General features: G+C 59.4%; 59 protein-coding genes (1 of these 59 running past the window's edge). 42 read left to right on the top strand and 17 right to left on the bottom strand.

The window, feature by feature from the left end; translation table 11 throughout:
* The 19 genes from BGIM_RS57440 to BGIM_RS0114045 form a co-directional block, all read left to right on the top strand.
* On the top strand, window positions 1–1,134 hold the 3' portion of the coding sequence (locus tag BGIM_RS57440) for an RNA polymerase sigma factor (RefSeq protein ID WP_162136250.1). It extends 639 nt beyond the left edge of the window; the window shows 1,134 of its 1,773 coding nt (coding positions 640–1,773); its start codon lies beyond the left edge, outside the window; its stop codon occupies window positions 1,132–1,134.
* Between the two features lie 278 nt (window positions 1,135–1,412).
* Window positions 1,413–1,793, top strand: coding sequence for a hypothetical protein (locus tag BGIM_RS0114145; protein WP_020470422.1), 381 nt, complete (start codon window positions 1,413–1,415; stop codon window positions 1,791–1,793).
* 43 nt (window positions 1,794–1,836) lie between these two features.
* Window positions 1,837–2,139, top strand: coding sequence for a hypothetical protein (locus BGIM_RS0114140; RefSeq protein WP_020470421.1), 303 nt, complete (start codon window positions 1,837–1,839; stop codon window positions 2,137–2,139).
* 250 nt (window positions 2,140–2,389) lie between these two features.
* Window positions 2,390–3,250 (top strand): hypothetical protein, encoded by an 861-nt coding sequence (locus tag BGIM_RS0114135; protein ID WP_020470420.1) that lies wholly within the window; start codon window positions 2,390–2,392, stop codon window positions 3,248–3,250.
* Window positions 3,251–3,298: 48 nt separating this feature from the next.
* Window positions 3,299–3,805, top strand: coding sequence for a dual specificity protein phosphatase family protein (locus BGIM_RS57435; RefSeq protein ID WP_157368982.1), 507 nt, complete (start codon window positions 3,299–3,301; stop codon window positions 3,803–3,805).
* Window positions 3,806–3,823: 18 nt separating this feature from the next.
* Window positions 3,824–4,021 carry a hypothetical protein gene (locus BGIM_RS0114125; protein ID WP_063607890.1) on the top strand — a complete coding sequence of 66 codons (198 nt, stop codon included), beginning with the start codon at window positions 3,824–3,826 and terminating at the stop codon, window positions 4,019–4,021.
* A gap of 35 nt (window positions 4,022–4,056) precedes the next feature.
* Window positions 4,057–4,308, top strand: a complete 252-nt coding sequence (locus BGIM_RS62870) for a hypothetical protein (RefSeq protein ID WP_020470417.1) — start codon at window positions 4,057–4,059, stop codon at window positions 4,306–4,308.
* A 330-nt stretch (window positions 4,309–4,638) separates the two neighbouring features.
* Window positions 4,639–4,896: a hypothetical protein gene (locus tag BGIM_RS0114110; RefSeq protein ID WP_020470415.1), complete on the top strand. Its 258-nt coding sequence runs from the start codon at window positions 4,639–4,641 to the stop codon at window positions 4,894–4,896.
* Between the two features lie 36 nt (window positions 4,897–4,932).
* Entirely contained in the window at window positions 4,933–5,958 is a 1,026-nt protein-coding gene (locus tag BGIM_RS0114105; RefSeq protein WP_020470414.1) for a Nal1-like putative serine protease, read from the top strand.
* A gap of 274 nt (window positions 5,959–6,232) precedes the next feature.
* Window positions 6,233–6,589: a hypothetical protein gene (locus BGIM_RS0114100; RefSeq protein ID WP_020470413.1), complete on the top strand. Its 357-nt coding sequence runs from the start codon at window positions 6,233–6,235 to the stop codon at window positions 6,587–6,589.
* A gap of 274 nt (window positions 6,590–6,863) precedes the next feature.
* A complete protein-coding gene (locus BGIM_RS0114095) occupies window positions 6,864–7,796 on the top strand; it encodes a catalase family peroxidase (protein WP_020470412.1) in 933 nt (310 codons plus the stop codon).
* 51 nt (window positions 7,797–7,847) lie between these two features.
* Complete coding sequence (locus tag BGIM_RS0114090; RefSeq protein ID WP_020470411.1) at window positions 7,848–8,867, top strand: NHL repeat-containing protein; 1,020 nt, start codon at window positions 7,848–7,850, stop codon at window positions 8,865–8,867.
* A gap of 84 nt (window positions 8,868–8,951) precedes the next feature.
* On the top strand, window positions 8,952–9,476 hold the full coding sequence (locus BGIM_RS0114085) for a hypothetical protein (protein ID WP_020470410.1): 525 nt from the start codon (window positions 8,952–8,954) through the stop codon (window positions 9,474–9,476).
* Window positions 9,477–9,692: 216 nt separating this feature from the next.
* Window positions 9,693–10,088, top strand: coding sequence for a DMP19 family protein (locus BGIM_RS0114080; protein ID WP_020470409.1), 396 nt, complete (start codon window positions 9,693–9,695; stop codon window positions 10,086–10,088).
* A gap of 143 nt (window positions 10,089–10,231) precedes the next feature.
* The gene (locus BGIM_RS0114075; protein WP_020470408.1) at window positions 10,232–10,576 is read left to right on the top strand and encodes a helix-turn-helix transcriptional regulator; all 345 of its coding nucleotides are present in this window, start codon (window positions 10,232–10,234) and stop codon (window positions 10,574–10,576) included.
* Window positions 10,573–11,400, top strand: a complete 828-nt coding sequence (locus BGIM_RS0114070; protein ID WP_020470407.1) for a hypothetical protein — start codon at window positions 10,573–10,575, stop codon at window positions 11,398–11,400. The genes BGIM_RS0114075 and BGIM_RS0114070 overlap by 4 nt, the downstream gene beginning before the upstream one ends.
* A 251-nt stretch (window positions 11,401–11,651) precedes the next feature.
* On the top strand, window positions 11,652–12,776 hold the full coding sequence (locus BGIM_RS0114060) for a leucine-rich repeat domain-containing protein (RefSeq protein ID WP_020470405.1): 1,125 nt from the start codon (window positions 11,652–11,654) through the stop codon (window positions 12,774–12,776).
* A 628-nt stretch (window positions 12,777–13,404) separates the two neighbouring features.
* Window positions 13,405–13,884, top strand: coding sequence for a hypothetical protein (locus BGIM_RS0114050; protein WP_020470403.1), 480 nt, complete (start codon window positions 13,405–13,407; stop codon window positions 13,882–13,884).
* Window positions 13,885–14,036: 152 nt separating this feature from the next.
* Window positions 14,037–14,849 (top strand): HEAT repeat domain-containing protein, encoded by an 813-nt coding sequence (locus BGIM_RS0114045; RefSeq protein ID WP_020470402.1) that lies wholly within the window; start codon window positions 14,037–14,039, stop codon window positions 14,847–14,849.
* 66 nt (window positions 14,850–14,915) lie between these two features.
* Here the strand turns inward: BGIM_RS0114045 and BGIM_RS0114040 are convergent, their stop codons facing one another.
* From BGIM_RS0114040 to BGIM_RS0114020, 5 genes are all read right to left on the bottom strand, one after another.
* Complete coding sequence (locus BGIM_RS0114040; protein ID WP_020470401.1) at window positions 14,916–15,521, bottom strand: hypothetical protein; 606 nt, start codon at window positions 15,519–15,521, stop codon at window positions 14,916–14,918.
* Between the two features lie 36 nt (window positions 15,522–15,557).
* On the bottom strand, window positions 15,558–15,938 hold the full coding sequence (locus tag BGIM_RS0114035) for a hypothetical protein (protein ID WP_157368979.1): 381 nt from the start codon (window positions 15,936–15,938) through the stop codon (window positions 15,558–15,560).
* 63 nt (window positions 15,939–16,001) lie between these two features.
* Window positions 16,002–16,439, bottom strand: coding sequence for a nucleoside deaminase (locus BGIM_RS0114030; RefSeq protein ID WP_020470399.1), 438 nt, complete (start codon window positions 16,437–16,439; stop codon window positions 16,002–16,004).
* A 36-nt stretch (window positions 16,440–16,475) separates the two neighbouring features.
* Window positions 16,476–16,889, bottom strand: a complete 414-nt coding sequence (locus tag BGIM_RS0114025) for a hypothetical protein (RefSeq protein ID WP_020470398.1) — start codon at window positions 16,887–16,889, stop codon at window positions 16,476–16,478.
* A 109-nt stretch (window positions 16,890–16,998) separates the two neighbouring features.
* Complete coding sequence (locus BGIM_RS0114020) at window positions 16,999–17,838, bottom strand: hypothetical protein (RefSeq protein WP_040888865.1); 840 nt, start codon at window positions 17,836–17,838, stop codon at window positions 16,999–17,001.
* Between the two features lie 598 nt (window positions 17,839–18,436).
* On the opposite strand from BGIM_RS0114020, the gene BGIM_RS62865 reads away from it, so the two are divergent.
* The 12 genes from BGIM_RS62865 (at window position 18,437) to BGIM_RS0113945 (ending at window position 30,978) form a co-directional block, all read left to right on the top strand.
* Entirely contained in the window at window positions 18,437–18,583 is a 147-nt protein-coding gene (locus BGIM_RS62865; RefSeq protein WP_020470395.1) for a hypothetical protein, read from the top strand.
* A 630-nt stretch (window positions 18,584–19,213) separates the two neighbouring features.
* Entirely contained in the window at window positions 19,214–20,038 is an 825-nt protein-coding gene (locus BGIM_RS0114000) for a hypothetical protein (protein ID WP_020470393.1), read from the top strand.
* Window positions 20,039–20,136: 98 nt separating this feature from the next.
* Window positions 20,137–20,631: a YybH family protein gene (locus BGIM_RS0113995; RefSeq protein WP_020470392.1), complete on the top strand. Its 495-nt coding sequence runs from the start codon at window positions 20,137–20,139 to the stop codon at window positions 20,629–20,631.
* 41 nt (window positions 20,632–20,672) lie between these two features.
* Window positions 20,673–20,846, top strand: a complete 174-nt coding sequence (locus tag BGIM_RS62860) for a hypothetical protein (protein WP_020470391.1) — start codon at window positions 20,673–20,675, stop codon at window positions 20,844–20,846.
* A 1,013-nt stretch (window positions 20,847–21,859) separates the two neighbouring features.
* Window positions 21,860–22,333 carry a hypothetical protein gene (locus BGIM_RS0113980; protein WP_020470389.1) on the top strand — a complete coding sequence of 158 codons (474 nt, stop codon included), beginning with the start codon at window positions 21,860–21,862 and terminating at the stop codon, window positions 22,331–22,333.
* Window positions 22,334–22,523: 190 nt separating this feature from the next.
* Window positions 22,524–23,210 (top strand): hypothetical protein, encoded by a 687-nt coding sequence (locus BGIM_RS0113975; protein ID WP_020470388.1) that lies wholly within the window; start codon window positions 22,524–22,526, stop codon window positions 23,208–23,210.
* Window positions 23,211–23,314: 104 nt separating this feature from the next.
* Complete coding sequence (locus tag BGIM_RS0113970) at window positions 23,315–23,800, top strand: macro domain-containing protein (RefSeq protein WP_020470387.1); 486 nt, start codon at window positions 23,315–23,317, stop codon at window positions 23,798–23,800.
* 263 nt (window positions 23,801–24,063) lie between these two features.
* Window positions 24,064–25,896, top strand: a complete 1,833-nt coding sequence (locus BGIM_RS0113965) for a hypothetical protein (protein WP_157368977.1) — start codon at window positions 24,064–24,066, stop codon at window positions 25,894–25,896.
* Between the two features lie 72 nt (window positions 25,897–25,968).
* Window positions 25,969–27,162, top strand: a complete 1,194-nt coding sequence (gene truD / locus BGIM_RS0113960; protein WP_020470384.1) for a tRNA pseudouridine(13) synthase TruD — start codon at window positions 25,969–25,971, stop codon at window positions 27,160–27,162.
* Window positions 27,163–27,454: 292 nt separating this feature from the next.
* The gene (locus BGIM_RS0113955) at window positions 27,455–28,549 is read left to right on the top strand and encodes an acyl-ACP desaturase (RefSeq protein ID WP_020470383.1); all 1,095 of its coding nucleotides are present in this window, start codon (window positions 27,455–27,457) and stop codon (window positions 28,547–28,549) included.
* 19 nt (window positions 28,550–28,568) lie between these two features.
* A complete protein-coding gene (locus tag BGIM_RS0113950; RefSeq protein ID WP_020470382.1) occupies window positions 28,569–29,045 on the top strand; it encodes a nucleoside 2-deoxyribosyltransferase domain-containing protein in 477 nt (158 codons plus the stop codon).
* A 145-nt stretch (window positions 29,046–29,190) separates the two neighbouring features.
* On the top strand, window positions 29,191–30,978 hold the full coding sequence (locus BGIM_RS0113945; protein ID WP_020470381.1) for an ABC-F family ATP-binding cassette domain-containing protein: 1,788 nt from the start codon (window positions 29,191–29,193) through the stop codon (window positions 30,976–30,978).
* 29 nt (window positions 30,979–31,007) lie between these two features.
* Here BGIM_RS0113945 and BGIM_RS0113940 read toward each other — a convergent pair whose 3' ends face one another.
* From BGIM_RS0113940 to BGIM_RS0113920, 5 genes are all read right to left on the bottom strand, one after another.
* On the bottom strand, window positions 31,008–31,328 hold the full coding sequence (locus tag BGIM_RS0113940) for a hypothetical protein (RefSeq protein ID WP_020470380.1): 321 nt from the start codon (window positions 31,326–31,328) through the stop codon (window positions 31,008–31,010).
* Window positions 31,329–31,452: 124 nt separating this feature from the next.
* The gene (locus BGIM_RS0113935; RefSeq protein ID WP_020470379.1) at window positions 31,453–31,755 is read right to left on the bottom strand and encodes a hypothetical protein; all 303 of its coding nucleotides are present in this window, start codon (window positions 31,753–31,755) and stop codon (window positions 31,453–31,455) included.
* Between the two features lie 22 nt (window positions 31,756–31,777).
* Window positions 31,778–32,167, bottom strand: a complete 390-nt coding sequence (locus BGIM_RS0113930) for a hypothetical protein (RefSeq protein WP_020470378.1) — start codon at window positions 32,165–32,167, stop codon at window positions 31,778–31,780.
* 3 nt (window positions 32,168–32,170) lie between these two features.
* Entirely contained in the window at window positions 32,171–33,166 is a 996-nt protein-coding gene (locus BGIM_RS0113925) for a hypothetical protein (RefSeq protein WP_020470377.1), read from the bottom strand.
* An 84-nt stretch (window positions 33,167–33,250) separates the two neighbouring features.
* Entirely contained in the window at window positions 33,251–33,922 is a 672-nt protein-coding gene (locus BGIM_RS0113920; RefSeq protein ID WP_020470376.1) for a hypothetical protein, read from the bottom strand.
* 121 nt (window positions 33,923–34,043) lie between these two features.
* Between BGIM_RS0113920 and BGIM_RS0113915 the strand changes: the two genes are divergently transcribed.
* The 9 genes from BGIM_RS0113915 to BGIM_RS0113860 all read left to right on the top strand — a co-directional run bounded on the left by BGIM_RS0113915 (window position 34,044) and on the right by BGIM_RS0113860 (window position 47,891).
* The gene (locus BGIM_RS0113915) at window positions 34,044–34,904 is read left to right on the top strand and encodes an RpnC/YadD family protein (RefSeq protein ID WP_020470375.1); all 861 of its coding nucleotides are present in this window, start codon (window positions 34,044–34,046) and stop codon (window positions 34,902–34,904) included.
* Between the two features lie 102 nt (window positions 34,905–35,006).
* Window positions 35,007–35,450: a hypothetical protein gene (locus BGIM_RS0113910; RefSeq protein WP_020470374.1), complete on the top strand. Its 444-nt coding sequence runs from the start codon at window positions 35,007–35,009 to the stop codon at window positions 35,448–35,450.
* Window positions 35,451–35,481: 31 nt separating this feature from the next.
* Window positions 35,482–41,304: a tetratricopeptide repeat protein gene (locus BGIM_RS62145; RefSeq protein ID WP_020470373.1), complete on the top strand. Its 5,823-nt coding sequence runs from the start codon at window positions 35,482–35,484 to the stop codon at window positions 41,302–41,304.
* Window positions 41,305–41,651: 347 nt separating this feature from the next.
* Window positions 41,652–42,335, top strand: a complete 684-nt coding sequence (locus BGIM_RS0113895; protein ID WP_157368975.1) for a hypothetical protein — start codon at window positions 41,652–41,654, stop codon at window positions 42,333–42,335.
* A 145-nt stretch (window positions 42,336–42,480) separates the two neighbouring features.
* The gene (locus BGIM_RS0113890; RefSeq protein ID WP_020470370.1) at window positions 42,481–43,323 is read left to right on the top strand and encodes a C1 family peptidase; all 843 of its coding nucleotides are present in this window, start codon (window positions 42,481–42,483) and stop codon (window positions 43,321–43,323) included.
* Between the two features lie 171 nt (window positions 43,324–43,494).
* Entirely contained in the window at window positions 43,495–44,028 is a 534-nt protein-coding gene (locus tag BGIM_RS62855) for a hypothetical protein (RefSeq protein ID WP_157368973.1), read from the top strand.
* A gap of 818 nt (window positions 44,029–44,846) precedes the next feature.
* Entirely contained in the window at window positions 44,847–45,254 is a 408-nt protein-coding gene (locus BGIM_RS62850) for a hypothetical protein (protein WP_157368971.1), read from the top strand.
* Between the two features lie 237 nt (window positions 45,255–45,491).
* Window positions 45,492–46,373: a hypothetical protein gene (locus BGIM_RS0113870; RefSeq protein ID WP_020470366.1), complete on the top strand. Its 882-nt coding sequence runs from the start codon at window positions 45,492–45,494 to the stop codon at window positions 46,371–46,373.
* Between the two features lie 279 nt (window positions 46,374–46,652).
* Window positions 46,653–47,891, top strand: a complete 1,239-nt coding sequence (locus BGIM_RS0113860; protein ID WP_020470364.1) for a hypothetical protein — start codon at window positions 46,653–46,655, stop codon at window positions 47,889–47,891.
* A gap of 38 nt (window positions 47,892–47,929) precedes the next feature.
* Here the strand turns inward: BGIM_RS0113860 and BGIM_RS0113855 are convergent, their stop codons facing one another.
* Both BGIM_RS0113855 and BGIM_RS0113850 read right to left on the bottom strand, forming a co-directional pair.
* Window positions 47,930–48,373: a hypothetical protein gene (locus BGIM_RS0113855; RefSeq protein ID WP_020470363.1), complete on the bottom strand. Its 444-nt coding sequence runs from the start codon at window positions 48,371–48,373 to the stop codon at window positions 47,930–47,932.
* A 242-nt stretch (window positions 48,374–48,615) separates the two neighbouring features.
* Window positions 48,616–49,539: a DUF1559 family PulG-like putative transporter gene (locus tag BGIM_RS0113850; protein ID WP_020470362.1), complete on the bottom strand. Its 924-nt coding sequence runs from the start codon at window positions 49,537–49,539 to the stop codon at window positions 48,616–48,618.
* A 499-nt stretch (window positions 49,540–50,038) separates the two neighbouring features.
* On the opposite strand from BGIM_RS0113850, the gene BGIM_RS0113835 reads away from it, so the two are divergent.
* A complete protein-coding gene (locus BGIM_RS0113835; RefSeq protein ID WP_020470360.1) occupies window positions 50,039–51,007 on the top strand; it encodes a DUF1559 domain-containing protein in 969 nt (322 codons plus the stop codon).
* Between the two features lie 125 nt (window positions 51,008–51,132).
* Here the strand turns inward: BGIM_RS0113835 and pepF are convergent, their stop codons facing one another.
* The 3 genes from pepF to BGIM_RS0113820 form a co-directional block, all read right to left on the bottom strand.
* Window positions 51,133–52,950 (bottom strand): oligoendopeptidase F, encoded by a 1,818-nt coding sequence (gene pepF / locus BGIM_RS0113830; RefSeq protein WP_020470359.1) that lies wholly within the window; start codon window positions 52,948–52,950, stop codon window positions 51,133–51,135.
* Window positions 52,951–53,237: 287 nt separating this feature from the next.
* A complete protein-coding gene (locus BGIM_RS0113825) occupies window positions 53,238–53,423 on the bottom strand; it encodes a hypothetical protein (protein ID WP_020470358.1) in 186 nt (61 codons plus the stop codon).
* 47 nt (window positions 53,424–53,470) lie between these two features.
* On the bottom strand, window positions 53,471–53,704 hold the full coding sequence (locus BGIM_RS0113820) for a hypothetical protein (RefSeq protein ID WP_020470357.1): 234 nt from the start codon (window positions 53,702–53,704) through the stop codon (window positions 53,471–53,473).
* A gap of 123 nt (window positions 53,705–53,827) precedes the next feature.
* Between BGIM_RS0113820 and BGIM_RS0113815 the strand changes: the two genes are divergently transcribed.
* The gene (locus tag BGIM_RS0113815) at window positions 53,828–55,009 is read left to right on the top strand and encodes a M20/M25/M40 family metallo-hydrolase (protein WP_020470356.1); all 1,182 of its coding nucleotides are present in this window, start codon (window positions 53,828–53,830) and stop codon (window positions 55,007–55,009) included.
* 4 nt (window positions 55,010–55,013) lie between these two features.
* Here the strand turns inward: BGIM_RS0113815 and BGIM_RS0113810 are convergent, their stop codons facing one another.
* Window positions 55,014–56,492, bottom strand: a complete 1,479-nt coding sequence (locus BGIM_RS0113810) for a tetratricopeptide repeat protein (RefSeq protein WP_157368969.1) — start codon at window positions 56,490–56,492, stop codon at window positions 55,014–55,016.
* A 201-nt stretch (window positions 56,493–56,693) separates the two neighbouring features.
* Window positions 56,694–57,010, bottom strand: a 317-nt coding sequence (locus tag BGIM_RS67110; protein WP_040888861.1) for a hypothetical protein, incomplete at its 5' end; no start/stop codon positions are given.

Here is a 57,010-nt window from a genome sequence, read left to right as displayed (position 1 = left end):
GGGTTGCCGAACTCGGTGATGATTTCCACGATCAGCGCCGCAACCCACGTTGCGGCCGGGCCGATGACGGCGGGAGTAATCTCGTCCAAGGTCGCCGCCCTCACGGAAGGAGCGTTGAAGGCCATGTTTTTGAGCAAACTGAAGAGTATGTCGGCCGTGCTGCTGGCTTGCCTGATGATCGGCGGCGCCGCCCTGATGACGTTTCGAGCCGCCACGGGTCAGGAGGGGGATCGGCCGCCGGTCGCGCGACAACCGAAATCGCCAGCCGACAAGGGCAAGCCGGTCGCGCCGCCCCCGGAACAGCCGAAGGATGAAACGTCGCCGTGGATGAAGGAATTCGTGAAGGCTTATAGTCTGGCGGATGGCGAAGTCTTGAAGCGAGTTTCCAAATTCCCCGAATGCCGAGCGGAGTACATCAAGAACTCGCCGAGACTGGTGTCGGTCAACTCAGAGATTCCCATCAGCATGGCTCTCCGCGTCCATCAAAAGGAAACAAACGGGGAGCTTCATATGTGGGGCTTCAACCAAGGCGACGGGTCGCTTTTTGGCGTGATGTGGCAGATTGGCATCCCGATGGGAGAAGTGGAGGCGAACAAACAACTGCTTGACACACGAATCACCGGGGACTTTGTGTTTCGCCAGGACGCCCCGATGGAGAAACTGATGTCCGCCTTGGAAGGCATCCTCCGCGAAGAATGCACACTCCCCGTGCGGCTGGCGTTCAAAGAGGTCGAGCGCGAAGTGGTGGTGGCGAAAGGAACACTCAAGATCAAGCCGCTGGAAGGGCGGGCCGCAAATCACATCGAGGTCTACGCCAAGGAAGCAATCAAGGGGAGCTACAGCGGAGGCGGCGGCAGCGGCGACATGGGAAGGTTTTTCAGCGACCTCGGCGGCTTCGTTCGCCGCCGCATTGTGTCCGAGGCCACTCATGCCCCGAACGAGACCGTGAGCTATGCCATGCACGTCCGCACCACGCCGCCGCTCGTGCCGACTTTGGGCGAAGACCAAGCCAGAGATGCCGAGGACCACGAGTACAAAACCGTGCTGGACAACGTCGCCAAGCAAACCGGCCTGACGTTCACCATCGAGAAACGAAAAATCCGGGTGCTTGTTGTTGAAAAAGACGGGAAGTGAGGATTGGGGCAGAGCTTCTTTTGACCGACATCTGGATGAACAAAGTCCGTGAAGCCGCGACGCGGAGTCCTCGGAGCGGAGCGCGGATTGGAACCCATTGGAAATCGCTCCTTGTCAACTTGGCGTTCCAGTCCGCGCTCCGCTCCGAAGACTCCGCGTCGCGGCTTCACAGCCGTTCAAGCTTCATCTCCAATAAATGCTTTTGACAGACAGGTTTGAGACGGTGAAGATGAAAGGAAATTGTTCCGGCCGCCTGACCGGCGACGGGAGGCAGGTCGATGGCGAAGGTCGATTCTCCGTATGTTGGCTTGGTCCGTTTTGGCCGCGAATGGGCGCCAAGCATTTTCTTCACCCGCGATCGTGATCGGGCCGAGTTTCTTCGGCTGGCCGGGTGGCTGTGTCAGAGGTTTCGGGCCGAAGTGATTGACCGTTATGGCGGAGAAGAAGCGGAAAGCAAGGAATATTGGACGCTTCGGGTCGGTGAATCGGACTGGTTGTTGATGCGATGTTTTTGCCCGGGGGGAATCTCGCTCGATGGCAAACATCAGACGGACTTGCCCGCTTTCGAGGCCATCGCCCGCGAAGTCGGGGCTTCGCCGGTCGGCTGGCGATATCGTTGGGTGAGGCTGCGTCGATGGCTGGGCGGTAACCAAGCCTGATAAAATTGCCGGTGATCTTGATCGTCAGGCAAGGAGATGATTTGTGGCAAAGCAAGACTCCCGATGGCAAAAGATTCCCGTGCTTGTGTGGGTCGGAATGGCGGCGGGGGGAACGCTGGGGGCATGGCTCGGCGATGTTTTCTGCATCGGATATGATTTCGTGAACGGTCCGTTTGGCCCGCAGGCTGGCGTGGACCCCCAACCGGCGGGCTGGGTCGGCTGGTGGATTGCCGGAGGCGCGGCCATCGGGGTGACGGCCGGCCTATTGCTGTCTGTCCCGTTGATGTTGATCGTGCGGCTCGCCGGCGGATCACGGCCGGTCGCCAGAACAAATCAAAGTCATTGACCGGCGTTCGCCGTCGTCGTGAAATGGCCGAAGTCATTTCGACCAGATTCAGCCTCGCCATCTGTTTTCATACGCTCCCACACGCCAGTATCAGGGCCGTGTGAAGTTTTCATGCGTAAAGTTGTCCGCCCCCTTGGCCCCCCTAGATTAGGCGGGTTGTTCCGGCCTCGGGTACTCGCCCGTTGTTTGATCGGCGCGACTGCAAACACAAACATTCTGGTTTTTGCCCCCTTTCATGCAAGGTATGACGATGCGCATCCCCTTGACGACCATCGGCCGTTGTGTGTGCTTGTTCGGCCTTCTTGCCGCCGGGTGCGGGGAGAAGTCGGCATCGACTCCCGCCGCCGACACCAAAACTTGGAAAAAGGTCGAGTCGTGGCAAGTCGGCCAGCCGCTGCCTCCCGGAGCCAAAGCGTCCCGGCCCGAACCGCCCCCCGGAACCCCGCCGGAACTCACGGTGATTGCCGAGGTCATTGCCCAAGAAGCCGTCGCCGGGACCGGCGAGAGGTATTTCCACAAGGTGGTCCAGGTTGAGGGGGTGACCGTGCCCGTGCCCAAGGACAAGTTCCCGACCACGCCGGTGAAGTTCGCATTGTCGGGCGTGCCACGGCCTTACTCGACGGATCCATGTGCGGTGGCCTGCGTCCCCGCGCCGGGCGGGGAGGAGCAGGCCAAGGCGCTGCCCCTTGGCCGCAAGGTTCGCGTGATCGGATATGTGACCAACATGACGAACGATGTGGTCGGGATTACGAACTGCACCGTGACCGACTTGGGGGCCGGTTCGGAGCCGACTCCCGTGCGGTCGGCGGCGGACGTGACGGCCGAGTTCGTCAAAGACGAGACGGCCGCCCTCGCCAAGCACGGCCTGTCGGGTAAAAAACCGGCGGTTTTGCTTCTCAAAGGCAAGGTGACCGAAAGCGCCAAGAACGGGGACACCGGCACGTTCCGGCTGGCCGGCTCGGAAGGGGCCTCTGTCTTGGTGACCATGCGAGTCACCGAATACACCAAGCCCCCCGAAGTCGGGAAGACAATCACCGCCGGCGGCCTGTTCGAGGGATACGACGCGAAGTCCAAGTCCCTGAAACTAAGTTCCGGCTCGGCGATCCCGTGATATGATGGCCCGATAACCGAACTCGGCCGTCAGGTCCCGGAGATGATCGTGCCAAAGAATTGGCGGCGGTTTTGGCCCGTGGCCGCGATCACCGTGGCGGCCATTGTCGTCGTCGTTGTTCATGTGGCCGCAGACCGCATCACCCGTGAGGCGCCAAATTATTCGTTGATTGAGGACGGGCTGTGGCTTGGCGGGTTTGTGCCGGAGCCGCCGCCCGGTTGCGGGGCGGTTCTCAACTTGTGCGAATCAGAAGACCCATACCACGTCGGATCGTACAAATGGGCGCCGATCCGGGATGCCGAACCGGCGCCGGATTTGGACTGGCTGCGGGAACAGGTCGCGTTCATCGAGTCGGAACGGTCGGCCGGGCGTGTGGTGTTTGTTCATTGCCGCAACGGGGTGAGCCGCAGCGGCATGGTCATGGCCGCGTATCTGATGAAGCGGGAGCATTGGCCCCGCGACAAAACGCTGGAATTCCTCCGGTCACGCCGGCCGGGCGTCCGTCCGCACCCGGCGTTCTTACAACTTCTCCTGGAGTGGGAACACTCGCACTGATTCCAAGGCATGGAGACGATGAGCGAACCGGCTATTGAATCCGAAAGCCACACCGAATCGCCGAAATGGGCGGTATGGCGTATTGACGACACCGGCAACACGTTCATCGTCCAGGAACACCTGACCTTGGTCGAGGCGGAGAAACTCGTCCAAAAGTTTACAGCTCGCGGCCACAAACAGATGTACTGGGCGGAGCAAGAACAACGACGGTCCTGACCAAACATCATCACCGGCCGAAGGGAGACAGTCATATGGGTGGCAAATCTCGAAGCAGCCAAACTCCCCCGGCCAAACGGCGATACCGGCTGACGGGAATGGTTCTGTGCCATGACCTCCGAATGAACAGCGAAGTGGAAGTCATCGAAGAGTTTGACAAAGAACCGACTCTGGAAGAAGCAACAAAGCTGCTGTGGCAGGCCGGCGGGAAGATGGTGGCCGCGGGCTACTGCGAAGGCTGCCCGTTCGAGTTGTCGGCCGTGAGGATCACCGAGGAGGCTGATTAATCGCGAGATCGTTCGTCTTCCCCCGGTCATGTCCTCATGCGGGTTGTTCCGGCCAAAAGTCATGATTGTTTGGCCCTTGAAATCCGAAAATTTAGTTCTTGCGTTGGCGGTTGACGGCCGGTAATCTTCGATGGAAACAGGCAGCCGCCGCCAACGGACTCGCAATCCTCGGGCGGCGAAACCAACAATCGAAACATGTTCATCGTCGGTGTGGATTTCAACCAGTCAACAATCCGTCTCCGCATGGCCCGGCCAGTAGCGGACAAGAGAATTCCTCGTCCGCCGGACGCTATAATGAATGGTTGCCCGTCCTTGCTGAAGGAGTGACCGATGAACGCCAAACAATTGATGAGCTATGTCGACCAGCCGGAAACCCACCAGAAGATCGTGGGCGACTACGACGGCGGTTACGCGCTGGGGGTCACCGAAAACCCGCCCGCGTTTCTGCTGCGGGTCGAGCCGGAAGATGTGAGTCATTTTCCGACGGCGGTGGACATTCACGGAGTCAAGGTGCCGGTCGTTGTCAAGGGAAGCTTCGTCCGGCCCGTGCCGATCGACCGGGGGACGCAGGCAATTTCTCCCGACTGACAACGCCCGCACTCTTCTATCAGGGGAGTTCGTGGCATGGGTGTGTCGTATCAATCGTGTGAAGACGTGCTCGATACCGCCGTCAATGAATTGTTCGATTCGGATCCGCAGATTCAGGCGGTCGGGATCGCGCGGCATCAACAGGCGTTCGGGTTCAAGGCCGTCAAAAACGCGGCCAAGATCGTGCCCGCGTCCGCGATGGCGGGGGCGGCCAAGAAGCCGCTGAAGGCGATCAAAAAGGTGCCGGTCACCATCGACACCGTCTCCAGCGACATCGAGGCCCATTTCCAGGTTCCGCACATTCAAGCGGCCAGCTTCATTCCCGAGCGAAGCCAGACCACCCCGCTCGTGTGCGGCCTCCAAATTCAGAATGTGGACGACGACGACCGGCAGCGCAAAGCCGGCGCGCTTGGGCAGGGGCTGATTATCATCGGCACCCTCGGCTGCTTCGTCAAACTCGCCGACGGATCGAACGCCATCCTCTCGAACAACCATGTGCTGGCCGGGGAAAATCGCGGCATCAAGGGGAAGGACCGGATTCTCCATCCCGGCAGTCTGACATTTTCCTCCGCCCAGCAAGCCGCCACGCTCACCGACTTTGTCGCCCTCAAGCCCAGCCCGAACAATGCCCGCCCGGCGAAAGGCAATGTCGTTTTCAACGCCGTGGACGCGGCGGTGGCCGCGCTGACCGCCAGCGTGGCGTTCTCGCAAACTTATCTGCCGTCCCGTCATCAAGTGGCTCCGCACGGGACGGGCACCCCGAAAGTCGGCGACAAGGTGTTCAAGATCGGCCGGACAACCGGGCTGACGCACGGCACCATCACCGCCATCGGCACCGTGGTCGGCCCGATCCCGTATGATCCGGGCAACTGCTGGTTCAACCAGCAATTTGAAATCGTCGGGGACAACGGCACCATGTTCTCGGATCACGGCGACTCTGGCTCGGCGATTCTCAGCACAACCGGGGAAGTGGTCGGCCTGCTCTACGCCGGAAACGGCACCCAGACCTATGCCTGCCCGATTCAGGCCGTGCTGTCCGCCTTGAATTGCACCCTTCTGTGATCCGCACCGGGACAAATCCCCCAAACCCATCAGCAATTGCTGATGGGTTTTTCCTTTGGGATATGATTGACTCCACCGTCCGGCGTTGGTGAAATTAATCTTCGCGGGGCGTCGCCAGACAAGATGGATTACTCTTCCGGCCGCATAAAATTCCCAACCTTTCCCCGAAGAAATCCTGACCAGACTGGCTGACTGGGTCCGTGGCTGGTTTTGACGGAGCCGGTGTCGGCGTGAGGGGCATTTCGCCGGCAAGATTTTGCGAGAGGGCGCCGGAATGATGTATCGTTGCCAGCTATGTCAGCATGTCGAGGCCCGCGGGTGTCTGCCGACGGCGTCGTGCGGATTGTATTTCTTATTTCTGATGGCTCTTCCCATCTGTTGTTTGGGGGCGGTCACACGGGTCATTCGGATGTTGATCGGGCCTCCGCCGGCGCCCGCTGAACCAGTCGGCTTTAACTGGCCGGTATTCGGAGTCGCCTTGATTCTGACGCCGGTTCTCATGTTCGGCGGTATGTGGTTCTTCGGCTTCTTGCTGGAGCGAATAGAGTATCTGATCGTCAGCCGGAAACGCTGCCCGATGTGCGGCGGCCGGAAATGGTCGAAGGGTTTTACGCAAGGATTTGGTGTGTAAAGGCGAGACCAGTCGTTGAGAACTTGACACCGGGGGCCTTCCGTGGTTTCTGATCCAATCGTGGCACGACCGGTCATTTTGGGACGACTGACAAATCGCCACCGCTGCTCGGGACATCATCCTTCGCCAGTTTCCCCAAGTCGCATTCGTCCGATAATTATCACCATTCGGCGACATCCGGACGTACAAAACTCATAGCCGGCATTCGGGGCGGCGCCACCTCCGGAGTTGCCCTCTTGTTCCCTTCACTTGCAAAAAATGCGGAGAAAATGACATGTCGAAGGAAGTCGTCGCCGATTTGCTCGATGCCCTCGACGCCTTGGGCGGGGGAATCCACCCGGGGTTTCGGCCGGTTCATGCGCGGGGCGTGATGATCGGGGGGACGTTTGTGCCGGCGCCCTCGGCCGCCGGTCTCACGAAGGCGCCGCATGCGAACCGGGCGTCAGTCCCGGTGACCGTGAGGTTTTCGATTGCCTCGGGCATTCCCTCGTTCGCCGAGAACGATCCGGCGGGGGCCGGGCCGCAGGGGATGGCCGTCCGGTTTCATCTGGCCGAACACACCCACACGGACATCGTCGCCCACTCGCACGATGGCTTCCCGGTCCGCACAGGGGAGGAGTTTCTTGAATTCCTCAAGGCCGCGCTCGCCAGCGGCCCGACGGCCCCGACGCCGCCCCCCATCGTGGCCTTCCTCGGCGCCCACCCGTCGGCGAAAGCCTTTGTCGAAGCCCCCAAGCCAATTCCCTCAAGTTTCGCCCGGCAGGCGTATTTCGCCGTGAACGCCTTCAAGTTCATCAACGCCGCCGGCGAGAGCCGGTTCGGCCGCTTCCGCATCCGTCCGACCGCCGGAACCGAATTCCTCACCCCGGAAGAAGCCGCGAAAAAGACGGCCGACTTCCTTGATGCCGAGATGTCCGCGCGGCTGGCCAACGGACCGGCCGAGTTCAAGGTGTTCGTGCAATTGGCCGAAGCCAGTGACGAAGTGGCTGACTCGACCAAGAGCTGGCCCGCCACCCGAAGCGAAGTCGAATTCGGAACCATCACGCTCACCGAACGGGTGGACGAACTGGCCCCCGATCACCGCAAACTGATCTTCGATCCCGTCCCCCGTGTGGACGGAATCGACTCCGCCGGCGATCCGCTGACCGACATCCGCTCCGACATCTATCTGCTGAGCGGCCGCCGAAGAAGGAAGGCGGCGGAGTGAGGAAGGGGTTAGAAGATGAGGCCGCCTTTGCGAAACCCGGAGATCGGACACATGCTCTCATTTTTGTCCGGCCGTCGGCCCATCATCATCTTCTGCTTGATCTTGGGTTTCGTGCCCTCGGGCATTGCGGAGGAACCCAAGCCGGTTCGGTTTCTGGCAGAGTGGGGCAAGTTGGGGGACAAGCCGGGCGAGTTTAATTTTCCCATCGGCATCGCCGTCAACGCGGCCGACGAGTTGCTGGTCACGGACCACTACAACAGTCGCGTTCAGAAATTCGACCGGCAGGGTAGATTTCTCGGCCAGTTCGCGGTGCCGTCAAACCCCGGCGGGCTGGCCGTTGACCGTGACGGGAATTTTTACATCAGTCATTTCCCCGCCTCCATCAAGAACAAAGATCTGGCAAAAGATTGCGTGACGAAACACGGCCCCGATGGCAAGCTGCTGGCCCAATGGGGTAAAACCGGGACTGGCGATGGCGAGTTTGATTGCCCCGGCGGTCTCGCCGTGGACAAGGAAGGCCAAGTCTATGTTGCCGACCAGACGAACCAGCGGGTGCAGGTGTTTGATCGATCCGGGAAGTTCCTGCGCAAGTGGGGCGAGCACGGAAACGAACCGGGCCAATTCGGCGGCCAGGCCGGCAAAATCTCCCGCGTCGGCGGCCCGCAGTTTGTGGCGATTGACACCGCCGGTGATGTGTGGACCACGGAGGCCGCCAATGGCCGCGTGCAGAAATTCTCTCCGCTGGGGAAACCGTTGCTGGCTTGGGGCGACAACGAGAAGAAGGTGGGCAGTTTCGGCGGGGGCTTCGAGGGGTTCGGCCAACCGGTGAAAATGCAGGGGCCGGTTTCGCTGGGCTTCGACAAAAACGGAAGCCTCTGGGTCGCCGCTGTGAGCGGCCGCGTCCAGCAATTCAGCCCGGAGGGGAAATACCTGCGCGGCCTCGCCGAGGGACAGGGAACCAAACCGGGCCAGTTCTTCGCCCCGCACGGCCTCGCACTCGACAGCACGGGAAGCCTGTACGTTGTTGACTCGTTCAACCACCGGATTCAGAAGTTTGAAGTCCCGCGTTGAAAAGGATTGGGATTCAATCCAACACGATTAATGGTGAGCGACAATTTGGCCGCCTAGTCGATGGCGGTAAAACGGGGGACACTGATGGCGTTTCGATTCGGATTGCTTGCGGGAATGATGCTGTGCCTGACTTCGGTGGCTGCGGCCGAAGAAGCCAAACCGGCGGCCTTGAACCAACTGCGGCTGTATGTGCCGATCCCTCAACTGGAGAGTCGATTTGGAAAAGATGTGATGCCTCTGGTGGCGTACATCAAGGCGTTGGAGAAACGTCTGGGGGAGATTCTGGCCAAGGAGAAGCAGCCGAAGGCAAAGGGGTTGTTGATCGCCGTCGGCATCAAGTCGAAGAAGAAAACCCGCATTTGGTGCGAGGCCATCGGGGGCGAGGCCCCGGACGAACTTCTGCGGCTGATCGAGAAGGAACTCGCCATGATCGAGGCCCTCGATCTCGTGAAAAGCCCGGCGGGCTTCGCGATGGAGATCAACCTGTTCGGGCAAAAGCCCGACAAATACCCGGAGTTTCCGCAAAGCTGGGTCGATGCCGCGAAAAAGAGCGAAACGAAACTATTGCTCCCGCCGGATGATTTGTTCAAAAGCATCTGGCCGGATTGAGAACTGGTCAACGCCGTCCCGCCTATCGAAGTTGAGTGTGCCGTCACACGCCAGAGAATCCTCCATGAAGCCGAGGTCATTGTGGTTCGCGTATGGAGTGTTCCTCGCGACTGCTGGCCGACGGCCGAAACTCCAAGCGATGCGATAGAGACTGGCTGGCGGGAAGATGGTTAAACCCGTGAGGACATGAGTTGGGCAGATAGAGGAAAAGAAACAATGTTCATGCCGTGGGATTTGGAGGATTGGCTCACCGAAGCTGGCGGCCGCGTGGTGCAAAAGATGGCTGATTGCGGTCACAAGACACTTACTCCGGAAGAGCAGTTGATCTATGAAGTTTGGCTCTTCGACACGGAGACGCGCAACGGAGGAGTGAGCCAGTATTTCGGGAATCGAGGAATCGAACAATGGCGGAGCCTGCGGACGGCCGCCGAGAGCCAGAACTTGCCGAGACTGAAGCAGTTCATGGATGAAGTGGATCTGTTAATCGGAGAAGCAGCCGATCCGTACGCCGTCTCTCTGGCGGTTTCCCCGCCAATCGAAGAAGTTTACTGGCGATCCCATCAAACCGGAATTGTCGAAGAGTTGCGGCGAATGGTATCGGAAAGAGACTGACCAAACTTGGCGGCTGATCCTCCTTCATTCAAATCATGTAAAAACCTTCCTTCGCCAGACACCAATTTTGTTATCCGGCGGCCCTCGCCGGAACCTCGAAAAAGTCTTCTTGCTTTTATTTATAGCCTGTCTAGTATTAAGGCATGGAACCCATCAACGGCGACAAACTGCGCGGGCATCTGGAGGCGATGCTCCTTTCCACGCTGGAGCGGGGCGGGGCGCATGGGCTGGAGATCTTGCACCGGTTGGAGGAGGCCGGGTGCGGGTTGCTGCGGCTCAAGGAAGGATCGCTCTATCCGGCCCTATATCGGTTGGAGGCGGCCGACGAGGTCAAGGCGGTTTGGGAGACGGAAACGCACGGCCGGAAAGGCGCCCGTCGACGCATTTACACGCTGACCGCCAAGGGACAGCGCAAGCTCGACGCCGGACGGGTGGAGTGGCGGCAATTCGTCAAAGTTCTCGGGGGCATTCTGGGGGCGTCGGCATGAACGACACCACACGGATTCAATTGAAAACCATCGTCGAACGCGCCGTGCGGCCCGTTCGGGCGAGTTCTTCCCGCAAGCAAAAGATGCGAGAGGAACTGCTGGCCCATGTCAGCGGTGTCTACGAAGAAGAATCGGCCAAGCCCGGTGGCGACCAAGCCGCCTTGGAACGCACGGCGTTGCGGTTCGGGAACCCCGCCGAGGTGACCAACCAATTGGAGGAATCGGTTCCGGTCGGCGACGGCCTCTTGCAGTTCTGGGAAGGCCGGCCGGGAGAGTCGAAGTGGCGGGGAGCCTTCCGGTTCATCTGGGTGGGGGCAGCAGTCTGCCTGGCACTGCTCGGCATCGCCTTGTTCGCGGCGGGCTTGGTGCGCGCGTGGTCGCGCGAGGAACTGCTCGCCGTCAGTTCCGGCCGGGATTTCTTGCCCCTGTGGGTGTTTCAAATGCCCTTTGTCCTGGCTGGCTTCACCTTGGTGATGTGTTGGATGGAGAGATCGCTCCGGGGCGGCCCCCCGCTCGGTGACCGGCGGCGAACGGGCTTGATTCGGTCGTTTGCCTCGGCTTGGGCCGAACCGGCGACACGGGTGGCAATGACCGGCGGCGGTTTGTGCCTGTTCGCGTTGTTCACTCTGTTGCACATCAGCGCCAATTGGCCCGCCCAGCCCACAGGCCGGGACTATCTGGCCATGAGCCTCGCCGTCGCCCCGTTCACGGGCGGTTGGGCGGCCGCCTCTGTGTTCTGCGCATGGATTTTCGCCCGCTCGGCCGCCGAACGGCGTTGGCATCACGCGGAATGGTCAAGCCTGCCGCTCGGGCCGTCTTTGTGAGTTCGCTCATCCCTGACAAAGTCGCGGTCGGCCGCCAAGTCTTCTTGCCCAATCTTCCTGCTCAACGTCATCGGCACATTCAACGCCGGTTCCGGGTGTTTTTGGCGGCAAAACCCGGCGCGTTTCTGTGATTCCGATTTCAAAGGCCGATTTATCATCATCGGTCCGTGAGGGCCGGGAGAATGGCCGGCACCCCCCCGCCAAAAATATCTTCTCTGAGCGCCCCTCATTTTTGACCGAACGAGGCAGCGATGCAATCCAACGTACAAGTTGGCAGGACTCGGGCGGGAGCGTTGGTCTGGGTGGTGATGGTGATGGCCTCTGTTTGGCCGGCCGCCATCCGCGGACAGGAAAAAATCGACGGGCCGCCGAAATTGACGCCGGAAGTCGTGGCGGCTTGGAAAGACGCCGGGTTTGAGTTCGGCGTGATGCGCGCCAGCGCGCCCGACATGGGCTGGTTTGTTGAAAAGGAGAATGCCAAGCCGGGTGATCTGCCGTGCTTCCGGATGGTGGCCCTCAAAGAAGACATTCTGTCGAGACTGCCAGACCCGGCCGGGCCGTTCGGGCTGGACCTGACCCACTCGCCGGTGAAAGACGCCCACCTCAAAGAACTGGTCCGGTTCAAAAACCTGCGGTCGTTGAATTTTTTCAACACGCAAGTGACCGATGCGGGCCTGAAGGATCTCGCCGCGTTGGATAAAATCCAATCATTGAACTTTGGCTCGACGCAGGTGACCGATGCGGGCTTGAAGGAACTGGCGGGATTGAAAACGCTCCAAAAATTGCACTTGAGCAGCACCCAAGTGTCGGACGCCGGCCTGAAGGATCTGGCCGCGTTGAAAGACCTCCAATCACTGGATTTGGACCACACAAAGGTGACAGACGCGGGGTTGAAGGAACTGACGCGGCTAAAAAGTCTGCAATACCTGTACCTTCGCGACACCAAAGTGTCGGACGTCGGCCTGAAGGATCTGACCGGACTGGAAAGCCTGAAATCACTTTGGCTCGGCGACACGAAGGTGACCGGCATTGGCCTTGATGAACTGGCCGGGCTGAAAAAATTGGATTCGCTGCAACTGGGCGGCCTCCAGTTAACCGATGAGGGCTTGAAGCATCTGGCCGCGTTGAAAGACTTGAAAAGCTTGGGCCTCAGCGGCCCGAAAGCGACCGACGCGGGCCTGACGGGAGTGACCGGACTGAAAAACCTGGAATGGCTGGCGCTCATCCACACCAAGGTGACGGACAAAGGCTTGAAAGCGCTGGCTCCCCTGAAAGACCTGAAAACACTGGTGATTATCCGCAGTTCGGTGACAGACACCGGGGTGAGGGAACTTCAAAGGGAATTGCCGGGCTGTCAAATCAAGTTCAACAAATGAACGACTTCTTCCAACGCAGGCCGGGTGTATTGTTTGGGTCGGATATTATCTTTTGACCGGGTCATCGGCCCCGGCCGGGTATCGTCTCATATCCGAGTTTGAAGCGTCAACAGGGGCCAAACTTGGGCCGGTGCGGCCACCTGTCCTCTCCATCCGCGACGCATGAATTCGGGAAGCACGACCCTCGCTGACGCTTCAAGCTCGGACATGGCACAACTCATCGGGATGATTCGTAATCCAAAAAGCAAGCATTGCCCCCGCTCAATCGCTTAGAATGAATTCGTCAGTGAACGCAGATTTTTCAACCGGTGTCGCGTCAGCCGTATAAGACGCATTGCAGTGGGAAAAAAGATTGTCGTCCGCGAGGGCGAGCCGATGGCGGAAGCGCTCCAACGGTTGCAGAATCACATCCGTCGGGATTGCATCGATGACAGAATCCGACGCCGATGGTGGCCGGGAAAACCACACGAAACACAGGGCCAACGGCGACGACAGCAAAAATTTTTCGCCAAGGCAGTGGCACGGAGCGAACAGGCGAAACAGGCGATCTTGCGGGCAAAAGGTCTCGTGTGACTGCTTCGTCGCCTCATTCCGGTGAACGACGGCGGGGGCATCGTGAGTCGCGACAATGATGAAAGCCGAATGGACTCCATCAAACGTCGCTGCTGTTTTCACCGCCCCGGCGATCGATCTCGGGTGGTGCGGGCGGCTGGAATCGGCGGCCGGGAATGCAATCCTCGGCAAAGTGTTGTGCGTATGCGCGGCGGCCGCCGTCGCTCGGGCGGTATTACAGGTGACTCCCCGTGTCAGCGATCAAGCATCAGACGCCTTGAAATTACTTTGTCGATGGATTGACGACCCGACCATCGAACGATTTGAACATCTCTGTGCCCTGATCTTTTGCGACGAACCGCCGGAATTTGATCCGCACGGGGTGCTCGGGTGGGCGCTCCGAACGGCGACAAGTTCCGTCGGCAATCACGAAGCAGGCTGGGCTTTGACAACAGCTTGCCGGGCCGCGACCGAGGCGGGCTTCACCCCCGAACAACTCCGGGCTTTCGTAGAAGTTGAAGTGCGATCATATTACGGCAGGACTGTCGATCAATGATCCCGACCGCCGTGAGGACGGCCGGAGAGTTTGATGCCCGGCACTCGTGGTTTCGCAAGGGCGGTATCAAACCAAACGGGTCGTTCTCTCGTCGAATGAGTGTCTGGCATCCTGTCATGCGAGAGACGGAGGGGCCGTCCGGGAGAACTTCAATGAAAGCATGTCTGGTGATCGTCTCGGCGGCGTTGTTCCTCTTCACTCCGGTTGCCGGGCAGGTGCGGGGTGGCCCTCCCATTCGGGAGGAAGGGGAGCGGCGGCAGAAACTTGTCGATACGTTGAAGAAGTCGCTGGCTGCCGAAACCACCGATGCGGGCAAGGCGGCCGTTCTGGCCAAGGCAATGAAGGACGAACCCAACCCCAACGTGCGGCGGGTCGTTTTGGACGCCATCGGGCCGCTGTCCGGCGCCGAACTCGACAAGTTCCTCACGGACGTGTTGACCGGGGATTCGGATGCCGGCATTCGCAGCCAGGCGGCCGTCGCCCTCGGGCATCTCGGCTCCGAGAAGACGTTGGCGGCGCTCGGCGCCGCCGCCAAATCGGACAAGACGACGGACATCTTGATGGGCGATATCGGAGGGCGGTCCAGCGCGAGACGGCCAGCCACATTCGCCATCGCCGAACTGGCGGCCCGCTTCCCCAAATCGGCCGATGATGCCGCGGTCATCCTGCGAGCCTTGTCTCCGGCCGCCGACACAAAAGATTCCGAATCGCTGGCCGACGCCCGGCTTCAGGCGTTGTACCAGATCACTCGGGATGAGAAGCTCCTCAAACCCTTCTATGAACGGTTAAAAAGCCGGGAAGCCCCGGAGCGGGTGTCCGGCGTGGTGGCGTTCCGCTTCCTCAAATTGAAATCGGCCCCGCCGGAACTCCTCGCCGCCCAAAAGGATGACGACCGCGAAGTCCGGTCTTGGGCCAACTTTGTGGTGAACGAGATCACCGCCCCGAAGGCGGCGCCCCGGCCATGAGTCAATTCGCCGGGAAACCAAGGCCGACCGGTTCGCGATATTAAGCAGCGCCGTGGTCACCCCGGATTAATCTTTCCGGTTGATCTTCAAAATGTCGTTGATCTCCTTCCGGCGTTTGTCGGCATCTTCTTTCTCAAGTGGTTCCTTCACCGGAACCTTGATCTCTTTTCCCTCCAAGACGGCCTTGATGGTTTCTTGCAGTTCCTTGACAGCGCCGTGGAAGCAGGCCGACATACCGGGTTCCGCGCGGATCAGGAGCCAATACTTTCCTTCGCTGTTGTAATCGACCGAATAACAATATCGGTCGATGAAGACATACCCGAATCCGACCGGGGTTTCGCGGTTCATGCCCTCCAGGGTAAACGCCACCGCTGTTTTTCCGTTCCCCATCCAGTCAAAGATCGGCTTCACGTCTTTGGCCTCCGGGCGAATGACGTGCTTGAACGATGTGATGGGCGACGGCCTGTCCTTGAACGTCTCCGCCGACTCGAAGACGATAATTCCCTTTTCCTTGTCGTGCTTCACGATCTTCAACAATCGGATTTGAAACGAATCCTTGCACATCTTCTGCATGGTCATGGGCGGGAAGTGAATGTACCCTTCGGCGCGCGAGGCAAACAGCGTCACGACAAACCCGGCAAGCATCAAGGATGTTGGCACACGAATCGACATGAAACTTCCCCATTCCCACGGGTTTCGGAAGCCCGATCAAAGACAGTAACAAGCCCCCCCGCCGATTGCCAGCAGCAACGCCCCTCCGATGACAAAACCGCGAGGTGAATCGCCGCCTCGTGCCATCGACCGGAGCGCCTTGTCCGGGGCGAGAAAACAGATAAGCCCCTTGGCCGCCAGCAACCACCCAAACCCGGTCAGCACCGCCCCCGGCCACGCCCAGGAACCATGCCCGGCCACGATGGCCGCGCCGCAAGCCAGACTCACCCCGCCGTTGACAAACGCCCCCGCCCGGCCGCAGGCGTGCAACTGCCGAAACGCTCCGGCCCAATCCTTCGGCCGCAACAAGTGGGACAAGCCAATGACAAACGCCGTGATCGCCACAAACCACTCGACCGACCGCTCCACGGGTGACACTCGCTTTCACCGGCAAGGCGGTTTCAATCTTCGGGTTGTCAGATGGATGCCGTCCGTTCGGAATCACACCCCAATGTCTTCGTTCCAGAGTGTGGGGTTCTCAAGAATAAATTGCCGCATCATCTCGATGCAGCGAGGATCTTGAAGCACCTCGACGATCACACCCCGGCTCCGCAACAATTCTTCCTCGCCCATGAACGTCACGTTCTCGCCGACAATAACCCGAGGAATACGGTAGAGCAAAATCGCGCCCGAACACATGGCGCACGGAGAGAGCGTGGTGTAAAGCACGCTCTCTCCGTAGACGGACGCCGGCAGTCTCCCGCCATTCTCAAGGGCGTCCATCTCTCCGTGAAGGATGGCGCTCCCGCGTTGAACACGGCGATTGTGCCCGCGTCCCACGATCTTTCCCTGATGCACGAGCGCCGAACCGATTGGGATGCCCCCCTCGGCAAGTCCCGCCTCCGCTTCCGCGATCGCCGCCGCCATGAAAAGGTCCACGCCGCGCCTCCTGTCCTTGTCTTGCTTCAATGAAATTCACGGAGAAGCCGGTTTTCGCCTCGCGGCCTCGACCCGTTGACGGAGTTCGGCATCACGGGCGTCGGCCTCGGCCCGTTCGGCCTCGGAGAGATTGTCCACCTCGAACACCCATTCGGTGATCTTCCGAAGATGGCTGTCTCCGGATTCAACCGCCCCCAGCCGCACCGTGCCGCGGAACCGCTGATTTCGCGCCCACTCCCCCAAGGCCAGCCGGTCTTGCTCGGTCACCGGGCGGTTCTTCCGGCTGACATCTCCGTAAAGATGCAGACTGCCGCCCAGCGCGCCCATCCCATAATTGTCCCATCCGCGGCTTTCAAAGTACGCCCGCAAGTCTTCGCGAATCCGATCCAATGTGCCAGCCGGATTGAGGCTTGCGGGAATCTCGAAGTCGTAGAGAAAATAGATGTTCACCGGCCCCGCCTTTGCGCGTCAGCACGCCAGACACTTCCTCATTGAAAATACGGTTGGAACCAACACATCGAAAGCCCGGCTCCAAAAAATGAAACCGGGCCGGCGTCTCTTATTGACCGGAAACAATGTCAACGGTGATGCCGCGAACTTGGGGGGCGACGGTCACTTTGTCGCCGGGGTCATCGACGGAGACTTGCACTTTCTTGAGGCCGACGCCGCGAAGGTCGCCGATGGCCACGGTGTCCGCGCCGCTGGCGGGATTAAGATTGACCTGCTCGACATGGTCCATCACCACGGTGAAGTTCACCAGATTGGTTCGCTGGAACACCAGATGCTTGTTGATGACGTTCAACGCGAAAGCGTCGCTGGCGTTGCTGTTGCCGATGATGGTGGCCGTGTCGCAACCGGCGCCGCCGTCGAAGTGATCGTCAATCGTGCCGGGATTCCAAACATAAGTGTCATTCCCGGCCTGGCCGAGGAAGGTGTCCTTGCCGAAGCCAGAGATGAAGGTGTCATTTCCGGCGCCCCCTTCCGTGAGGTTGTTGCCGACGACCGGCCCCACCACGACGCCATTGATGACCCCGGCCAGACCGCCGACGATGCCGCCATTCTGGATGTTGATGTAATCGTTGCCCGCCCCGCCGTACACCTTGGAATCCGGCGAGCGAAGCAAGACGCCGTTGGCGTCCACCGTGTTCAGGCTGCGATCCAGCGTGATGGAATCGTCACCCGCGCCGGCCTGAATGTTAATCAGGCCGATACTGTCGCGCGTGGCCCCGGCGACGGCCACCCCGTTGACCGTGATTTGCCCGGTCGAATCGGCCGCGACCAAGATTTGGTTGGCGTGCGCGTCCCCCTTCACAAACAGCACGCCGGCGGAGGCCGATGACAGCACCGCCGGAACCTCCCGGTCCCCCAGTAATTCAAGATTCGGACGCAAACGAGACATGAAAAAACCATTGCGCAAACGAGACATGAAGAACCCCTATCGAGAAGTGAAACGGGCGATCACATGGAAGTGACGCACCAGCTTCATCGTGGGGGATGAATTGCCCAAATGCGTCATCGTGACGGGAGAGAATCGTTTCGCCGACAGAACCAACCGAGGGGATTTGGTGTTCCGGAGCCGCCTCCATGACGGCCGGGTTGCGCTTGGAGCCGTTGAATTCCTGAATGGGTTGGCGTCCAAGGCAACGCCGGGAACTGTAGCATCAAGAAACCGTCTGGCAAATCAAGTTTCAAGAAGTTTTCGCACTCTTCAGACGCCGCCTGAATCAAAATCCCGGCCTGTCAGAATGCCGCCAAAACAGAATCACACCGGAACGATTTCGCGTGCTAACGGCCGAACGCTTATCAAACGATTGGCGGGATATTCGGAGTGAAAGCGGCGATGTGAGGAATTTGATTTTCCGAGATGAAGCCACCGCTTCCCGGCAGGCCCATACCCACTCCCTCGGGAGTGCTGGCAATAAACCCATCGAACTCGTTCAGAGGTTGTCGGTGGGTTTGGTGCGTTTCGAGAGAAGAGTCAACACATTACCACGGCGATGGGTGCCGACCAGTTGTTCATTGGCGCCACCTCCAACATTCGCGTCTCCGGCAACGTGCTCTACTCGGGTATTCTTGGTGAATCGCTGACGGACAACTTCGGCCCGTTCACCAATATCTACTTGGGAACGCGAATCGTGACATAAGAGGCAAACGCCCCGCCAAATGACGACGCTTGAGTCAACCTTGGCGTGCCCGCTTGTGAAACCGCAATCCGAAGGCTTCACAGGCGGGATCGCTTGTTTTTTCGGCGTCGGTGTCACCTGATCCCGATCATTCTCCCGCAGATCGGGACTCCGCTGGCAATACTTTCCTGAATAGCTTTTTTCCGTCCGAGGCTGCCCTGTCTCTACTCTGGCATGTCCTTCTCGCCCACGTTCACCGAAAGGCTGATTAGTTTCCAGCCACCGTGTTCGTTGACGAACTTCATTCCGAATCGCACCTGGGATGGCTCGGACCGATCATCCAGCCCTTTTTCATGATTCGCCGATCCCCGCCGGAAGCCCCGGTTAAATGGTCGCCTTGATTTTCCCGAGGTCACGTTACCGACCCTGCATGACGGACGCAAGCGAATTGCCACTGGCCGCGAATGAGGCAAACGCCCGCCCGTGATTTCATCGCCGGGGTGCTCCGTTTGGCGGCCCATGCCTTCCGTTTGGCCAGAGCGGTCTCCCGTCTGACGTCATTTGTGAGTGCACCAGCTTGCAGGGCTTTGCGATGGCCGGTTCCGGGCGGCGGGGTAGCATACCCTTCCCGCCTCCTTCGGAAAGCTCGCCATGAAACGTCTGGTTGCCGTGATGATTCTGCTTGCCTCGCTGACCGGTTGTGACAAGAAGCCGTCCACGGAGGCGGCTCCGACGGGAGGAAACACGCACCCGTCGAAGGCGTATCCGCCGGAGGAGGCGCTAGCCCGTCTTCGGTCGGTGAACAACTTGAAGCAAATCGGCATGACCCTCGACATGTTTCACATGGACAAAGGCTATTACCCCGCCGTTGACGGGTCCAAAATGTCCTCGTTCCCGGAACTTGAGGGCTTGAGCTGGCGGGCCTACCTCATCGGCAAGATGGAGAGCGACAAAAACAAACGGGCGGATGTCGAGACGGTGCAGAAATGGGCGTCCGGCGGATACAAGTCACCCGACCCGGCGGCGAAATGGAACGTCCCCGAACTCGCGGCCATCCGCCTGGATCCGCTGGTCTGCTCCGTGCCGGACAAGGCAACGCCACCGTGGAACACCTGCTACCGCGTGTTCGTGGGCAACGGGGCGGCGTTCGACAAGGGTGTGTCCGAGAAGCAGGATTTCATGTGGAAGAATTTCGGCGACGGAGTGGCGAACACCATTCTGGTTGTCGAGGCGGCGGACAGCGTGCCGTGGCCGAAGCCGGAGGAACTGGCTTACGACCCGGCCAAGCCGCTGCCCAAACTCGGCCAGTTCGACGACGGGTTTTATGCCATGTTCGGGGACGACAAGGTCCGGTTCATCGCGCGCGACACGCCGGAGAAGACCATCCGGGCGTGGATCACGCGCAGCGGCGGCGAGCAAGTCGATCTGCCGCCCCTCGTGGTGACGAAAGACTTCGAAGAACTTCTCAAGAAATAGCGATCCGAAGCATTCACTAACCGGTTGAGTCAACCCCTGGCATGACGCCCCGGTGAAGCCGCCAGCGATCAAGACCCGCAATCAATTGGAGATTCGTCATGCGTTCGATTGTTGCCGTGATGATGTTCTCGTTGACAGTCGCTTCTGTCTCCCAAGCCGAAGAACCCAAGCGGGAAGCCCCGGCGATGATGCCGGGAGAGAAGGCCGTCCGGGCGGTGCTGGACGAGCAGGTGGCCGCGTGGAACAACGGCGACATCGACGGGTTCATGAAGGGTTACTGGAAGAGTGAAAAACTGACGTTCATTTCGGGCGGTTCGATCACACAAGGATGGGAGCCGACGCGCGAGCGATATGTGAAGCGGTACGCGGCCGACGGCAAGGACAAGATGGGGAAATTGTTGTTCGACGAACTGCACGTCGAACTCCTCGGCGCCGACGCGGCGATGGTGCGCGGGGTGTTCAAGCTCACCCGCAGCGGCCAGACAGATGTTGGCCGGTTCACGCTCCTGTTCCGCAAGTTTGCCGACGGTTGGCGGGTTGTCCACGACCACACGTCCGTCGCGGAAAAGTCCGCGCCGAAAAAGAGTGAATGATTTAACCAGATGGCCGGAACCGGTTATCGGGGAGTGATGCCATGCGCGACAGCAGAGACGACGGACAACGACAGTATCAGCCTCGCCCCCTGAGCTGGTCGGGGGTGTTCTGGGCGGTGTTGCTCGCCAACATGGTGACTCTTGCGGTGGTGGTCGCCTTGCTGGTCATCTTGGGAATTGTGGGATTTTTTCAGGCCGCGCGTCACATGGGTTGACCGGCGAATTTGATCCGAAATGACCGGGCCGTCTGAAGAACCGGAAAAACATGGGTCGGGGACGCCCCCTAAAGCATCCCCGCCCCCGTATCCGGTCCCGTCTGCCGAATGTTCGTCATGTTTGTCCGCAAACCGGCGATCCCGAAAAATGCCCGCCCGGATCACGGTATCAAATAGCCCGATCTATCGTGTTCACTGTCTTTAAATTGCCGAACATACGATTGCGCGCCGAGCGGCGCAGCCCCCTCTCGGGGCCCGTTTGGTGAGAAAACGGGTGCGAGGCAATCACATGTTGTCGGCCAAAAAGGGATCCCAAAATCAAATCTAGTTGGGCGACAATTCGGTAAAAAATCATCTGACAATTCGGATATCCCCACAAGTTTAACGTCGCCGTCTATCACCTGAGTGGACTTTTCCCAAAAAACTGGCAAAAGAAAGTGTCCATCGACCGGAAAATTGCCGCATCGCGGCGATGCAGAGACGATCATCTCGTCTTTCGTGAAACCCTAGATCCACGACATTGCGGAACCGGGCCGTGAGAAACGGCCTCTCTCAAAATCCTCTCTTGTCACCGGTTCGCGCTTGCGGGGTCCGGAAGCGAGTCGTACACTCGGGCACGCCTTCGGGAAATGCCCGGAGGGCGTTCAGGCAATTCATCAATCGACTCGCGGGAAATTCACATGCGTTTGATTTTTCGGACGGCGTGCGGCTTGTCGCTTCGGGGTCGGTTTGAACCAAGAAGCGGTCAAACATGTCCGGCATGTGACTGGTGTTGATGATGATTTTTTTGATCGAGAGTTGTTCGTCGAATTTGGCGCCTTGTCCGAGCCTGAAATGTAGGCGAGAGCCACGCTTGGGCAGGGGAACAACCGAACCCCAAATTGGCGACCAACAACCCGGCAAGCGTGGCCCTCGCCTACTCTTCAGGCTCGGACATGCCCGGCGTACCGAGAATGATTTTCAATACAAGGCGTCACCGTTTGGTTTGAAGCCTTCGGCGAAGAAAGGCAGTCATGCGGACATTATCGATTGGCACGGAATCCATCAGCGGGGATTGCCGGGCCATCTTCAGTGTTCGCCGTTTTGGCGGGCATTTCGTCGCGGTGCGTTACACGGCCACGCCTGTTGATTCCGCGAACGGCTTGCAAGTCGTATCCCCGGAAGGGGCGGTGATGTGGACCGTCCCGCCGGCCGAATGGGAGAGGCTTCAACAGTTCGACCAACTGCCATACGAGTGGCGGTTGCCGGCAGGGCGTCCATTGGTCCCGGACGCCTGGCCGTTGGTTGAAGGCATCCGGAACGGCGTGACCGAGCGAGTCCAGTGGTGGGCCGAAACGCGAGGAATCTGTCTGACCGGTCTTCGGCTGACGCTTGACAAAATCCGTGTCCACCCGACTGATACCACCCCCGGCATCTGCGAGCAGGCCGGCCGAGAAATCGCCGATGAACTGGTGGCCAAACTATCTGCGAAAGACAAGCCAGCCTGACAAGGAATGATGACGAACAAATCAACAAAAACTGATGCGTTTGACAATCCGGCCGGGCTCGTTTAGGCTGGCGAGGCGTTATGAGACGGGGCGACTGGGGAACCGGAATCATCGCGGAACTGGCTTCAGATTTTCCAGCCTCGACAACGGGGATCAGTCATTAATTGAAAATTTCTTCGGAGACGGTCGCATGTTCGGTTTCTTTCGTCGGCGGGACAAGGGCGCGGAATCAGTTGCCACGCCGGAGAACGAGGCGGAAAGCGGGTTGATTGGCGGGTGCCGGGAGTTGATCGGGCCGACGCCGAGGTCGCTGGACGGGAGGGAGGCCGATGCCTGCCGGCTGGAATTGTCGCCCGATTTGGCGGCGTTGTTGACGCAATCAAAGGACCAGTTGCTTCGCATCATCGCCGATCAAAAGGCGCTGCGGGACCGGGGGCAGGTCGTGTGGGGGCATCTCGTGCAGGCCAACAAAATCCTGTTCGAGCCGGACAACACCCTCACGCTTCCCGCCAACGTGGTTTACAGTCTAGACCCGTATTTCGACGGCCGGGTCGCCCAACTGGCGACGATTGCGAGGGGGCTGTTCGCCCGGAAAGGGTCCGTCCCCGGCGAGCGGGAACTGCGGGAGTTCGTCCGCGTCATCACTGACGAACGCGAGCGAATCATGCGGCGAGAACTGCCGCGAACATACTGCGGCGGCCACTCCGTCTACTTCACCAGTTGCTTCATCCAGCCCGGCCACCTGCCGGGCAACTGCCTGCTCCAATCGGCCTTTCCCATGCTCGTCAATTACAAGGAAACCGAGGCCGTGATGCTGCTGCCTTCGCGTTTCTGGCCAAAACCGCTCGTTTCGCAATGGCTGCAAACGCGGATTTGAACCGGTTGAGGCGGGGACCATGTGTTTTGTCTTGGCGAGCCATGCGGTACGCCAGAACAGAAAAAGACCGCCAAAATTGACCGCCAGAGGCCAGAGGGCATTTCATGGAACCTCGCGTGGTTGACGGGAATTTGCTCGATCAGGACGTGGAAGTCATCGTCAATGCGTGGAATCGCAATCTGATTCCGTGGTGGCTGTTGCTTCCGCAAGGGGTGTCGCGGGCCATCAAGCGGCGAGGTGGAAAGGAACCGTTTCGGGAGGTCGGTCGGCGTGGAATGATCCCGCTGGGTGGCGCGGTCGAGACCAGTGCAGGGCGGCTGCCGTTCAAGGGCATCATCCATGTGGCCGGCATCAGCCTGTTGTGGCGATCGTCGGAGTGGTCAGTCCGGGAGTCGGTTCGCAACGCGATGGACATCACCCGGCGGCGCGGGTATCGGTCTATTGCCTTCCCGCTCATCGGTGCCGGGTCCGGCGGCGGCAAGGCCGATCAGGTTCTGGAGTGGATGCGGGGAGAATTGCAGTCCATTGAGTTCGACGGCACAGTCGTCATCGTTCGATACAAGCCGACAGGCGAGTTCTCCCGGCCCTGACGGACCGGTCTTGGTTAGTCAAGCATCCAAACCGAGGCCGTTGGCGGGCGTGAGGGTTTTCGCCCCCAACAACCGGCTTGGCGATTGCCCCATCAAAAGCCCCGGCCTGGAAAACCGATTAATCCAAACCGGTCCGTCACGGCTGGGAAAACTGGCGGGCGATTCCGTCCAATGTCCGTAAGATCATGGAAAAATCTCCCGGCATCGGCCCGTCCGCAATCCCTCCGAACGCGAATGCTATTTTGCTCTCAAAGGAAGCTCTCATGAACATTCGGCATCGCTCATTGTTGGCGGGGTTTTGTCTCTTGGTCCTGACTGCGTCGGCGGGGGCGGCCGAGGGGCCGAAGGTGAAGGGAGAGTATCAGTATTCGCCCGGCTTGGACAACACGATGTTGTTTCTTCAAGGGGATGTGCTGATTCGGCTCGGGGCCGACGGCGTCACCGAGAAAGAACGCCGCCAACTGGGGGCCAAATATGTGCGTATTGCCGAGCGGGCCAAGTATTTCGTCGCCCTGTCTGATTCACCCAAGGCCGTGGTGACGCTGGACAAGAAGACACTGAAGCCGATCCGCGAGCAGGCGCTGACTTATCCCCGCCTGATGGATCTCACCCTTCACCCCAAGCTGCCGGTGAGCTATGTCGCGGTGAAGTTCGACATCAAGGCGCCCTCTTTCCGCGTAATTGTGTTTGACGAGGAATCCGGCGAGGCGCGCGAGCCTCGCGGGTTTTTCGGCACTTGGGTTTGCGTCCACCCGACCGGGACGTATCTCGTCACCGGGCACAAGGACATTTACCAACGCGGCACCAACTTTTTCATCAATCCGGACTGGAAACTGCACTCCATGCCCGAATACGGCAACATCGACCTGCTGATTACCTACGCGCTGGACGACAAGGGCATGCCGACTTTCATGGACCTCAAGAGCAAGGCGGGCGGCAACGGGTCCGGGATTCGCATGTCGGCCAATGGCGAACGGGTCAGCTATCTGTCGGTCGTCGGCACCCCGATGTTCTCCGGGAACCTCGGCGGCTTTGATCCGCTTGATCTCCAGAAACTGCCGGTCACTTATGCGACCAAGGATCGGGCTTCCACGGAAGACCTGGCTTATCACCCGTCGCTGCCGTTGTGCGCCAGCCCCGGCCAAGGCTCGGCAGTGTTCTTCCATCAGGAAAAGGGGACGGTTGAAGAACGGCTGGACAAGCCGGTCAAGTTCACCAAGGTGCATCGCGTGTGGTTCTCGCCGGACGGCAAAAACGTGGTGCTGGACGGGGAACTGGACGGCGTCCGGGCGCTGCGGAGCCTGCCCCTCAAGCTCTCCCCGGCAGAGGCCACCCTCGCGGGCAAGGGGACCGGACCCGTCGCCGACAATTCGGCCAAAGTGAAGGCGGCGATGCAGCGTGCCCGCCGGGAGATCGACCAGAAACTCGACCCGGTCCAGGCCGCCCGCGACAAGGCGGCCGACTGGCTCAAGCTCAACAACGTGTTCGGCCCGGACCACAAGATCGTCACCGACCAGTTGGACGTGATCGACAAAGAAATCGCCGCCGGCCGAAACGTTCACATGATCTTCGGCCGAAGCCTGATGAAGTCCGGCTTGAGCACCCACATGTGCATTTGGAACGGCGTGTTCATCCCCCTGCCTCTGACAGCCGCGCAGGACAAGACATACGACTTCCCGAAGCTGACCCTCGTCAAACAACCCGCCAACAAAGCCGGCTGGCGCTTGTCCGAGCCGAAGGCCCAATTGAGCGGCCTGAAGATCGCCAAGTCCGACGGGCTGGACGGCACGCAAAAGATCACCGGGACCGTTCAATACAACCGTCTCGACGCCGAGCCGGCCTATTACGCCCTCAAGATCGAATACATCGTCAACGGCTCGCTCGTCACAAATTACCACCAAATGGGGGAATATCTGATAAAGAGCGAAGGGGAGATCGCGTTTGAGTTCCTGCCTGTCTTCACAGACAAACGCACCCACAAAGGCCCCCTGCCCGTCTTCGTCGAACTCGTCACCTTCGCCACCCCCGAACGCCGCTCCGGGACCGCGATCGCCAGCAACACCATTGGTCAAATCGTGGTCGTGAAGGCGCCGTGAACAGGGATGAGGGATGAGGGATGAAGTCCGGCCTAATTACGTCTTGTGCCCCGGTCTTCGTAATCTACTCAAATGAAGATCAAACAAGTCCCGGATGACTTTCGTGTCGAAGAAATGCCTGCCTTCGATCCCGAATCGGTTCGCGGGGCGCCTGGCAAGTTCGCCCTCTATCGGCTCGACAAACGGGATTGGACCACGCCGGACGCCCTCACTCTTGTTCGCAAACGCTGGAAACTGCATCCGCATTCCATCGGATTTGGCGGGCTGAAGGACCGTCATGCCCGCACCATCCAATACTTCACCGTTTACGATGGCCCGCCGAAAGACCTCTCCGACAACGGGCTGACCGTCACCCATCTCGGGGCGGTTTCCAAGCCCTATTCATCGGATGATGTCCGGGCGAACGCCTTTGCCATCACCATCCGCGACGCGAACTCGGCCGAGGTGTCCGGCTTGTGGCAGGCCATCCCGGAACTCGCCACCATCGGGGTGCCGAACTACTTTGACGACCAGCGTTTCGGCGGCGTCGGTCCGGACGGCCGGTTTGTGGCCCGCGAGATGGTGAAGGGGAACTTTGAGGAAGCCCTCAAGATGGCCCTCGCGGGGGAGATCGAACACGATCGTTCGTCGGTCAAACGCCGGAAGGCCGTCCTGCGGGAACATTGGGGCAAGTGGCCCCTGCTGGCGTCCAAACTGCCGAGGGGCGATGCCCGCGACATCGTGGAGGGCCTCGCCCGCAAGCCGGATTTTGCCGCCGCGTGCGGCCGACTCTGGCCGGACGATCAGGGGTTGCACCTGTCCGCGTGGCAAAGCCACCTATGGAACCGGATGCTGGACCGGTGGATCACGGACCACACCCAAGAGGTGATTCCCGTTGCCCTGAAGACAGCCACCGTTCACATGCCGATTCGCTTCGATGATGCGGCGGCGCGAGAATGGGCCGAGTTTCGCCTCCCCTATCCCTCGGCCCGCCTGAAACTCGACCCGGAGGCCCCGTGGGCGGGGTGTGTGAGCGCCACCATGAAGGAGGAGGGCATCCCGCTGGAGGAAATGAAAGTTCCGGGAATGCGAAAGCCATTCTTTTCCAAGGGGGACCGGGCGGCGAAACTCATTGTAAGCCAACTGACCGGCGAAGACGCCCCCGACGACAAACACCCCAACCGTCGCAAAGCCACGCTGGCGTTTGAACTTCCACGCGGGGCGTATGCGACAATGGTGCTCAAACGGCTGACCACACGGATGATTGACGGACAACTGCTCGCTTGAAGTGACGCAGGTGTGGCGTCTGTTTATTTTTGACAAATATTCAAGTCCGGCCAGCGTCCGGCCGACAGCCCCATCCCGTTGACCGGCCGGGAGTTGGCCCGCTTGGGGCAAAGTCCGGCATTGAGAAGATCTGATATTTCTCGTTCGCATCCTTGCCCACCGTTTGGGCAGGCAAGATAATGTCTCTATTAATGCCCGACATGAAGGGGTGTTTTTCCCTTCGACGGGTCACTTAATCGCTTGAGGAATAGTCGGCGAATCAAAGTGACCTCCTGCACAGAACGGGGATTGCGTGTCGATTCCGTCAGCCCGTCAATTTACCTCAACTCTGGACAAAACCAGCTTCTCACCCCTGCACAGCCATGAGTACCGGACGAATCTCGTCGCCCGATACACTCATGCCCTGTACCGGTGGTATGTCGCCCGGTCCCAACAGACCCGCAATTGGAACCCCGATCGCGGATTCGACTGGCGGGCATTACGGCAGAATCCCTCCGAACGATTGACGCAGATCCTTGAGGGCTTTTACGCCGTCGAGCAATACGCCCCGGACTACACGGCCCAACTCATCACGCTTGCCCGCAAGAGCTACGGCCGCGCTCAGTTTCAAATCCGCTGGGGTTCCGAGGAAGAAAAACACTCCGACCTTTGGCGGAACACTCTGTTGTTCAGCCGGGCGCGCACACCGAAGCAACTCGAAGACTACACACGGGATCTCCGGGAAAACGCCTGGGAAGCCCCCTTCCAGTCACCGCTGGAAATGCTCTTTTACACAGTGTTTCAAGAGCGGGCCACCCAACTGATCTATTTGAAGACCGGCGCCATCGCCCGCGGCGAAAACCCGAGTTTCCCCGGCGAAGCCGACCCCGTGCTGGCCAAGGTCATCTCGGCCATCGCCATCGACGAGGCGGCCCACTACGACTTCTTCCTGGAAGTCGCCCGGCTGCACATTTATTACTTCCCGGACGAGGCGTTGCGGGCGCTGGTGACGGTCATGAAGAACTTCGTGATGCCCGCCACCAAACTGTATCCGAATTACGACGCCTTCATCACCGTGCTGTACGAAGCCCAAATCTTCAGCCCCCGCCTCTTCGCCCGCGACGTGGCCAAGCCGGCAATGGCTGCCTTGGGCGTTGACACCATCCGGGCCGTCGAGGCGGGCATTATCCGCTCGCGGGAAACGCCCGACGCCGGCGGCATGTTCCGGCCGGACAAGGCGTTCACCGGTTGCAACCTCGGCATCGTGGAATCGGCCGTGCAGAATCTCTTTGGCCGCATCGAACGATTCGAGAACGAAGTCGGCCTGTCGGACATCATGCCGACAACCTTCGAGCCGTGGGGAGACGTGTTGACCATTCCGGATGAAGCCAAACCCGCTGGCGCCTGACACTTAGGGGAAGCCCCCCGTGGCCCGATTGTTGAAACCGCCGACGCCGTTGGACCTGTTGTCCGGCGAACAAAGTGTGTTTCTCGCCGGGTCCATCGAAATGGGCCAGGCCATCGACTGGCAGGCGTCGATGGCGGCCGCCCTCGACGATCTTCCCGTGGCGGTTCTCAATCCCCGCCGGGATCAATGGGATTCGTCATGGGAACAATCTGTTCATCACCCGCCGTTTCGCGGTCAAGTTGAGTGGGAACTGGACGCCTTGGAACGGGCGACCATCATCGCCATCTACTTTGCCCCCGACACACAGGCCCCGATCTCTCTTCTGGAACTCGGTCTCTTCGCCCGTTCCGGCAAGGTGATTGTGTGCTGTCCATCGCGCTATTGGCGACGCGGCAATGTCGAAATCGTGTGCGCCCGTTTTGGCTTGCCGATGGTCGACGACCTGCCTGCCCTGACCGCCGCCGTGCGGGAACGAATCCTCTCCAAAGCCGGTTGATTGGTTTGACGATCACTCAAAATTCATCGGCGTGACCGGCGGATATTTTTCTCCGCATCGGCCGAGAAGTTTTGGTGAAGTCCGCCATCCGGCAAACACTCAAATTCGTACAATATACCTTTTGCCCCAATGAGTTTTATTCCCGATGGCCATCCTGCTTCAGATCACGAAAGCCTCGAAAAGTTACGGCGAACAGATTCTCCTCGACGAGGCCGAGGCCAGCATCAGCGACAACGTCAAAATGGGCTTCATCGGCAAGAACGGCGCCGGGAAAAGCACCTTGTTGCGCGTGCTGCTCGGTGAAGAGGAACTCGATGGCGGCGATGTCATCCGGCATCCGACACTGAAACTCGGCTACCTGCGGCAGCACGACCCGTTCCTGCCGGGGGAAACCTCCCTCGAATTCCTCATGCGAGACAGTGGCCAGCCGGACTGGAAATGCGGTGAAGTCGCCGGCCAGTTTGAGTTGAAGGGATCGTATCTCGAAGGCCCCATCGACAAGCTCTCCGGTGGCTGGCAAACCCGCGTGAAACTCGCGGCCCTGCTTCTGCACGAGCCAAACCTCCTGCTGCTCGACGAACCGACGAACTTCCTCGACTTGCGGACGCAGATTCTTCTGGAACACTTCCTCAAGGGTTACCGGGCGGGTTGCCTGATCGTCTCCCACGACCGGGCCTTCCTCGAAGCCACCTGCACCCACACGATGGACTTGTCTCGTGGCAAACTGACGACGTTCCCCGGCAAAGTGGAGGCGTTCCTCGAATATCAAAAGGAAAAACGCGCCCACGACGAACGCTCAAACGCGGCCATCCTCGCCAAGAAGAAACACTTGGAAGAGTTCATCGCCCGGAACCGGGCGCGGGCCAGCACAGCCGCCCTCGCCCAGTCCAAGAGCAAAGCCCTCGAAAAGCTGGAAACGACCGTGATCCTGAGCGACGAGCCGACCGCCCGGATTCGCGCGCCGCAGATCGAACCCCGCAAGGGCATCGCCCTGCGTTGCAAAGACCTGGCCATCGGCTACCCGGAACGGCAAATCGCCTCGGACGTCCAGTTGGAAATCGACCACGGCTCGCGGGCGGCCATCGTCGGGGACAACGGCCAGGGAAAAACCACCTTCTTGCGAACGGTGGTCGATTCGCTCAAGCCAATCTCCGGGGAAGTCCGCTGGGGCTTCGGCTGCAAGGTCGGTGTTTACGCCCAGCACGTCTACCACAGCCTGCCGGACAAGCAAACCGTCCTCGACTATCTGCGATCTGCCTCGGCCGGCAAACGCCGGGAGCAGGAAATCCTCGACGTGGCCGGTTCCTTCCTCTTCCGGGGCCAGCACACGAAAAAGCCGATCTCGGTTCTGTCCGGGGGCGAGCGGGCGCGTCTCTGTCTCGCGGGCCTGATGCTCAGCGATTACAATATCCTGATCCTCGACGAACCGGGTAACCACTTGGATGTGGACACCGTGGACGCCCTCGTGGACGCCCTCGTGGACTACCCCGGCACCGTCATCTTCACCAGCCACGACCGGCACTTCACGAAACGGGTCGCCACCTGCATCATCGAAGTGCGGGACGGCCGCGTGGTCAATTACAGCGGCCAATACGACGCTTATGTGGAAAAAGTCAACAGTGAGATCGAGGCCGGCGAACGCGAACTCGCCGACAAAAAGCCGAAACTCCCGGAAGGGGTGGCCAAGCCCGTCAAAGCCGCGCCCAAGGCCGTGAAGCGAGGCGAAAAGGACATCCGCAAGGAAATCAAGTCGGTGGAAAAGACAATCGCCCAACTCGACGGCCAGCGCCGCGACTTGAACGCGAAGATGATGAACACCAGCGACGCCAAGGAAGCCCTCAAACTCCACAACGAACTCGCCGCGATCACCAAGCCGCTCGCCGAGGCCGAGGAACGCTGGGTGGAATTGTCCGAGGAACTTGAGGGGGCTTGATCCGGGCTTGGGAACATCACGGAGCCTGGTCAATAAGGCGGCAGCATTCGACCGAACCCATGCGCCAGCACGAGGCCGAGGAAAAGCAGATTTCGCGGGAGTGTGACGGGCAGCCATGCCTCCGGGGGGCGAACCAGCCGGGATTCGCGGATGGCGGTCATCGCGGTCTCGGCAAGTCGTTCCATCCACGGGACCGAGCGGGGCCATTCGCGGATGCCCGCGAGCCAGTCCGCCGGCAGGCCCTGTCGGCCGACGCCGCTGCCGATGATGGTTCCCACGATGGCGGCCATCGTGTCCGCGTCGCCGATGGCGCACCCGAGAATGGCCCCGGCGATGGCATCGGTTTGCATGAAGCGATCTTTCAGATTTGTCAGGCCGTTTCAATGTCTGATTTTACGCGAAGCGAATGGGGCTTTATGTGTGGGCGAAGCGAATGTTCGCCTCGTGAAAATTTCGCCTAAACCATCAGGGCAATCAGCCACCGACAGCAATCACTCGCCCGACGATGGCTTCGATGGAAACCCATCCGTTGGTTTTGCCAATGTTGTTGCCAATAAGCGCCTGGCCGTCCCGAATTTCCTTCACCAAATGTAGCAGGAAGTTGCCATGCCATTCGACCAGCACCACATCATCGACTTGGACGGCCGCCGGGTCAACGGGCTCCAGCGTGACGAGTTGGCCGCTTTCAATTCGGCCTCGCATGGAGCCGCCAAACGGCCGGATTTGAACTTCCCGGCCGTTTGCAAGTTCCTTTCGCGCATCGTTCACCCAACCCATCGATTCCCCATCAATCGAACAATCATCCCAGCCATTTCCAGCCCACTTGTTCATTGAACAGCACGCCGATGCCGAAGGAGATCAGATTGGCCACCGTGATGGTCACTATGTCTTGGAGAGTGTTTCGTCGGGTGCGGGGTTCGGCTTTGCCGAAGGCAATCCAGAAGAGGAGGCATTCCCCGGCGGGGGCGAAGGTTTCCGCGACGACCAGATACCAAATGCGGTTCTCGATCAGCGGCGGCAACACCAGCCAGACGACCGGGTAGGTGCAGGCCGTCAGCCAGAAGCCCGCGAAGAGGCGATGGGGGAACGGATGTCGGCGCGACAGGCCCGCCAGCAGGACCGGCAGTTCCACCGACACCGTCAGCAAGTAGCCGACGGCCATCATCTTCAACAGTTGGCTCGTCGGCATGGTTCAGATCATCCGCAACAGGAAGGGAATTTCCGCAAGGACATGCAGCATGGCCACGGTGAAGTACACGGAGCGGGTCGTCCCGTAGTCGAGCAGGAAGCAACTCCAGAGCGTCAGCACGAGCAGCAGGCCAAAGAGCAGCAAGACCACGACCGCCTTTCGCCAGACGCCGCCGCGACGGGCGACGGGGATGGTTTCCAGTTCCCACGCCCGCGAGCGATAACCCACCAGCGGAATCAGGACCACCCAGACGCCGTAATGCACCATTTCCAAAAACGTATGCAGGGCGACCAACAAGTGGCTGGACACCCCGGCGAGAAACCAATCCCCCGCGTGCCCAGTGATTGCCCGGCTCACGGGATCGTCCCCCGGCAGGTTCGGGGAGGAATGCAACCGGGCGACGAGGGCCAGCAACAGCATCGGCATCACCAGCAACCCGCGACGATACGCCGGGAGCCATTCGCGGTGGGATCGCCGCAACTCGCGGTCAAGCAGCCAGAGAGCCATCAGCGGATGCAGATATACCAGTGCGAAGCCGAAGGCGAACGGTTCCAGCCAGACGCCCGCGACCAGCATGAACATCAGCGGCCAGACCCAGCCGGCCTCAAAACGGGGATTCGTCCGCGAGCGCATGGTGACGAGCGTTGCCAGCCACACGAGAAATACACTGTCCCAGATTCCGTACAGTGATTCGGCCTCCAACATGGCCGAACTGTTTCGCAAATAAGAGGGGATGAGAGCAAAACCGGCCGTGAGGCCGACGATGCCGAGAAACGACACTGCGAAAAACGGCCACAACTTCCCGGTGCGGGCCGGGAGACGCCCGAGGATGTACCGGGCCTCCAGCCAGTTGTGCGGCCCGGCAAACAGAAACACCGTGGCGATGGAAAACGCAATCGGAATCCACCCCGCCAGCATCGCCGCCAGCACGGCAATGAAGGCGAACCCCCCGGCAAATAACCGGCCTTGGTCGGGCTTTGAGAGGGGGAGGGTTGACATGAGTTTTCAGTTTTCAGTTTTCAGAAAAGATGGTTAGTTGGACGACGAGCGTGACATCCTCACGTTTTAAAACTGAAAACTTCCTCACTTCGCTTCCTTCTGAAGTTTCGCGTAGGTTTCCTTGTCCAAAATAATGCTGATCGTGTCTCCTCCCTGCAAAACCTCCAGTTTCATCTTGCCATCGGACAGGATCGGCAAGTCGATCTTGCCAACGACCGGGGGCCGGACCGGCGGCGGGGCGTTGGCCCAAAGCAAGGTGCTACCGCACAGGACGACGCCCGAGGCCACCAGCAACACCACGCCCCGCAGAGTGGAGGCATCAGGCCGTCGCAAGAGCCAGACGCCGCCGCAACCGAGGCCCATCGTGAGGGCCACCCCGGCGATCATCAGGTGATTCGGGTTCTTGATGGGTTCGGCGGCATACTCGACATCGGCTTCGATTTGGCTTACGGGCGTATCGGTGTCGATGTCAGCCTTGGGAGGCGCCGAGCCAGGAGCCGGGGAAGTCGGCAATGGAGAGGTCGGCGGCGGGACGTTTCCAGCGTTCGGCGGCAGACCGGGCCGCACGGGCCGGAACCGCACGGTCGTGAGGTTCTGCGGGACCAAGATGCGGGATTCCTTCGCCTTCTCGTCCAGATAAATCTTGACGGGAATGCTCTTCGGTTCGGGAACCGGCGGGGGAATATCAGCCCGCGAGACCTTGGGGGAAATACTCAGGCCCGCCAGCAGCAAACCGGCCGCAATGATTGTTCGCATGGCATCCAATCTCCGGGAGAAGTGACTGCGGGACATGGTAACACAATGACCGGCCGAGGAAAGGAAAAACGCCCGTACACTGTAACAAAGATGCCCATCTCAATGCCGGGAACTCGCGGTCATGCGACAGGAAAAAGACCTTGCCGGAAAATGGATTCTCGAACGACATGCCGATGTCGTGTTGAAACTCATCAACATGCCGCCCGTGGAATCGTGGCGGGCAATGCCGACAGATCGTGTTGTCCCACGACGAATTCCGGATGCGCTGTTTGAGGTGAAGTTCCGCGACCGGCCCCTTCCGACGCCGCTGGTCTTTGAAGTGGAAAACACCCCCTCGGCCGACGCCGACCGGCAAATGCTCGAAGCCATCATGTTGGTGCGGCTGGATGCCGGCGTGATCCCGGATGCCGTGCTGGTATTGCTGCAACCGCGAGGCAACGCGGACGTGGCCGGAGAGGCGAAACTTGCCTCGGCCGGGGACACCGTCGAAGGTTCGTTGAAATGGCGGGTCATCAAACTGTGGGAGCAAGACGCGGAAGCGGCCTTCGCTTTGGGGGATGCCGGACTGGTTCCGTGGATCACCCTGATGCACACGACCCAGCCCGCCGATGTGTTTTTGAGTCGCTGCCGGGAGATGATCGACCAACAGGCTCCGCCCGCCGAACGGGAGGAGTTGCGGATCGTCACCGGCATCTTCGCGGCCATCCGTTATAATAACCCGGTCCTCTTGGACCTTCTGACGGGAGAACCCAACGTGTTTGAATCACCCCTTTTGGAACGCGGCCGAAAAATGGTCGCCGATGCGGCGACCATCGTGGCGAAGAGAGAGTCTTTGATCAGTGTCTTGACGGCTCGATTTGGCAATTTGCCGGTTGATCTCGTCAAAAGGCTTGAGCAAGTCGCCAACAAAGACCAGTTGAACGATCTCATCAAGATATCTGCCTCCTGCCCTGATCTTGAGTCTTTCATCGCACAGTTGTGACCGGCCGATTTTTCCCCGGTTCGGGCAACCGTACCTTGGGTTGGTTCGATCACTATAATGATGAAGGTGAAGCGAAGAGAACTTTCGGGCCCAGAGGCTGGCATGCATTTTCAATACGTCGTCGCACCGCCAAGCATGGCCTTTCCGGCGCCGCCGCCGCTGCCGGCGGCCGACCATTCGGCCGAATTGCTTCGGGAATTGATCGATGTTTCGCGGGAACAACTGGCGTATCTGCGGGCGGCCCACGAATCCGCCAACAATAATGCCCGGTGGCAGGCGTTCCTCGGCCGCTGGGCGGAGGAGTTCCCGGAGGTCGGCGGTTTCTGTCAGAAATCCATGCCGCTGGTGGAGCGGGCGTTTCTCCGATTGTTGGATGAAATCACCCGGCGGCTGACGGATGAAGATTCCGGCGGCATTGATGATGAATTTTCGCTCTCTGAATTTTTGGACCGTTACGGGATGCGGCTCGGCCAGCTTGGCACGCTGCTGAACACGCTCGGCCCCATTGCGGATGCCTCCCGCCAGATGGGTGACGGAACCCCGTGATTGCCTTCCTTTATCTCTCGCTGGTTGACGCATGGAAATAGCCACGGCGGATCTGGCCCCGATCCGGGAACTGTACGGCCGCGGGTTCTACGTCCAGGCCCTCAGACTTGCGGAGCGGTTCGGCCCCCTCACCGAATGGTCCAATACCCCCGCCCGGTTGCTCGGCGGTCGGCTGGCCATCCAGCTTGGCTCGGCCCGGCTCGGCCGGTTCATGCACCTGCGTGCCTATCGAGATACCCCGGCCCACCCGGAGGCCATCTACTACCACGCCCGTTACCGGCTGGAGAAGTTTGGCCCGCACGCCGCCTGGCGGTTTCTGCGAAGCCACCCCGACCAAGACTGGAACGACGCCGCCCCCGAAATCCGGGCCGACTGGTACGGCCTGCACGCCTTCGTCTGCGGACGGATGCGGGACATCGACCGGGCCGAACGCTGGCTGGCCAAGGCCGAAAGCCTTTCCCACGACCGGGCATGGTTATGCGTCGAAAAAGCAGCCGTCCATGAGTTTGCCGACCGGCTGGAGGAGGCCCTCGCCTCCGCGAACCGGTCCATCGAATTGGTGCCGCACTTCCGACCGGGGGTGCAGGCGAAGGCTCACATCCTGCAAATCCTTGGCCGGGAACGCGAGGCCCTCGATTGCCTGATCGCCGGGTGCGACCACCTCGAAAGCGGTATCATCGCCGCCCATCTCGCGGCGGTGCAGATGGACCTGCGGATGTACTCGGACGCCCGCAAGACCTACGAGCGGTATGCCGAACTCTCCCCGTTGATGGACAAGGAAACCACGAAATGGCTGGAGGCCCGCCGGGCTGACACCGCCTATTACGTCGGCGATTTTACGGCGGCAAAGGAACATTCCCGCAAGGCGTTGGATGAGTTTTACACCGCCTTCGCGGACAAGCTCGAACAAACGCCCGAGCCGATTCCGACGGTGCGGATCGAGATGCCGCCGAAGAAGGAGCTCAAATCCATCTTCGAGTGGATGGCCGGGTGGTGGAAGATCACCACGCCCCCCTATGTGGCCGACACGCAACCGGGGGATGGTTTGCCGGAGGCCCGCGAACGCCAGTGGGCCGAGCAAAACGGCTTTGCGGTCGCGGAATTCACCTACACCCAAGAGGCTTGCGAGAAGATTCTGGCCCGCGGCTGGCCGTGCGTGGTCACCATGGTGGACGCCGGGTACGGCCATTCCCAGGTCGTCTGCGGCGGGGACTTTCAGCGAAAGACCCTATGGCTCGCGGACCTTTCCGAACCCCGTGTGAACGAAGCGCCGCTGAAGGTGATCCTCGAACGTTACGGCACTTACGGCCCGCGTGGCTTTCTGATGGTCCCGAAGGACCGGGCCGTCGAACTCGAAGCCCTCGCCTTGCCGGACACCGCCCGGTATGACCGGTTGCACAAAGTGCAGTCGGCCATTGTGAGACACGACCGGGCACTGGCCCAGTCCGTCTACGAAACGATGCGGGCCGACGAACCGTTACATCGGCTGACGCGAACCGCCCGCTTCGCCATCGCCCGATACGACGCGAACCCGACGTTGTTGCTCCACGCCATTGATTCCCTGTTGGCGCTTGCCCCAGAAGACAACACCGCCCTGCTTGCGAAACTCAACGTCCTGCGGGAACTCAACCGCCGCGACGAGCGAAACGAACTGGCCCGCCGACAATCGCTGCGCAAGGAAGCAGACCCGTTGTTTGCGCATCACCACGCACAAAACCTGCTGCAAGACCCCGACCGGCTCGAAGAAGCCCGGCGGGTGATCCGCAACGCCATCCGGCAGCGGCCGTATGCCCCCGGCGGGTATTACATCCTCGGCAGCGTCCTCTGGGAAATGCGATTGTTCCAAGAGGCGACCGATGCCTATCGGTTCGCCGCCGCGCTGGAGGACCGGGACGAGCAATTCGCCGAGGCGTACTTCCGGGCGGCCCGCGCCCTTGAACAAACCCCCGAGGCGATGCGGTTTCTGAAAACCCGCTTTGAACGACTCAAGGGCAAGGCCGCCGGTCCCGCCCGCGCGATGTTCTACGTCCTGAGCGATCAGGAAGAGATGGATGCCGCGTTTGACTTGCTGGAGGTCGCCGCCAAGGATACTCCCGGCAGCGTCCCGAGCGAGCGGGCTGATGTGATGCTCTTTGCCGCCGAGATGCGGACCAATTACGACGAGCCGGAACCGGGCCAACAACTGTTGGAACAGGCGAAACCGCTGGCGAACAAATCCAGTTGGGCACGGGCCTCCGCGCGTATCTCGCTCGTGCGGGCCGACCTGCGCGAAGCCCGGAAGAACTGGGAAACCCTCCTGGCCGAAGAACCCCTCTCGGCGGACCTGCACCGGAACATCTCGCGGGCCGTCGCCGATCTGGAGGGACGGTCCGCCGCCATCAAGTGGGTGCGTGCCCTGTGCGACCGTTTCTCGCACCATTACCCGCTCTGGCAATTGCTCATCGACTGGCTCCGCTCGGAACAGGTTCCCGATGGCCAGCGCCCTCCGGCCGAACCGGTCTTGAGACATCTTCTCGAACTCTGCCCGGATGATGCGTCCGCGCACCGCGAACTGGCGATGCACCTGGCCAACCACGGCCACGCGGACGAGGCCCTCGCCGAGTTGAAGACCGCCAAGGCGCTGGAACCGGATCACCCCTCGTATTTCTTCACATTAGGCCATGCCTATCGTCGGGCCGACAAGCCGGAGCAGGCCCGCGAAGCCTACGAAGAGGCCATTCGCCGGTCGGCCGACAACGAGGGGGCCATCTCCGAGTTGATGAACCTCGCCAAGTCGGAGGAAGACAAGAAGGAAGCCATCGACTTCCTCGCGGACGAATTCCGCCGACAACGTCTCATCGGGGACGGCCTACTGGTGTTCCGCGAACAGGCGATGTCAGCCCACGACGCCATCGAACCGGATGATCTGCTTCGCATCTTGCAGGACATCTCGGACGAGCACCCGGATATTTGGCAGGCATCGTCCATGCTCATCCAGCAATTGACGGTTTGCGGCCGGATCGAGGAAGCCCGCGAACTGGCGAAGGACGCCGTCGAGCGTTACCCGCTGCTTGCCCGCCTGTGGGTCGATCTCGCGGAGGTGGCCCACGCCCAAGAGGAGCGGGACGCCCAGATTGACGCCCTGCGGCATGCCGTGGAAATGTCCCCCGGCTGGAGTTATCCCGCCCGCGAACTGGCGGACGCGCTGGAGGCCAACGACCAGCCCGAGGAAGCCCGTGTGGTGCTGGAGCAGGCGGTCGCCCGCGCGCCGCTCGACCCGGTGAACCACGGCTATCTCGCCGACAATTTGTGGAATGCCGAGGAACCCGCCGAGGCGCTGCGCCGGCTCGGCATCGCCCTGCGAATCGACCCCGGTTACGACTGGGCCTGGCGGCATCTCGCCGTCTGGAGCGAACGGCAGGACGAGGGGGACAAAGCCGCCGAAGTCGCCCGCGACGTCTGCCGGCTTCGCCCCGGTGATCCGCGAGGCTGGCTCGCCCTTGCCCGGTTGTTGCAAGGACCGGCCAACAATGAAGAAGTTCTTTCCGCTTTGGACAAGGCCATCGAATCGCACCCGCGGGGATTGGAAGCCTACGATTTGAAGGCCGAACGACTGGCCGAGATGGGCCGGTTCGACGAGGCCAAGGCCGCCGCCACGCCGGAGGTGTTTGAACTCGACCCACCGCTGATTCTCCAAGGCCGGGCCGCATGGGTGGAGGCCAAACGCGGCAATCACCCGCTCGCCTGCCGAGAAATGCAAGCCCTCGTCACCATCGAGCCGACTTACTATTGGGGCTGGCAACAACTGGCCGAGTGGTACAACGAGACGGGCCGCAAGGAAGAGTTTCTGGACGCCGCCGACAAACTGGTGGAACTGCGGCCGGACAATCCGATGGCCCTCGCCATGCGTGGCGAGGCCAAGCTGCAAAACGACGACCGCGAGGGGGCGAAGGCCGATCTCAAGGAAGCCCAACAGAACGAGCCGGGCTACTTCTACGCCGGGATGCTCCTGTTCGACGCCCACTTGCATGATGCCGAATATCCGCAAGCCCGCGCGGCGCTGGCCGTGCTGGAGGAACACGTTTCCGATGGCGGCCGGGCGCACTTGTTGAGCCGGTACATTCAACTGGCCACGCGAACAAAGGACGAAGAGGCCGCCGCCGACGCCTTCCGCGAACTGCTCACGCTTCCCTCGGACACGCCGTGGCTCATCGGCTCGGCGGCCAACGAATTGCGGCAGGTCGGCTGGGGCGAAATGGCCGACGAGATCCTTCGGGAAACCCTGGAGGAATCGGACGACTACCACCCGTGGGTATTGATGACCTGGCTGGACACCGAGGACAGCCACGATGCCGACCCCGAGGACAAACTGCGGATCGTCAACCGGGTGATCGAGACGCACCCGCGTTATCCGCTGGCTTATGACGTGAAGGCCGAAATCCTCACCCGGATGGGGCGATACGACGAGGCCGTGCAGACCTGCCACCCGAAGGCATGGGGGGACAGTCCGCCGCAAATCCTCCGGGGCCGGCTCGCGTGGATCACTGCCCAGCGGGGCGACCGGACCGCCGCCATCGCCGCCATGCGGGCCTTGTTGAAAGCCGATCCGGAGTATTCTTGGGGCTGGCGGCAACTGGCCGAGTGGCACGATCAAGAGGAATCACCGGCCGAATTTCTGGAGGCCGCCGAGAACCTCGTGCGCCTCAGCCCGACCGACCCGTCGGCCTATGTGGCCCGTGGCGACGCCCGCGAAGCCTCCGACGACCGCCGGGGCGCCAAGTCCGATTATCAGGAAGCCCTGCGGATGGACCCCGCCTACGGTCTCGCCGGGTTGCACCTGTTTGAACTGGAACTTGGGGACAACGAACTCGACGCCGCCCAGCGCACGCTGGCCGTGCTGGAGGAACACGCGGGGGGGCCGCAAGTGGCCCTCGCCGCCCTCCGGTTGCACGCCCGGCGTTCGGATGCCGAGGCTGCCCGGTTGTCGCTGATTCAAGTGTTGGAAATGGAGGACGTGCCGTACTTCATGATCGCGCGGGGAGTGGAAACCCTCGTCAACGCCGGGATGGCTGATGTCGCCGACCGGGCACTGGATCAATTGCTGGCAGCCGAGGAACCCGGCCCGACGACGATCCGCCTGTGGGTCGAACGCTCCGTGGTTCGCGGCGACTGGGCCTTTTTGGATCGCCTGCCCGCGTTCATCAAAACCGGGGAAGACGGCCGCGAAGCCCTCTACGCCACGGTGGACGCCCTCGGCGAACTGCCCCATCGCCTTCGGCTTCATGAGGTGATTCAAAAATTCGGGGACGAACTTCGTTCCTCGAATCGCGGCTGGGCCAAGGTGACTGCCGCCCTGATGAGCGTGAACGATTACCAAACGGCCGTGACATGGGGCGCCGACTGGAAAACCCGCAACGTGGACGAACCGTGGATGCTGCACCCGCTGGTGGTCTGCCACCGGCAACTCGGCCAATACTCCGAGGCAAGGCTCATCTGCGAAGCCGCCCTGAAAATCCCCGACGAGGACGCCACCAGTGGCGACTTCGCCGCCTGGCTTTCCTTCGAGGAAGCCCTGCTCGGCAACACCGAGAAGGCGCGGGCACTCTTCCAAGCCGCCGACTTTGACACTCTCGACGGTCTCCCCCGTATCTTGTACACGCTGGCCGAGGGCTTGCTTCTCGTCCGCGAAGGGGGCCGTGCCTCCTTTGAACAAGCAAAACAACGGGCCAAAGAAGCCATCGATGAATTCAAGGCCGAAGCCCCGGAAGCGGACCTGAAGGCCAGCTACCAGCGTTGGGTCGTCAAACTGGCCAAAGACGCCGGCGGCATTGGCCCGTGGCTGTGGGCAAAGTTCAGCGGCAAGAAACTGCCGTGAGAGACAAACTCATCAAAATTGCAAAAAATCGGGTCAAAAATGATGGTTTTCAGACTGAAAACCATCATTGAGCGGGGGGACATTTGCTTTTTAAGTTTTCACCCACCTGCATCGGGCATTTTAGCACTCATTCCGCTATCACACCAAGACCGGATCGTAAAGAATATTTGAAGGCTGAAACATGCATTTCGCTCATTTTGTCAAAATGTGGAGCGAAAAATTCAGCTTTGTCGTCAAAAATGAATTGTTTTTGTATTGCCTATCTTGCCCACATTTGCTCTAATACGCATGCCGTCTAACTCGTAAGTCGGCAAACCAATCATTCCACATGCTGGAAAGAGTCTCTCATGTCTCTGCAATACCCCTGTTTCTGGCTATCTGCGCTCATTAGCCTCGGATGTGTTTCATCATCCCATGCCTTTTTCTGGCATAAGCAGCCCGTGGCATGCGCTCCGGCAGTTTCCACCACCTCTTGCGAACCCCTTGCGGTTTCCGTACCGGCTCAGAGTTTGCAGGCGATTCAGCAACCCCTGCCGGCCGCTGGATTCACGATGGCGCCTCCGATCCAGCAACCGACCGCTGGATTTACGGTGGCGCCTCCGATCCAGCAACCGGCCCAGGTCGGGTTTGGGAGCCTGATGGGTGTTCCGCAAATAGCGGGTCTGCCGTTTGGCTATCCTGGCATGCCGACTGCTGGTTTCACAATTGCGCCGCACACGACCGGCTTTCAATTGTCACAGCCGGCATCGCCATCCACGGGCGTCACGATCATTCTGGTTTGCCCGCCATACTCGGGATTTCCGTTCGGCCAAGCTTTTCCACAATCTGCCGGATTCGCGCTTGTGCCGTCAAAAAATTCCGAAAAAATGACAGCCGGCTCTCCCTCCCAAGAAGATCTCACGATACCGAAAAAAGCCGGGGACACCAATGAACAACTTCTCAAAACGCTCATTGAACTCTCCAAACAGAATCAAAAGATAATCGAAAAGCTCGAAGAACTGTCCAAGCGTCCTCCCGCCATCAAGAATTGAATTTCAATTTGCCGCAAAATTGAAATTCAATCATGTGATTATTCAGCAGTTATTTTGATCATGTCAACAAAGCAAGAGTTGATGCTGCCCGAGGAGGCTGCGCGCTAATCTGTTCGTCACACCATTTACGCAAGGAGATTTGTTCATGGCCAAGTTTGACAACCAAAACCCTCAAAATCCGAAACCGAAACAGAGGCTTCAACCAAAACCGAAGGCAAAGCCAAAGAAGATAGAGCTGGCCGGCTTTTCCGGCACCGTCCGTCAGGATATTTTCGGATGCACCCCCGACCTTCCCGACCCTCGGGATGCGGGTTTTGCCAATACGATAACGGATTTGCCGGACCATATGCAATTAGACTCGCCGATGGAAGTCCGAAACCAAGGGAGCTTGCAGGCATGCACCTCCTTTGCGGTGGCGGCGGCCGTCCGGTTTGCGCAGATCAAGCAGGGATTAGAGGATTTTGAGCCAAGCCCGCTGTATGTCTTCTTTAACACACGTTCCATTGAGGGGCATCAAAGCCTGAATGTTGCCGTCGCGCCCCGTGATGCCATCAAGGCCGTGGCGAGCGATGGCTCCTGTAAGGAGGAGGACTTCCCCTATGATGAAAGCAAATTCAGCGTTCCACCGCCCCAGAATTGCTTTTTGTTTGGCCGCGATAACAAAGTGGTCACATATCTGAGAGTGCCGCCAGACTTAACCAGTCTGAAAAGTTGCATCGCACAAGGATTTCCATTTATTCTTGCGTTTACGGCGTTCAGCGGTTTTAGAAACATTGGCAGTGACGGCATGATTCCACCAGCGTCCGGAGCTCCGATCGGCGGCCATTGCATGTTAGTGCTTGGCTATGACGACGCCGACCAAATTTTCATGTGCCAAAACTCATTTGGAGAGGATTTCGGAAACCAAGGGTTTGTGTTCATGTCATATGCCTATTTGCTGCAAAACCAGTTCGATATCTGGACGATTACGCAAGTTCAGGAAGCGTAGGCAACAATTGAAAATTGCGCCCGCATACCTACGGCAGACGGCCGACAGGTCCGTGCGTTCGGCTGACTTTTTTTAAATTTCGGCCGACAATCGCCTTGTGAATGTCGGCGGTTTGGGTAATCTTGTTTTAAGAATGAATAACCAATCGTTTTAGTTAGAGAGGGTCATGCCATGCATCAGCATTGGATTCGCTTTTGTCTTTCAGCTTTGATTGGCCTCGGAGTTTATTCGACGTCCCAAGCCGGCTGGATTCACTGTCATAAATATTATGCCCAGCAACAGTCGGCTGGCTTTACGCTGGTCCCGCAGCAGTCGGCTGGCTTTACGCTGGTCCCGCAGCAGTCGGCTGGTTTTGCGAATGATCAAGGTGATGGAACCGCTGGAACTCCCGGAAATTTCACAGTAAAAAAGAAGGATCCCAACACTTCAACATCTACACCATCCGGATCGAACGATGAAATCAAAGCTCTCTTGGTAGAGATGAACAAAACTTTGAAATCAATCGACTCCAAGACACCAAAACCCAAGGCTGAACCGAAGGTGGATCCGAACAAAGCGCTCATTGATGCCATGAGCCAGTTGGGGGGTAAAATTGACACACTTAATGACGCATTGAAACGACCGATTCCGCTTGCTGTTCCCCCCGGCAGCATTATTCCCCCTGGTCAGCCTGTGCCCATGCCCATGCCAACCGCGCCGAAATAACATCCGCTTGTGACGATTCTTCCGGCCGAAGGCCGGATATCGATCATTCCTTTGCCGATCTTGCTCATCCTATGGGGCCTGCCGGGTCGAATCGACTCAGCAGGCCCTTTGCATTCGTGGTGCTTGGCATCAAGGGCATTCCATGCAGGATCGAAAGGAATCGATTCATGTTGACTCGTATTGGCCGAATGGTCATCGTTGGCGGTTCAATTCTCGGCATGTGCCCCATCGGAGGGGTCCATGCCCAAACCGTCAGACCACCGGAGCAAAAAATCGTTCCGGCTAACCACTTGCATCGACAACCGACAACCCAAGGGGAAGATTGTCCCCCGCCGGTCTCGATTCCCGCCCCCAACCCCGCCGAATGTGAACTACCGTGCCCGGCCGAGTGCGCGCCCGGCAAATCCTGTGTTTTGCCGAATCGCCCTCTGCGGCCCAAGATCATTATCGAACAGCAACAACCAGAAGTTGTTTTCCAGAGTGTGCCAGCGATCAATGTTCGCGCCCCTTACACGGGTTGCACCAAGCCGGAATGTCTGAACCGGGCCGGATTGCCCGCCCCCTCCCCCACGGCTGGCCTTCCCAATCAACCGGCTGGAACTCCTCAGTTTTTGGCCGGCGCGCCCGCGTCGGCTCCTGCCATGACCATTGCGGCCGTTCCCGTCATGGGCTACCAGATGCAAATGGTGCCGACGATGGGTTACCAATATCAGATGGTGCCTGTCCAACAGCAATCGGCAGGTTTGGCGTTGCAAGTTTCCCCGGTTCAGGCTCAAACGGCCGGTTTCGCGCTGCAAGCTCCTCCGGTGCAGCCTCAAATGGCCGGTTTCGCATTGCAGAATCCTCCCCAAACACAGACGGCAGGTTTTGGCATCGGCATCGGCACCGAAATTGGCCTCACGCTCTTGGAACAGCTTCTTCGCAGCCAATTGGCCAGTCGTGTGGAACAGACCGTCTTGCGAAAAATTGACGCCTCCCAAGTTTGCCCCGATGATGCGTTTCGCGAGCTGACCAAACAACTGAAGTCGGTCAACGACCGGCTGAGTCGTGATTCTTCTTCAAAGCCGGACAATTCTTCCAGCAAGGCAAATGCGGAATTGGACACCTTGCGCAACGAAACAGTCCAAGCCCTTAAAGATGCCAATACCGCGCTGAATGCGATGAAAGCCAAGCTTGAGCAAGCGGAGCAGGTGATTGAGGCGCTCAAAAAGACGCCGAAGAATTAAGGCACGCGGGGGCCAACGCCACAATTTTTTAGCAAAATCTTTCAAGCTCGCTTTTCCAACAGACAAGGCCGCCTGATTCAGGCGGCCTTGTCTGCTTTCATTTTCAAACTTTGATCAATCTTGGACAAATCAAGACACTTTGGATCAATTGTGCCGTTTGCGCCGCCGATACCGAACGTGAGGATTCTTTGTGATCTTGCGGGCTGACTCGACAAATAGCGCCCCAAAAGGATTATCATGCGTGCCACATTGTTGTTTTTGATGTTGCTTTCATCCGGGTGCAAGCATTGCTTCTCCGGCGAAGACTGCAACGGAGCCCCGGAAATCATTCGGGTGAAGGCGCCCCGCCAAAAAATCATTGTGGAAACACCGGAGGATTGCCCCGGCGAGGAGTGTGAAACGCCGCCCACGGCCGGCCTTCCGGCCCCGAAACCGGCTCCTCGGGCCGGACTTCCCGCGCCGACCCAACCAATGCCGACGGTGATTCAGGCCCAGCCATCAATGATGGCCGGAGCCCCGATGGTCATGGCTTCGCCGGGAGTGGCGGGATTTTCAGCCCCGCAAAGTGTTGCCGTGGCCAACACTGAACAGACCATTCGCGCTCCCCGCACCCGGTGGGCGTTGGGCCTGACAACAATCAACATTCCCTTTCCCACGCTCAAATTATTCGACGTGCCTGTCCCCGGCGAAGTGACAACAACGACAACAATCCCAACGCCCCCTCCCCAGCAAATTCAATTGCAACAGCAAAATGTATTGCCTGTGCAACAGTTTGCGGGAATGCCGATGGTTCAACAGGTGGCTGGCTTTCAGATGATTCCCCAGCAGCAGCAATTTGTGGGAATGCCAATGATCCAGCAACAACCACAGTTCGCCGGAATGCCAATGGTTCAGCCGCAGTTCGCCGGAATGCCGATGATCCAACAACAACCGCAGTTCGCCGGAATGCCAATGATCCAGCAACAACCGCAACAACCCATGGTGGCTGGCATTCCTCCCCAGCCCCAACCAATGAAAGCCGGACTGCCTGCGGCCGCCGATTGCCCTCCGGTCAGCAAGGAGACGCTTGACAATCTGGAGAAAGAAATCAAGCGTGCCCGCGAATTAATCGGGAAGTAGTGATTAGTCTTGTTAAGGAAGGATGACCGGGGCGATTTTCCAAACAATGCACGGTCATCTTCGTTTCAAATGTGTTCTTCAAAGAGATCGTATTCTCATCCACGTCTTGATTTTTCTGTTTGCCATCCTAATTTTCAAATTGCTGTTTTGCCAGACATCGCAAAGACGACCATTTCGTTTTTAAAGCAGCTGACCTGTACTCGACTGCCCTGTGGGGCTGACACTTGCACACCTAAACCTAGCTGGCGTAATGACCAGCATACGCATTGAGAGACTCGCATGTTCAATTCCGTGATGCTGGAGACAGGGATCGGGCTGATCTTTGTCTTCCTGCTGCTCAGTCTGGTCTGCACGGCCGCGAAGGAGGTACTGGAGAGTTGGTTGCGCATGCGCGCCCGCTCGCTGGAACTCGGCCTCCAAGAAATGCTCACCGATTACGCCAACGACAAGTGGAAGCAAAGCAAGGGAATCGCCGCCGCGCCGAACACGGAAGGGGCTCCCGCACTACCGGCGCAACAGAATCTGGTGGAGAAGTTGTACAACCATCCGCTCATTTGCTGTCTCTTTCGCGGCAAATACGACCCGGCCAACCTTAAGCAACTCCCGGCTTATATTCCGGCCAAGAGTTTTGCCCTGGCGCTGCTGGACGTGATCAAACCTGCAAAGCAGGCTTTGGGCCAGCCGGCGGAAAGGTCCGGGGCCTCGGGGGCAACGCCGCCGGCTTCCCCGCCGGTCGCCGTAACTCCGCCCGTGGTCATGCCGCTTATCATGACACAGGCCGCCGACGGCCAGCCCGCGACCATCTCCGCAGTCCCGGTGGTTCCCGCCCCGCCCGCGGCAGCCACCCCCGATCCCTTAAAGGATTTCCGGGACACCGTGGGAACGATTGAGAATGAGCAAGTCAAGAAGGCCCTCTTGGCGATGATCGATGCCGCCAACGGGGACATTAACCAGCTTCGGCAGAACCTGGAGGCATGGTTTAACAGTTCGATGGACCGCGTGTCCGGGTGGTACAAGCGGCACACGCAGTATTGGTTGCTGGGAATCGCCGCCGTTGTCACGGTGGCGCTGAACGTGGACACGATCGCCATTGCCCGCGCGCTGCAAAACGACAAATTGCGTCAAGAAGTGGTGGCGGCGGCGGAGAAAAAGATCCAAGAGGCGCCGCCAAGCAAGAATGGCGATTCCAAAACGCCGTCCGATGCCTGGCAGGACTTGAAGCAAACGAATGCCGCCCTGTCGGCGACCGGCCTGCCGATGGGGTGGGACTTCGACGACTTCCGGTCATTCCCGACGTGCGATAATCTGCCGGCCGGATATCCCAAGAAGAGCACGGGATATGTCATCTCCGCATGGGTGATGAAAATCTTTGGCCTGTTGATGACCATACTGGCCGTCTCGCTCGGGGCGCCGTTCTGGTTCGACATCTTGAACCGATTCATGATTCTCCGCAGCACAGTGAAGCCGCAGGAGAAGAGCCAGGACGAATCGTCCAAAGATCCGGTCAACAAGAAATAAACCGGGACCGCCGGGAGCATCTCCCGGCGGTTGATGTGTCACTTCTTCCCGCTGACCAGTTCAAACGGCTCCGGCTTGTTGTCGCCTGTTTTCAGTTCGATGTCGAGCGGCGTTTTATCCTGAAGACCATAAATCGGCGGCACCAGATTCAACATTGGCGTCCCCATGCCGCCGTCGGCCTTGGCGGGCACTGACTTGGTGACCAGCACCATGAACTTGCCGGGGCGAAGCCGGTTGTTGTTGTTGGCATCCGGCTGGATGGTGAAGGCGCCGTTGGCATCCGTCTTGGCCTGCGCGGTCCCGAGGTCCGGGTTGTTTCCCTTCGGGACGAACCGGACCTCGGCATCCGCCAGGGGGACGCCGTCCAGTTTGATCGTCCCGTGGACGACGGCCTTGTCCCCGCCTTTGTTGTCGCCGCAACCGGCAAAAACACACGTCAGGGCGATCAGGGCGAATGATCGCACAGAGGCAATTTGAAACACGTCTTGAATCCTCAAGTAGATGGAGAGGGCTTTGGGGCAGGGGCTTAAGCAGCTAGCCGGGGTTGGCTGTTACATTTCCCCCTTGCCAAGGGGGAGAGGAAACCCGGTCGTCGCCAAAACAATCAGTCTTGGAAAAAAAGCCGGTTTTGCTCTCTCCCTTGGCAAGGGGGGAGCTGGAGGGGGTCTCTTCACCAGAGACCGAAACCGATATTTACAAGTTAACAATCATCCCCGGCAAAGGCTTAGAAATTGCCTTGGGAATTGCCGTCGCGGGGGTCGCAGGCGTTGGCCCAGACGGTCGGTGAAACACTCCCGGAAACGCCCCGGACAGACCCGTCGCCCATGCCCACGGAGATCACGCTGGTGTGCGGAGAGTTGCCGCCGCCGCTCGCGTTTGAGGCGTTGGCCACCAACGGCTTGATCTGGAACATCGGGCAGGGGGCGTAACCGGTGCCGCCGGCGTAGGGGGCGCTGCAAATCTGCGCCATCCAGCGGTTTTCAGAGTTGAACCACAGGCTGGAAAGCGGGCCGCCGCCGGTGTTGCCGCTGCCATACCAAGCATAGCGTTCGCCGAACATCACGGTTTGGGACATGCCATCTTGGAAGGTCGCGGGAATGCGGCCCGCCCCTTCCTGACTGTTGGCAGCCGGGTTCCCGAAGACCAAGTAGTTCCAGGCATAATTGGAGATGGCAAAGGTGCCGTCCGGCCCGGCGGGGTTACCGAGGCCGCTGCCGCCGCCGGAGGCGTCGGAGGGACAGCGGAACATGGTGATTTTCGTGCCTTGATAGGCGGTGGGGGTGGAGACGTTGCCGCCCTGGGCCACCACAAGGGCGTACACCGGATTTTGCTCGATGTACGGGAAAAGTTGGAAAAAGCCCGGCGTCTGGTTCTTGAACGGCCCGTCCGTGGAGACCACGGAGTTCCAACCCGACCCGCTGGCGGCTCCGGCCCCGGCGGGAGGCATCACCCCGCAGGTGTCATGACAGTTGTGGACGGCCAGTCCGAGTTGCTTGAGATTGTTGGTGCATTTCATGCGATTCGCCGCTTCGCGAATCTTTTGCACGGCCGGCAACAGCAGCCCGATGAGAATGGCGATGATCGCAATCACCACCAAGAGTTCAATCAACGTGAAACCTGACCGACATTTTTTCAAAGATGAAAACATCTGTTCTCCTGGAAGAGATGAGAGAATAGAAATTTGATTGTCAGAGATCATCGGAAGCCAAGCAAGACAAATTTCACACAAAAGTCATGCTTCAATCACGGGCCGGAATGAGATGGAATGATCCGGCGAAAGCAGTGAATCAGCCCTTCGATCGCCTGCCTCCGCAAATCATTGCGCACATTGGTGGTCATCGATGATTTGCGGAAGCATTCCCGAACCCCTGGCAAAGTTCATGACAATTTTCTTGACACTGATTCAGGACGAAGGGTATAAGAAAACGCATTCGCAAAGGTTTATATATCCGATTGTCACATATCGATATCATCAATCACGGGCCGGCTAAACAACAGTCCTGGTTGTGTGGCTGCCAGCAAGCACATTGTCGATGCTCGCTTGACGGACGAACGTCTCATTTTTCATTCTTGTCGCATCATTTCCGGCGGCCCGGATGGCATGACGGACATGTGCTTTTTAATTTTTTTTCCAAGGGAGAGTCAGAATGGCATCGGGTGATTTTGGGAAACGGCGTCGTGGGTTTACCCTGATTGAGCTTCTGGTGGTGATTGCGATTATCGCCATCCTCATCGGCTTGCTGTTGCCGGCCGTTCAGAAGATTCGCGAAGCGGCCAATCGCATGAAATGCACCAACAACCTGAAACAGATCGGGCTGGCTTTTCACAATTACCACGACACGGAATCAGCCCTGCCCTACGGCCAGTTTGGCCAGTTTGCGCAGAACAGCGGCTTCACCGTGCCGCCGGCCGTCAGCGCCACTTCGTGCTACTCCTGGCCCATTGGCATCCTGGCCTATGTCGAGCAGCAAAGCGCCCTGACGTCAATTAACACGTGGTGCGCGGCGAACACGGGAACACCGACATATAATGCCGCCAATCCCATCAAAGACATCAAATTCAAGGGTTACATTTGCCCGACCGATCCCAAGGGCGGCAGCCTCTCCGGGATCGGCGAGGGTTTTCAGGGGAATTATGCGGGTTGCAACGGAAGCACGGTGTTCTGGGACGGCAGCGCGACCTATCCCAAGACGGGCGGCAAAGCCGACACCGGGATCGTTTTGACGGGAGCGCAATGCCGGTTTTCCGATGTCACCGATGGCCTGAGCAACACGCTGATGTTGAGCGAACTTCTGGTGTGGGATCAGGGGGATGATCGCCGTGGCCGGATGCACAACTCTTATCAGGGCGAAACCTTTTTCAGCACGTTGAATATTCCGAACAACACCGTCGCGGACGCGCAGTTCAGTTGTGGAAGCGGTTTGCCGACGTATCTTCCTTGCTCGGCCATCGGGGGGGGCGCCAACTCGATCAATTCGGCGAGAAGCAAGCACACGGGCGGCGTCAACTGCGGCATGGGCGACGGATCGGTCAAGTTTATTCAAAACACCGTGACCCCGGCCGTCTGGCTCGGCCTTGGAACACGATCCGGAGGCGAATCCGTCACCGCTCCGTGAGATGGATCAAGATCATTTGCAAACCAAGCCGGTGCTGACGTTGAGACAACCCCGGCTTGAAGATTGACTTGTCGGCGACGGTTTCCGGGCACTCACGCGGCCCGGCTCGCCGGATTGAATTTGCCTTACACCTCGCTCATCGTCTTTTCCAGTTCATCCACCAATCGCCCGAAACGCTCAAAAGCCTGGTTGACCGGCTCGGGTTGTTCCATGTCCACGCCGGCATCTCGCAACAAGTCGAGGGGGTCTTTGGAGCAGCCCCCCTTGAGGAAGCCGAGATACGCATCGAGTTCGGCCTTGCCGCCGTTGGCGACTCGTTCCGCAAGGGCGATGGCGGCCGAGAGGCCGGTGGCGTACTTGTACACGTAAAACGCCCGGTAGAAGTGCGGGATGCGCAAACCTTCCAAAGAGAGTTGCTCGTCCAGTGTGAAGTCGGGGCCGAAGTAGGCGTCCAGCAGTTTTTGATACTCTTCGCGGAACGATTCGAGCGTCAGCGGTTCGTTTTTCTCGGCCAGTTCATGGGTGATCTTTTCGTATTCCGCGAACATCGTCTGCCGGACGATGGTGCGGCGCAGGTCGTCGATTTCCCGGTTCAGGTAATAGGCCCGCGTGCGGTTGTCCGTCACGTGTTTCATCAGGTATCGGCCGAGAAATTGCTCGTTGAACGTGCTGGCGACCTCGGCGACGAAGATCGTGTAATTCGCGTATTGCGGCGGTTGCGTCTTTTTGGAAAACTGCGAGTGCATCGAGTGCCCGGCTTCGTGGGCCAGCGTGAACACATGATCCGGCACGTCGGCCCGGTAGTTCATCAGGATGTATGGCTCGCTGTCGTAGCAACCGCTGGAGAACGCCCCGCTGTGTTTGCCTTTGTTCTCGTAGCGGTCGCACCAGCGGCCGCGCAATCCCTTGACCAGCGCGTCAACATAAGTTGAGCCGAGCGGCTTCAACGATTCAATCACCACATCGACGGCCGAATCCCACGGCTGATGGCCGGACACATCCGGAATGATCGGGGCGTAGGTGTCGTAAAAGTGAATGTCCGGCAGATTCATCAACTTTCGGCGAAGCTGATAGTAACGATGCACCACTGGCAAATTGGCCCGGACGGCGGCGATGAGATTGTCGTACACGCTCACCGGCACATTGTCGGGGAACAGGGCCGCTTCGCGGGCGCTCGGATAATTCCGCACGCGGGCGTGGTAAACGTCCTGCTTGACGGATCCGGCGAGGGTGGCCGCGAAGGTGTTCGCGTGGTCCTCGTATTCCCGGTAATACTGCGTGAACGCTTTGCGGCGAATTTCGCGGTCGGGGTTTTCCAAGCAGGCCGCGTAGGAGCCGTGGCTGAGTTCGAGGAGTTTCCCTTCGGCCAGTTCGATGGTGCCGAACTTCAGGTCGGCGTTGAGCAATTGGTCGAAGACATTGTGGGCCGTCTGCGTCACCTCGGCCTGCATGGCGAGGAGGCGTTCCTCGGCCTGCGTCAGCGTGTGCTTTTGATAACGCATCACCCGTTCAAGGGTGAGCTTGTACGCCGCCATCTCCGGTGCGTTCACATAGGCGTTGAGCTTCTCCGTCGGCAGGGACAGCAACTCCGGCCGAATATAGCTCGCCAGTTCCCCGGCCCGGCTGGCCACTCCAATGTAGCGGGCCTTCAACCCCTGATAAGCGGAGTTGGCCACGTCCTCGGTCGTCTTCAAAAACGCATAGGTTCCGATGCGATCCGCCAACCGGTCCATCTCGGTGTCGAAGGCCAGGCACTCCGCGAGGACGGCCGGGCCGTTGCCGAGTTTCCCGGCGAACTTCGAGTAACCCCCGATCTTCGATTCGTAATCGGCAAACGTGGTTTCCCAAGCGACATCGCTGGCGAACAGGCTGGAGAGATCCCAAGTGTCCTCGGGACGGACTTCGGAACGGGTCGGCACACGGTCGGCGGCGGGTTCGGCCACGGGGGACACTCCTTTGAGACGTTGCTGCAATGGGGATGTTTTACGAAGGGAGGGGATGGAAAAAGCAAGTGTGTTTTGTTTCGGAGCGAGGCAGAGTGGAGTATCAACGAGCCGAGCAGCGTAAGCTGCCGGGTATTGCGCTTCATGCGGGAAGAAACGTACACTCAAAAGTGTTGCGCATCTCCGGAATTGGCCGAAGCGTTTTTCCGCTCACATGTTTTACCCGGCAGCTTACGCTGCTCGGCTCGTTAACGCTCCGAAACAAGCCTGTATTACGAAAAGGGGCTTCAACCCGCTTGCTCCCCCTCTCCGTTTTGGACATGAGGCTTGGGGGTGAGGTTGTCTTCGCGGGCGTGCGGCTCCGCTTGAAACACACCAATGATCCTGCCCGAGGGGTCTTTCACTTCCGTCCAATCGGTGGCGGTCAATTCGGCCAGTAACTCGGGATCGGTGATTGTGACAGAGATTGCCATCGGATGATTCCGCAAGAATTGGTTTGTGTTCGTGTCAAAATGCGAGATTAGCTCATGGCCTCCAGATGAAGAAGGACGTCGGCGGGTGATTCGCCTTCCAGCCTGTTCCTGAGCAACTCGGCGACTTCGTCAGCCGTGAACGACACCACGAATCGTTGCTGATTTCGGCCCCGGAGTCGCAAAAATCGGCCGATGATCCGGCCGCATGAATCTTTGAAATTCACGATTTGTTCGCTCTCCAATTGGGCCAGCAATTCCGGGTCCGTGATTGTGACGGCCATTGGAGTTCTCCCTGATGAGTGGATTTTCAGTTTACCCCAAGGTCCGATTCCACACAACCACACGCTTCGTATCGTGAACCTCACGCTGGTTGCCTCAACACCATGAAACACGAGACCACACTCATGAAGATTGACACCGAATTTGCCGTGAACACGCTAATGCGTTTCCTTGCCGTCGAGGGCGTCACCGGGCAGGAGAAGAACATCGGCAAGGAGATTGTCGCGGCCCTCAAGGAGCTGGGCGTCGCCCCCAAGAACATCAAGTTCGACGATGCCAACACTCGTATTCCACTGCCGACGCAAACGGGCAACCTCATCGTCTATCTGCCGGGAACCATCGCCGGGCCGCGGCTATTGTTCATGACGCACATGGACACCGTGCCGTTGTGCGCCAAGGCCGTCCCGGTCAAGAAGGGGAACAAGATCGTGCCGCAAGGGGTGACGGCCCTCGGCGGAGACAACCGCACCGGGTGCGCGGCGTTGGTGAATCTGGTTTCCACCTTATTGAAGAACAACATCCCGCACCCGCCGATCACGCTGTTGTTCACCGTGCGGGAAGAGTCCGGGTTGTTCGGGGCGAGGCATGTCGATCCCGCGATTCTGCAATCCCCGGCGAAGGCGTTTAACTTTGACGGCCGTTCGGTGTCTGATTTGAACATCGGGGCCGTCGGGGCCGACCGATGGGAAGTGGACATCCACGGCAAGGCTTCCCATGCGGGCGTTCACCCGGATCGCGGCATCTCGGCGACCTTGATCTTTGCGCTGGCGTTGGCCGAAGTGCATGCCGGGGGTTGGTTCGGCTTGGTGAAGAAAGACGGCAAGGAAGGGACCAGCAACATCGGCTCGGTTGGCGATGCCGACGGCAAATCGGCCGGGGAGGCGACCAACGTCGTGACGGATTTCGTCCACATCAAGGGGGAGTCCCGCAGCCACGACACGAAGTTCTTCCGCGAGATCACGGCCGCTTACAAGCAGGCGTTTCTGAATGCCGTCGCCAAAGTGACGGATCACGAGGGGAAGACCGGGAAGGTGAAATTCACCGCCCGCACGGATTACTTCCCGTTCCGGCTGAAGGAAGACAGCGCCGTGGTTCAACATGCCGTCGAGGCGGTGAAGAAGATCGGCCGCGAGCCGGTTTGCCGCGTGACCAACGGCGGGCTGGACGCGAACTGGATGTTCAAGCACGGCATCCCGACGGTGACCCTCGGGGCCGGGCAGAATGACATTCACACCGTCAAGGAATGGGTGGATGTGCCGGAGTTTCTCGAAGGCTGCCGGCTGGCGGTTGCCCTCGCCGGGGCGTGACCGTTTATGGATTGGCAGTCATCTTTGCCCGCACTTGCGCAAGCATCCGTTGATAGCCGATGTCCGAAGGCCATTGCTCTGTCAGCACGCGGGCATGGTGTTCGGCCTCGGCCAGCCGACCGTTCATTTCCAGAGCCACGACCAGATTGTGCCTCGCCAGATAATTGGCCGGGTCGCATTCGATCAGCGGAGTCAGCAAGGCGATGGCCTCAGTCCCCCGGCCTTCGGTGATGTAGGCGTGCGAAAGGCTGATTTTCGCCCGCATGTTGTCCGGGCGTTGCTCAAGGGCGCTTTGCCAAAGAGTGACGCCGGAGCGGTAATCCTCGTTTCGCCGCAGGGTGAGGGCGATCAGGCTACCGGCGATCACGAATAACACCAATATCTTTATTCGCGGCCGATTCCTCAGAAGCCAATCACCGGCCCACACGACGCCAACAGCGACGCTGGCAAGCGACAGATACAGCCGATGCTCGAACACCGGGTCCACGATGGGCAGGAAGCTCGATGTGGGAATGAGGATCAGGAAGAACCAAGCGGCAACAAACCCGGCGGCGGGGCGTTTCCACAGAAGAACCACCGTGATGACCAGCAACCCGATGATGATCGCCAGTTCCGGCATGGCCTCGCCGACCGTGCGACACCACGGCCAGCCATCGTAATCAATGGACTGCCCGACGGGCCAGACACTTAACCGCAGGTAATGCAGGATCACGCCGCATTGCGTGAGGGCATATTGCCTCGGCGTCACCGCCTCCATGCCGAAGCCGATTCCCTTGTCCACAGCCAAGGCCCGCATGAAGTGCCACGAGACAAAACTTCCCCAGATGACGAGAAACAGCGAGTAATAGCCCCGGCGCCGCCGGATCATCTCCCGCACGGATGTCGCCAGAAACACGCGGTCGAACAACATCACGGCGCCGGGGGCGGTCATCAAGATTTCCTTGGAACAAAAGCCCAGGAAGAGACTGACGAGCGAAACCGCCAGCCACGCCCGGCGATGATGCCAGGAGGTTTCGGCCCGCAACAACCCGTACAGAATCAGCAAGTAAAACAGCCCGGCCATCGATTCGCCGCGTTGGATGATGTACGTCACCGATTGCGTCTGGATCGGGTGAGCCATCCATAGCAAGGCGACGGCAAAGCCGAAGCAAACGGCCGACTGGCGGTACCGGCCATGAAATCGCGGAAGCCGAAGGGTTCGCCAGACGAGTCCAAAAAGCGTGAGCGCCGACCCCAGATGGATGGCGACATTCAACACATGATGCGGCGCCGGGTTATACGCCCCGATGTGTTGGATCACCCAATTGGAAAGCATCAACAGCGGACGGGTGGGGTACGAGGCGACATATTCCCGCACATCGCCGAAATGCGGGCTTTCGAGAATCCAGCCCACGTCATCAAACACAAACGCCTTGGAATAACAATTGGCGTAAGCGATTAACCCCAAGGCGATCAACAGGACGATGGCGGACGCGCGGTTCATGAGGGAAAGAATACGCCTCGCGGGGCAAGAGCGAGATGAAACCACCCGTTTCGGGAACCAATGGCATACACCCAAAAACACGCCGCGAAAACGATCATTTTCAAAACATTTTTGAGCTGAAAAAAGCAAAAAACCGGTCAAAAATGTGTTCAAATCGGCTTCCAGAACGCCCTCTGGGACCACTTTTTTCTCGTTTTCAGCTCAAAACCGGTCATTTTCCGGCCAAAAACTGAACACCACCCATGCGAATTCCTCGGCGATTACACCCACCTGCCCAAATGATTTTGGCATAATCCGGCGCCACTTTGGGAATCCGCGACTTTTTGGCCCGGTTTCAAAAGAGTGAAAAAACCCGCTCATTTTCACAGCGACGATCCCCATTGTGAAACGGTGACATGGGGGCGAAAAAGGCATTAACCACAAAGACGCAAAGATCACACAAAGTTTCACAAAGAACAAAACAGAAACAGCAAGCAAAGTGAAAACAAAAAACCACCGATCCAAATCAAGACAACATC

This window comes from Zavarzinella formosa DSM 19928, assembly GCF_000255705.1.
Classification (GTDB): domain Bacteria; phylum Planctomycetota; class Planctomycetia; order Gemmatales; family Gemmataceae; genus Zavarzinella; species Zavarzinella formosa.
This window is presented reverse-complemented; position numbering and strand designations above follow the sequence as displayed.

Bases quoted from the DNA above. Each gene is read 5' to 3' on its own strand.
- BGIM_RS0114125 (WP_063607890.1), top strand. From the start codon at position 3,824: ATGAGCGAACCGGCTATTGAATCCGAAAGCCACACCGAATCGCCGAAA.
- truD (WP_020470384.1), top strand. From the start codon at position 25,969: ATGAAGATCAAACAAGTCCCGGATGACTTTCGTGTCGAAGAAATGCCT.
- BGIM_RS62855 (WP_157368973.1), top strand. From the start codon at position 43,495: ATGCATCAGCATTGGATTCGCTTTTGTCTTTCAGCTTTGATTGGCCTC.
- BGIM_RS62860 (WP_020470391.1), top strand. From the start codon at position 20,673: ATGCGCGACAGCAGAGACGACGGACAACGACAGTATCAGCCTCGCCCC.
- BGIM_RS0113815 (WP_020470356.1), top strand. From the start codon at position 53,828: ATGAAGATTGACACCGAATTTGCCGTGAACACGCTAATGCGTTTCCTT.
- BGIM_RS62145 (WP_020470373.1), top strand. From the start codon at position 35,482: ATGGAAATAGCCACGGCGGATCTGGCCCCGATCCGGGAACTGTACGGC.
- BGIM_RS0113820 (WP_020470357.1), bottom strand. From the start codon at position 53,704: ATGGCCGTCACAATCACGGACCCGGAATTGCTGGCCCAATTGGAGAGC.
- BGIM_RS0114040 (WP_020470401.1), bottom strand. From the start codon at position 15,521: ATGTCGATTCGTGTGCCAACATCCTTGATGCTTGCCGGGTTTGTCGTG.
- BGIM_RS0113930 (WP_020470378.1), bottom strand. From the start codon at position 32,167: ATGCCGACGAGCCAACTGTTGAAGATGATGGCCGTCGGCTACTTGCTG.
- BGIM_RS0114100 (WP_020470413.1), top strand. From the start codon at position 6,233: ATGATGTATCGTTGCCAGCTATGTCAGCATGTCGAGGCCCGCGGGTGT.
- BGIM_RS0114070 (WP_020470407.1), top strand. From the start codon at position 10,573: ATGAACGACACCACACGGATTCAATTGAAAACCATCGTCGAACGCGCC.
- BGIM_RS0114045 (WP_020470402.1), top strand. From the start codon at position 14,037: ATGAAAGCATGTCTGGTGATCGTCTCGGCGGCGTTGTTCCTCTTCACT.
- BGIM_RS0113910 (WP_020470374.1), top strand. From the start codon at position 35,007: ATGCATTTTCAATACGTCGTCGCACCGCCAAGCATGGCCTTTCCGGCG.
- BGIM_RS0113860 (WP_020470364.1), top strand. From the start codon at position 46,653: ATGTTCAATTCCGTGATGCTGGAGACAGGGATCGGGCTGATCTTTGTC.
- BGIM_RS0113915 (WP_020470375.1), top strand. From the start codon at position 34,044: ATGCGACAGGAAAAAGACCTTGCCGGAAAATGGATTCTCGAACGACAT.
- BGIM_RS0113975 (WP_020470388.1), top strand. From the start codon at position 22,524: ATGTTCGGTTTCTTTCGTCGGCGGGACAAGGGCGCGGAATCAGTTGCC.
- BGIM_RS0113890 (WP_020470370.1), top strand. From the start codon at position 42,481: ATGGCCAAGTTTGACAACCAAAACCCTCAAAATCCGAAACCGAAACAG.
- BGIM_RS0113940 (WP_020470380.1), bottom strand. From the start codon at position 31,328: ATGCAAACCGATGCCATCGCCGGGGCCATTCTCGGGTGCGCCATCGGC.
- BGIM_RS0113850 (WP_020470362.1), bottom strand. From the start codon at position 49,539: ATGTTTTCATCTTTGAAAAAATGTCGGTCAGGTTTCACGTTGATTGAA.
- BGIM_RS0114090 (WP_020470411.1), top strand. From the start codon at position 7,848: ATGCTCTCATTTTTGTCCGGCCGTCGGCCCATCATCATCTTCTGCTTG.
- BGIM_RS0113935 (WP_020470379.1), bottom strand. From the start codon at position 31,755: ATGGGTTGGGTGAACGATGCGCGAAAGGAACTTGCAAACGGCCGGGAA.
- BGIM_RS0113945 (WP_020470381.1), top strand. From the start codon at position 29,191: ATGGCCATCCTGCTTCAGATCACGAAAGCCTCGAAAAGTTACGGCGAA.
- BGIM_RS0114060 (WP_020470405.1), top strand. From the start codon at position 11,652: ATGCAATCCAACGTACAAGTTGGCAGGACTCGGGCGGGAGCGTTGGTC.
- BGIM_RS0114085 (WP_020470410.1), top strand. From the start codon at position 8,952: ATGGCGTTTCGATTCGGATTGCTTGCGGGAATGATGCTGTGCCTGACT.
- BGIM_RS0114050 (WP_020470403.1), top strand. From the start codon at position 13,405: ATGATGAAAGCCGAATGGACTCCATCAAACGTCGCTGCTGTTTTCACC.
- BGIM_RS62865 (WP_020470395.1), top strand. From the start codon at position 18,437: ATGGGTGCCGACCAGTTGTTCATTGGCGCCACCTCCAACATTCGCGTC.
- BGIM_RS62870 (WP_020470417.1), top strand. From the start codon at position 4,057: ATGGGTGGCAAATCTCGAAGCAGCCAAACTCCCCCGGCCAAACGGCGA.
- BGIM_RS0114145 (WP_020470422.1), top strand. From the start codon at position 1,413: ATGGCGAAGGTCGATTCTCCGTATGTTGGCTTGGTCCGTTTTGGCCGC.
- BGIM_RS0113810 (WP_157368969.1), bottom strand. From the start codon at position 56,492: ATGAACCGCGCGTCCGCCATCGTCCTGTTGATCGCCTTGGGGTTAATC.
- BGIM_RS0113995 (WP_020470392.1), top strand. From the start codon at position 20,137: ATGCGTTCGATTGTTGCCGTGATGATGTTCTCGTTGACAGTCGCTTCT.
- BGIM_RS0113925 (WP_020470377.1), bottom strand. From the start codon at position 33,166: ATGTCAACCCTCCCCCTCTCAAAGCCCGACCAAGGCCGGTTATTTGCC.
- BGIM_RS0113895 (WP_157368975.1), top strand. From the start codon at position 41,652: ATGTCTCTGCAATACCCCTGTTTCTGGCTATCTGCGCTCATTAGCCTC.
- BGIM_RS0113920 (WP_020470376.1), bottom strand. From the start codon at position 33,922: ATGCGAACAATCATTGCGGCCGGTTTGCTGCTGGCGGGCCTGAGTATT.
- BGIM_RS0114000 (WP_020470393.1), top strand. From the start codon at position 19,214: ATGAAACGTCTGGTTGCCGTGATGATTCTGCTTGCCTCGCTGACCGGT.
- BGIM_RS0114135 (WP_020470420.1), top strand. From the start codon at position 2,390: ATGCGCATCCCCTTGACGACCATCGGCCGTTGTGTGTGCTTGTTCGGC.
- BGIM_RS0114110 (WP_020470415.1), top strand. From the start codon at position 4,639: ATGAACGCCAAACAATTGATGAGCTATGTCGACCAGCCGGAAACCCAC.
- BGIM_RS0114105 (WP_020470414.1), top strand. From the start codon at position 4,933: ATGGGTGTGTCGTATCAATCGTGTGAAGACGTGCTCGATACCGCCGTC.
- BGIM_RS0113870 (WP_020470366.1), top strand. From the start codon at position 45,492: ATGCGTGCCACATTGTTGTTTTTGATGTTGCTTTCATCCGGGTGCAAG.
- BGIM_RS0114095 (WP_020470412.1), top strand. From the start codon at position 6,864: ATGTCGAAGGAAGTCGTCGCCGATTTGCTCGATGCCCTCGACGCCTTG.
- BGIM_RS62850 (WP_157368971.1), top strand. From the start codon at position 44,847: ATGGCCGGTTTCGCATTGCAGAATCCTCCCCAAACACAGACGGCAGGT.
- BGIM_RS0113970 (WP_020470387.1), top strand. From the start codon at position 23,315: ATGGAACCTCGCGTGGTTGACGGGAATTTGCTCGATCAGGACGTGGAA.
- BGIM_RS0113980 (WP_020470389.1), top strand. From the start codon at position 21,860: ATGCGGACATTATCGATTGGCACGGAATCCATCAGCGGGGATTGCCGG.
- BGIM_RS0114020 (WP_040888865.1), bottom strand. From the start codon at position 17,838: ATGTCTCGTTTGCGTCCGAATCTTGAATTACTGGGGGACCGGGAGGTT.
- BGIM_RS0114080 (WP_020470409.1), top strand. From the start codon at position 9,693: ATGTTCATGCCGTGGGATTTGGAGGATTGGCTCACCGAAGCTGGCGGC.
- BGIM_RS0114075 (WP_020470408.1), top strand. From the start codon at position 10,232: ATGGAACCCATCAACGGCGACAAACTGCGCGGGCATCTGGAGGCGATG.
- BGIM_RS0113965 (WP_157368977.1), top strand. From the start codon at position 24,064: ATGAACATTCGGCATCGCTCATTGTTGGCGGGGTTTTGTCTCTTGGTC.
- BGIM_RS0113835 (WP_020470360.1), top strand. From the start codon at position 50,039: ATGGCATCGGGTGATTTTGGGAAACGGCGTCGTGGGTTTACCCTGATT.
- BGIM_RS0113825 (WP_020470358.1), bottom strand. From the start codon at position 53,423: ATGGCAATCTCTGTCACAATCACCGATCCCGAGTTACTGGCCGAATTG.